We start from the raw sequence: 44,271 nt of genomic DNA, 5'->3' as shown, positions 1-44,271 counted from the left end.
GCCGCCGGCGGGGTCGTGCGACCGGTGCGTCAGTCCTTGATCGAGCACTTGTTGCCGATGGCGGGGTTGAACGCGCCGATGAAGTTGACCGAGTTGCCGCAGATATTGGCATCGATGTCGATGGGGATCTGTACGACATTGCCGGAAAGGAAGCCGGGGCTGCCGACGGCGATGGCTTCGGCCTCCGCGTCGGCGCTGGCCGTACCGGCGCAGGCCAGCAGGGCGGCGCAGGCCAGGCCGAACGCGGCGGTCACACGTGTGCGCATGGGAAAGCTCCTGTCAGTCGCAGGGGACACGTGTGTCCACCGTCGCCCGGGGTGTGGCGAGGCGACATCGGTGGGCGTCCGAACGGGGGGCCTGGGTTTCCCCGGGCCGGGGCCGTGCTCTCCGGATGCACGCCGCGCTCGGGCGGGGAATGGTGAGAGCGGACCCGTTTTTCAGCACCGGGGCCGCACCAGCGATCCGGACCCTAGGAGCAGAGAACATGTCGACGTCACAGCCCCACGCGTCCCGGCCGCCCGAGGACCGCGCCACCCCGGACCGCCTGCTCCACGCCCGCACCGGCACCGATGTGTCGCCGGAGGACCTCGTCCTTGCCTCGGGCAAGGACCTCACCCCGCACAACCTCGAATGGGCCAGGCGCAAGCTGGCGGCCGAGGGACCCGCCGCGCTCGAGAAGCTGCTGCCGTGACCGACGGCCCCCTCGGCGTCCACCGAGGGGGCGAACCTCCCGGCCGCGGGCGGTTCACGCCCTGTCGTCGTCCCCGGGCAGGGTGCCGTCGTCCTCCACCACGTGCACGGCGGCCTCCTCCGCGCCGGCCGCGCCGCCGTCGATGCCGACGTCGGTCGCGACGGTCTCCTTCGTGGTGTCGGCGTGGGCGCCCTCGTCCGGGGCGACCAGACGGCCGGCCCGGGCGGTGCCCGCCTCGGGGTCCACCGGCTCGCCGTCGCCGTCGGGGCTGTCGCCCACGCCGTCCCCGGCCGGCTCGGCCGACACGTCGGGGACCTCCTGGGACAGCCGCTCGTCGAGAGTCTCGCCCTCGTACTGCTCGGCGGCGGTGGTGCCGCTCCTGTTGACGCCGAGCGGCTTCTCCGGCGGGGAGTAGCCCTCGTCGAGGGTGTCGTCGTAGGTCCGTTCGTCGACGGCGTCCTGCAGATCCAGCGGCGCGGCGTCCGCCTGCTCCTCGTTGGTCCCGGTGGGCTGGTACGCGTCGTCCGCCATCGGTCCGGGGCGCGTCGGTTCCGTGCCCATCACTTCTGCCTCCCTGTCGCGCGCTGCGTCGACTCGTCGGTCTCATGTGCCCGTTCCGCGTTTCCCGTTACGCGGCCTCTAACCTCGGCGGTCGGCGCCCCGTCCCGCCGCGGCCGCGGCCGCGGTGCGACGCGGACGTCCAGGTCCGAGATCCGGTGGACGGGCCAGGTGCGGGCGTAGCGCGGCGAGGTGCCGCCGGCCGGTGCGAGGTGGGCGACCGGGAGACGGTCGGCGGTGCGCAGGATGGCGCCCGCGGTGGTGTTCTCGTTGTTGCCGGAGGTCGCGCCCGAGGAGCAGCCGGTGTAGTAGCCGATCGGGATGGACTCGGGGCCGGTGAGCAGGCAGGGCGGGCGGACGCCGAGGCGGTGCAGGGCGTCGGCGGTGCGGTCCCAGTCGCGGCGGCTCTCGGTGTTGCGGGACACGGCGCCGTCCAGGACGGCGAGCTGCGCCGCCAGATGCCCGGCCAGGCCGAGCGCGACCAGGGTCGCGGCCACCGGGCGCCACTTCCCACCCGGGCCTTTGACCAGGTGCCACAGGGCGTCGGCGACCGGGATCGCGAGCAGGGCGTAGGTCGGCGTGAGGAAGCGGGGCGCCGCGTAGCCGATCATGAAGAGGTACGGCAGGGCGGCCGTGGCGGCGCAGGCCAGCGGGACGAGGGTCCGTCCCAGGCGCCGGGCCCGGGCCGCGACGAGCAGTCCGAGGCCGGCCAGGACGGGCAGGACGAACCACCAGACGATGACCAGGGGGTTGGGCATCGGACCGGTGCACGGCCGGCACAGGGCCCGGCCGCCCAGGCTGCGCAGCTGGTCGTCGACGGCGATGTGCCAGCCCAGACCGCCCTGGATGCGGGAGGCTTCCGCCAGGCGCTCCGCCAGGCCGCCGTGGCCCACGTAGGCCTCGATCACCCACTCGACGCCGCCCGCGGCGAGACCCGCCAGGAGGACGAGGAGCAGACGCCAGTGGCGGCGCACCAGGGCGAGGACGAGCAGCGGCACCGCCACGTAGACCGCGTCGGTGGGCCTCATCCACGCCATGAGCGCGGCACCTGCGGCGACACCCCACAGGGCCGCTCGGGCGGAACGTTCCTGCCGGGCCCTCAGGAAGCAGCCCGCGCAGATCAGGGCGCCGATCGCGACCCAGTAGTTGGGCATGGCCTGCGGACCGTAGAAGAGGGTCACCCACAAGGAGGCGAAGATGGCTCCGCCGACGACCAGGACACGGGTCGGGAACAGGCCCCGCCAGGAACGCAGGGCCAGGTAGAGGGCGAGTCCGGACAGCACGGCGAGGTAGACGCGCAGCAGCGGGACGGACGTCGACCAGGACGCCACCGGTGCCACGAGCAGCGAGACGCCCCGGGAGCGCGGTGCGCTGAAGAAGGCCTCGGGGGTGTGCGGGGTAACCTGGCTGACGTAGACGATCTCGTCCCAGCCGAGGCCCAGCACGGGCCGGACCAGGGCGAGTTGAGCCAGCGTGAAGACGGCCGCCACGGCGGCGAGCGCCCGGTTCCCCCGGTCTCCGCGGGGCGCGCCCGGCCCGGCCGTCTGTTCGCGTCTTCGCCTGCGAACCAGGATGGCGTTCGAGCCGTCGGTCATGTTCCGCCCCTTGTCCCTGTGTTCGAAAAGTTGACAAACACGGACAAATTAACCCGCGGGGTGGAGGAACGCAGGGCGGAATACGGCCAAGTGCCTGACGTGAAGCGAGCCTCAGCGGAGGGACGGGACGGGACACCGGGTGACACACTCTGCGGTGTGCCGCTCACCTTCGACGACCTCGTCCACCGCGCCCGCGCCCTCCCCCGGGACGGTCGGCGCGCGATCCTCGGCATCGCCGGCAGCCCCGGCGCGGGCAAGTCGACGCTCGCCGAGCACCTGGTGCGGGAACTGAACGGATCCGGCGAACGCTGGGTCGCGCACGTCCCCATGGACGGCTTCCACCTCGCCGACACCGAGCTGGAGCGGCTCGGCCGCAGGGACCGCAAGGGCGCGCCCGACACGTTCGACGCCGCCGGGTACGCGGCCCTGCTGGGGCGGCTGCGCGAGGAGAGGTACGACGACGTCGTGTACGCGCCCGGCTTCGAACGCGTCCTGGAACAGCCGCTCGCGGGGGCGATCCCGGTCCCGCCGTCGGCCCGGCTCGTCGTCACCGAGGGCAACTACCTGCTCCTGGACACCGGCGCCTGGGCCCGGGTCCGCCACCGGCTCGACGAGGTGTGGTTCTGCGAACTCCCCGAGCCGGAGCGCGTCAGCCGACTCGTCGCCCGGCACGAGCAGTTCGGCAAGTCCCACGCGGAGGCGGTCGCGTGGGTGTCGCGCTCGGACCGGCCCAACGCCGAGCTGGTCGCCACGACCCGGGAACGGGCCGACCTGGTGGTGCCGGAGTCGGCGCTGCCGCGCGTGGGGACGTGACATGGGCCTGGACATCACGGTGCTGGCGGTGGACTGGGAGCGGCTAGAGAAGACGCCGTTCGAGGAGCGGTACGCGCTGCTCGAGGATGCCTCGCTGCCGGAGGGCGAGTTCGACTGGTGCGCGGAGCCGCAGCGGGGGTGGGTGTGGCCCGCCGCGTCGCATGTCCCGTGGTGCGGCCGGTACGAGTTCCACAGCACCCCCGGCTCCTACAAGCCCCACTTCTGGGCGGGGCAGGCCTGGGACGACGTACGGGAGCATGCCGCCCCGGAAACGCGTGAGCACCTGGACGCGTTCCTGCGGGATCTGATCTGGGACACCGATGACACCTCGGCCCCGGGGCTGTTCCCCGCGGACACCGACCCCTGGCACTCCCGGCTGCTCCTCGCCTGCCCGCCCGCGACGGTGTCCGCACTGGCCGGGCACTGGGCACGCGCCGAACCCCTGTTGGAGGGCCTGCGGGTGCCGTACGGCACGCATGCCGCGTGCCCCGGCCGGTGGATCGAGGACTTCGACGAGTTCTCGGTACTGCTCCGCGAGTGGGGCGTCGTGGTGACCGAGACCGAGCGGCGCGGGTGGGGTCTGGTCGGCCTGCCCCTGTAATGCCCGGGCCGCCTCACGCAGGAGTCACACGCCAGGTGCGGACCGGCGGGCGCGCAGGGCGAGGGTCAGGGTGTGCGGGCCGCTTCCACCGATGTAGACGCGGTTCCCGGTCGTCGCGTCGGTGCCGCCCACCACGGTGTAGTCCTGCCCCGGGTCGTACCGCAGTACGTCGCTCCGGTCCGGCCCGGCCAGCGGTTCGCCCGCCTCGACGTCGGCCTCGATCCGGATCTCGTCGTCGCCGACCCGGTAGGTCATCGGCTCGGTCGTGAGGCACCAGCGCCCTTCGCCGACCGGTACGGCGCCCTCCGGCACTCCACCCGGCCGGAAGGTCAGTTCGAGGGCCCAGGGCACCCGCGGTCCACTGATGTCGATCCGTAGGTCGGCACCGTCGTCCCTCAGGTCCACCTCGACGCGGGTCGTGTGCGAGACCTCGTCCCGGGGCCGCTCCGGGAAGGCCATCGCGGCCGAGAAGCGTCCCTCGTCCGCCATCCGGTAGTCGGCGTCGTCCCGGCGCCGGTCCGGCGGCAGCGGCTGGTAGTAGGCGGCCGTGAGGGTCTGGGTGAGCCGGTACCGGTGGTCGGCGGGCTGTTCCATGGCGGCGGCGCGGAACGGGCCCAGGTCGAAGAATCCCCGCGAGAGGCGGACCGCGTCGAGGACCGCGTCGCCGGCGAACAGGCGCAGGAAGGTGGGATTGCAGGCGAGGCCCGAGCGGATGCGCCGGTGCTCGGGCACGTCCGAGCCGCCGTACACCACCGTGTGCGCGGTGGCCGAGGCGCGGGCGGCGAGGCGCGCGGTGGTGAGGTACCGGTCGCGCGGGAGTGTCTCCGCGGTCGGTGTCGGCAGGACGCGGCACAGGTCCGGGGTGAGGAGGGTCTCGGCGAGCAGGTCGGGGTCGTCGATGCCGCCGACGGCCGCCAGCCGCGCCGCGCGGCTGAAGTCGCCCCGGCCGGTGCGGATCGCGAGCAGCCGGTAGTGCGGCAGGTAGGGCGCCAGCGGGAACGGCTGCTTCTGGTCCTGCCGTCGCGAGAGGACGGTCTCCACCGTGCCGTCCGGCCTGAACAGGTCCAGGGTGGTGGCGAGATTGCGTTCGACGGCGTCCAGCAGGTCGGCACGGCCCAGCACCTCGGCCAGGAGCAGCAGCGACGGGTTGGACACATGGGCCGCGTAGTTGGCGCTGCGTTCCGAGTACAGGCCCTCCGCGTCGATGTCGACGCCCTCGGAGAGCCACTCCTCGATGCGGGCGAGCAGCCGGTCGTCGGGGAACGACCGATGCAGCCGGGCCAGCGCCGCGCACAGCTCCCAGCGGTGGTTCGGGGTGTGCACCCCGCCGGTCAGGAGACTGCCGGAGGCGGCGCCGGCGATCTCGGCGAGCGCCGCCGTCACGTCGTGCAGTTCCGGCCCCGCGCCCGCAGCGAGGACGTGCGCGTCGCACACGTCGTTGACGGTGAACCCGGAGTCCGGCGGTGACTGCACGTTGTCGCCGCCGGCGAAGAGGCCGGTGGCGGTCTGCGTGGCCCGAAGGGCGCGGAGGTGGGTCATCGCCGCGGCGACGGCCCCTCCGCTGCCGTGCAGTGCCGAGTCCGGGGACCGGTACGCCGCGACGAGGGTCTTCACCCGGCGCGCCAGAGCGCGGTGGGGCAGACCGGCGGGTTCCTCGTCGGGGTCGGCCGCCCGGGGGGCGGCCGACCGGTCGGCGGCGCGGGCCACCGCGCGGACGAACTCGTGGTCGAGCGGGGTGGGCAAGGTCAGTCCTTCAGTCCGGCGTTGATGTCGGCGTTCATGACGTAGCGCTGGAACACCAGGAAGACGACGATCAGCGGAATCATGGAGATGACCGATCCGCCGAGCACCACCGACCAGTTGATGTTCTGCGCCCCGACGAGGCTCTGGATGCCGATCTGCACGGTGAACTTCTCGGGGTCGTTGAGCATCAGCAGCGGCCAGATGTAGTCGTTCCACCGCCACTGGAACGACAGGATGGCAAGCGTCAGCATGATGGGCCGGGAGATCGGCACCATGATCCGCAGGAAGATCGACAGTTCGCGGGCGCCGTCGATGCGGGCGGCCTCGATGAGCTCGTCGGGGACCGTCAGGAAGAACTGGCGGAACATGAAGCAGCCGGTCGCGGTGAGCACGGCCGGGAGGATGATGCCGGCGAGCGAGTTGTAGAGGCCGAGGTCGCGGACCACCAGGAATTGCGGGGCGAGCATGACCTCGCCCGGCAGCATCGTGGTGGCCAGGATGCCGACGAAGAAGACCTTGAGCCACCTGTTGTCGTACTTGGCCAGCGCGTACCCGGTGCAGCAGCTGACGCCCACCGTGAGGATCGTCGCGATCACACACACGATGGTCGAGTTGATGAAGTACTGGGAGAAGTTGGCGCTGTCCCACGCCGCCTTGTATCCCGACACGGTGGGGTCGTGCGGGAACAGCGTCAGCGGAAGGGAGAACAGGTCTCCGGCCGGTTTGAAGGAGCTGAGGACGAACCACAGCACCGGCAACCCGTAGAGGGCCGCCAGGACCCACAGCAGTGTCGTCGCGGGAATCGCGCGCCGAAGCCCACCACTGGCCGCGCTGCCGGGCCGCTTCTTGGAAACAGCCCGTCCGTGCGCGGAGTCGACCTTGCGTGGCATGTCTGTGGTTGTCATCGGTTCTCCACCCGCCGGTTGACCATCAGCTGGATGATCGCGACGGCCATCAGGATGAGCATGAGCACGAACGACGCGGCGCTCGCGTAGCCGATCTGGCCCGATTTGAAGCCGGTCTGGTAGATGTACTGGACCAGCAGGTTGTTCGACGTTCCGGGTCCGCCGTTGTTGAGGGAGGCGAACAGCGGATATTCCTTCATCCCGTGGATCGTGTTGAGCAGGATGACGATGAAGGAGGTGGGCGCGATGCTCGGCAGCGTGATGCTGACGAACTGGCGCCACGGGCCGGCGCCGTCGAGCGCGGCCGCCTCGTAGTACGACGTCGGTACGTTCTTGATCGCCGCGATGAACAGCAGCATCGAGAAGCCCGTCCAGGCCCAGGACGCGGCCACCACCACCACGATCAGCGACAGGTCCGCGTTCGACTGCCACGGCACGGCACTTCCGCCGACCTTCTCGATGAGGTAGTTGACCAGTCCGAAGTTCTCACCGAACAGCCACCGCCACAGGACACCCACGACGATGGGCGACAGCAGCCACGGGATGAAGAAGAAGACGCGGGCGACCGACACGCCCTTGGCGTGCTTGCTCACCAGCACGTTGGCGATGAGCAGCGAAAGCACGAAGTTCAGCGGAACGAAGAGCACGGTGTACAGCAGCGTCCGGGTCAGCGCGTCGAAGAAGATGGAGTCGCCGAACAGGTGCTGGTAGTTGTCCAGTCCGACGAACTGGAACGCCCCTACGCCCGTGTAGTTCGTGAAGGAGTAGACGAGCCCGATCACCGCCGGCCATATGAAGAACAGCGCGAAGAGCACGACGTTGGCCGCGATGAGGACGAGCGGCGCAAGGGTGTACTTACTGCGGCTCCTGGGCGGGCTCGCGGACACGTCCGGGGCGCGTTTGGTCATCTTCCTGACTCCGTGCTGGTGGAATGGGTTCCTGTGGGCTCGGGCCATGAGCCCGGCATCGCGTGGGGCCCGAGGCCGGGCGGCGGTGTCTCGACCCCGCCGCCCGGGCCTGTCGGGTCTGCGCTCAGCCGCCGACCTGCTGGTTGTAGCCGGCCACGATGTTGTCCAGCGCCTTGTCGACCGACTGCTGGCCGTTGATCGCCTTGCCGAGCTCCGTCTTGGTCGGGTCCTCGGTGAGGCTCTTGCCCTTCAGCACCCAGTTCGTCTGGGCGGTGTTGAAGTAGCCGGAGATCGGTGCGTACAGCGGGATCGACTCGTTGTACAGCTTGAACGCCGCCTGCGCCGCCTCGGACTTGAAGGGGTACTTCGGGTTCAGGCCGCTCTCGACGGGCAGGAACCCGGACGCCTCGCACAGCGCCTGGTAGTGGGCCGGCTCGTACAGCCAGGACAGGAACTTCGTCGCGGCGGCGGCCGCGTCGCCGTTGTTGTTGAAGCCCACCGTCATGCCGCCGCTGTTGACGTCGCTGGCCTGCACCGGCTCGGCGGGGGTCGGGACGCTCGCCCAGTCGAACTTCTTGATGCTCTCCGCGAAGGCGGGCACCTGCCACACGCCGGACCAGTAGGCGACCACGTCACCGCTCTGGAACATGGCGGACGGGTCGGCGCCGCTGGTCCACACCGACTTCGGCATGGTCTTGTCGTCGTTCATCTCGACGAAGGTCTTCACGGCCTTCTTGGTCGCGGCGTCCACCGAGAACTTGCCGGAGGAGTCCGCGTGGACGTACTTCCCGCCGAGCTCGTACACCATGGCGCGGAGCCGGGAGGGCGACTGGTCGAAGGTGAGGGAGTACTTGGCGCCGGTCTTCTCCCGGACCTTGTTCGCCGCCTTGATGAATTCGGTCCAGGTCCAGGTCTTCTGGGGCGAGGCCGGGACGGAGACGCCGGCCTTCTTGAACAGCGTCTCGTTGATGAACAGGCCGGACGCGGTGATGTCCGAGGGGATGGACAGCACCTTCCCGGACGAGTCCTTGGCGATGAAGTTCTTGTTGATCTTGTTGCTCTTCTTGTTGGCGATGGAGCCGAGGTCGATCAGCTTGTTCGCCCAGATCGGGTCCAGCTTCGGCACCGCCGCCACGTCGGGCAGGGAGTTCGCCTGCGCGGCGTTGCGCAGCTTCGCGTCGTAGCCGTCGTAGGGGATGTTGACGAGGTTGACCTTGACGCCGGTTTCCTTCTTGTACTGCGCCACCATCTTCTTCCAGCCCGCGTCCTGGCCCGGAACCGTGGAGATCCAGAACGTCAGCGACTTGGAGGTCCCGCCCGAGCCGGAGTCCGCCCCACCACAGCCGGAGAGCAGGAGGGCGCCCGCCGTCGCCACGGCAGCGAGGGGAACAACGCGGCGTATGCCGCCACGGCCGAGTCGGCGCGAGCGCCGCACACCCAGACTGGTCATCTTCAATCCCTTTTCGTCGAAGCGGAAGAAGCACGGCGCCAGCCGAGGCGGCACGGGTGCATTTTGCAGGAAATTTCGCTTTCTGGGGGCACGACCTCGCCCGGCCGCGTCGCCTTGACGGGTGGGGTCCCCGGCCATGACGGCCGACGTCGCACAAGCACGCCCTCGTGCGGCTGCCGTACTTCACGTACGGGCGGGAGGCTCACCCGGAGTCGGCGTCCCGGCCGACTCAGAAAGCGCTTGTCCGGACATTGGCAGACCGATGGCGCAGCCGTCAATGCTTCGCCAGCACCGCTCCGGTCACGGTTTGAATTCCATGGGCGACAGCCAGCTTGCCGGCGCCCGCGACCGTGCCGGTGTCCCCCACCACGCTGCTGACCACCTCGGTGGGCCAGCTCAGCCGGGCCAGCTCGGCCCGCACACCGGGCAGCAGCTGCGGATCCGCGCCGGTGGCGCCGCCCAGCACGATCAGTCCGGGGTCCATGACGGCGACGACGGCGGCGGCGAGCCGGCCCACGTCGGTGGCGTGCGCGTCGAGGACGGCGCGGGCCGTGGCATGCCCCTGCGCGGAGAGGGTGAGGAGCCGCTCCGCGGTGCGCGGGCGGGGGCCGTCGGTGTCCTGCCAGGTCTCGGCCGCCCGGCGGAGCAGGGTGCGCGACCCCATGCGCTGTTCCAGGCCCTCGTGGTGCGGGGCGCGGCTGTCGTCCCAGGGGTAGGGCAGCCGGGCCACCTCACCGGCGGCGCCGTTCGCTCCGCGCAGGACCCGGCCGCCGATGACGACGGCGAGACCGATGCCTACGCCGATGCGCAGGTAGCCGAAGGTCTCGCGGCCGACGGCGGCGCCTTCGTGCAGTTCGGCGAGCGCGGCGCAGTTGACGTTGTTCTCCAGGTGGACGGGCACGCCCTCGGGCAGGGCGACGGCCATGGCGTCGAAGACGGGTCCCGCCTTCGCGGTCGCGGGGCGTTCCCCGGCGCCCTCCCCGTCACGCGTGGTGACGTCACCGACGGCGACGACGACGGCCCGCAGCGGGGCACCGGCGGGCAGTGCGCCGAGCACCTTGCGGACGGTGCCGGCGGCCTCCGGGCGGGAGCCGGTGCCCTCCGCGAGCAGGGTGCCGTCCAGGGCGCAGCCGCGCACCCGGGTCCTGGTCGGGCCCAGGTCGACCGCGAGCACGGCACCGGCGGCCGGGCCGAGCCGGTAGACGGCGGCGCTGCGGCCGGTGCCGCCGGAGGCCCGCCCGGAGTGGGCGGCCAGCCCGACGGCCTCGAGCTCGGCGACGGCGGAGGAGACGGTCGGCTTGGACAGGCCCGCACCGGCCGCCAGCTGGGGGCGGGTGGCCGTGCCCGCCTCGGCCAGTACATCGAACACCACACGGGCACTCTCGCTCAGGTGCATGGTCTCCCCAGGTCGTGCTGCGGCCGTGCCGGCCGGTCGCAAGGGTGGCGCGGCATCGGGAATTCCGTGCCTCTTGACGCACCCTACTTCGTTAGTTAACTTCCTAACGAACTTCACGGTACTCGCCTGCCGTGGCCGACAGAAGCCCGTCCCGGGGCTTCCCTACCTCTTCAACTGCCGTGGTCCGACGGATGGTTCGCCTGCCGTCCGCCGTGATCGCGCAACGACGAAAGAGGACCCGTGCAGGACTCCACGCCTTACGCGGTCGGTATCGACGTGGGCGGCACCAAGACGCAGCTGCGCGCCCTCGCGGGCGGCGGACGCGTCGTCGACCTCGTCCGCAGCAGTACGGGCTGGCGACCGCACGACCCCGGGGCCGCAGCGGACCGGCTGGCCGCTCTGATCCACGACGCCCTGCCGGACGGAACGCAGCCGTCCGCAGTCGCCGTGGGCGGTCACGCCTGCGAGACACCACGCCAGTGCGAAGCGATCCGGGCCGCGCTCCATGAGCGACTGGGGGTGCCCGTGCTGGTCGTGGGCGATGCCGAGCTGCTCGTGCCCGCCGCGGGGCTGGAAAAGGGCGTCGGCCTGGTCGCCGGTACCGGTTCGGTCGCGGTGGGGCGGTTGCCCGACGGCGGTCCGGTCCAGGTCGGCGGCTGGGGTGCCGTACTAGGCGACGAGGGCGGCGCGGCCGGACTCGTCCGCGAGGCCGCGCGGGCCGTCTGGGCGGCGCACGACCGCGGCGAGGAGCCCGACGCGCTGGCCGCAGGTCTGATCACCGCCTTCGAGGTGGCCGAGGTGCCCGCGCTCGGCGCGGCCCTGGAGGCCGCCGCGGACGTCTCCGCCGAGTGGGGCCGGCACTCCCCCGTGGTGTTCGCCGCCGCCGAGGCGGGCTCGCCGCTCGCCCGGGCCGTGATCGCCGAGGGCGGCCGGGCGCTCGCCGCGCTCGTCGTACGGCTCGCCCGGCGCGGGGTCGCGGTGGACGACGTGGTGGTGGCGGGTGGCACGGTGCTCGCCCAGACCGCGCTGTACGAAGCCTTCACCTCCGCGCTCGCCGAAGTCCTGCCCGCAGCCCGGCCGCACCCCTTGCGTGTGCCGCCGGTCGAGGGCGCCGTGGCGCTGGCCCGTTCACTCCTGTGAGCCGGGCGGCCGCCGTTCACGTTCCGGACACCGGCCCGTGGCCGTTCCCTCTCCGAAGGGTCACAACACGGCCGTAGATCTTCGCTCGTACGCAACAGGTGCCACAGAAGTCGCCAGAGGCACCCCGAGTCGCACACTCCGCACCACCCCCGGCCGTACGGCCGATGCACCCGTCGCAGAACTCAAGAGAGGCGCACCCATGCCGTCATCAGCCGGGCACCGCAGCACCGCAACCGTCGACCGACGGGGCTTCCTCAAGACCTCCCTCGGGGCCTCGGCGGGCCTGCTCGCCGCACCGGCCTTCGCCACCTGGCTCACCGCCGCCGACGCGAAGGCCGCCACCGGTCCCGCCGCGTTCGTCGACGACTACAAGTCGAACGTCACGACGAACCTGACCCCCGAGACCAACGCGGTCGTCCGGATCCTGGGCGGCATGTCGAAGGTGTGGAAGACCGGCGGCGCCTGGGACACCGGCCGGGTCCTGGACCGTGAGGTGCTGCGCGCCAACATGCGCTACTGCGCCCGGATCACGACGGCCCGCACCGAGGCCCAGGCCAAGGAGGCCTTCCTCTACGACCGCCAGCACCAGAGCTACGCCATGATCGCCGCGCTGGGCCCGCTCGCCGAGCTGTACAAGGCGGGTGCCAAGGCCGTCACGTCGATCACCAGCGCCCCGGACGGCACGCCCGCCGGCAAGATCAACGACGCGGTGCCCGCCGACGCCCCGGCCGGATCCGCGCTCGGCGCCGGCTCCTACGACTCGGAGCTCGGCAAGGTGGCCAAGCTGGTCGACACGGTGCGCGGGCCGTTCGCCTCGGGCAACCCGGGCAAGTTCGCCTTCCAGTACCCGCGCCCCTGGCGCATGAACGAGGACAGCGAGGTCGTCGACACCGGGAAGAAGGACGCGCTCGGCTACCCGGTGTACGACTCGGAGGTGGTCGTCGCCACGCAGTTGCTGCGCCAGCGCTCCGAGGAGCCCAAGGAGGACGGCGGTTTCCCCAGCGGCCACACCAACGCCTTCCACCTGGCCGGACTGGCCTACGCGTACGCGGTGCCCGAGCGGTTCCAGGAACTCGTGACGCGCGCCTTCGAGCTGAGCCACACCCGGATCATGTCGGGCATGCACTCCACCGTCGACGTCATCGGCGGCCGGATCATGGCCACCGCCCTGACCGCCGCGACGCTGGCCGACCCGGCGAACGCGGAGCTCAAGGCGGCGGCACGCGCCCAGGCCCTCGCCTACTTCACGCAGAAGACGGGCACGACGGCGGACACGCTGTACGCCCACGCGCACCCGGACGCCGGTGACGCCTACGCCGACCGCGAGGCCAACGCCCGGGCGATAGAGCCCCGGTTGACCTACGTCCTGCCCCGCCGCGGCCGCAAGGACCCGCTCACCGTGCCGAAGGGCGCGGAGGTCCTGCTGGAGACCCGGCTGCCCTACCTCGACGCGGCCCAGCGGCGCGAGGTGCTGCGGACGACCGCGCTGCCCTCCGGGTACGTCCTGCTGGACGGCTTCGAGCAGTGGGGCCGCCTGAACCTGTTCGCGGCGGCGGACGGGTACGCCGCCTTCGACCGCGACGTCACGGTGACGCTGGACGCGGCGGCCGGCGGTTTCCACGCGGCGGACGGCTGGCGCAACGACATCGAGGGCGACGGCGGGCTGACCAAGCGCGGCACCGGCACGCTCACCCTCACGGGCCACAACCGCTACCACGGCGGGACGGTCGTCGAGGACGGCGTGCTGGTCGCCGCTTCCCCCAACGCCCTCGGCGAGGGCGACGTCCGGGTCACGGGCGGCACGCTCCGCGCGGACAAGGTCCTGCGGGTGCGCGGCTCCTACGTCCAGGAGGGCGAGTCGACGCTGGAGCTGCCGCTCCGCAAGAACCACGGCCCGGCGCTCACGGTGAGCCGGCGTGTCCTGCTGGGCCGGGGCAGCGTGCTGTCGCTGCGGCTCGACACCGAGCGCCCGCCGGCCGCGGGGACGACCGTCCCGGTGCTGTCCGCTCCGGCACTGCGCGGCGGGTTCGCCCGGGTCGAGCTGGACTCCGACACGCTGCGGGCCGTACCCGTGCACACGTCGGAGGGCCTGTCGGTACGACTCGTGCGGCGGTGACGCCGTGCGCGGCGGGGGCTGATGCAGAGTGGGTCCATGTGGGACCTCCGGATCGCTCCCGCCGCTCCCCGGCCGGTGCCGCTCTCTCCCCCGGCACCGGCCGGGGCCGTGCGGCGGCCCGGCCGCCGGTGGTGGGTGCCGCTCCTGGTGGTCGTGCTGCTCGCGCAGATGGCCTTCGCGATGGTCACGACCGCCGTGCGGCAGACCCCGACCATCGACGAACCGGTGTACGTGGGCGCGGCCGCCGAGTACACGCACGAGCACCGGCTGCGCCACAACCCCGAGCATCCGCCGCTCGGCAAGCTGGTCATCGGCGTCGGGGTGGCCCTCGCGGATCCGCACTTCGACCCCTCCTTCAAGGGAGACCAGGGCAGGCTGGGACGGCACCTGCTCTACGAGTCGGGCAACGACCCGTGGCGGCTGATGCTGTGGGCCCGGCTCCCCGTGATCGCGCTGACGCTGCTGTTCGGTCTGGTCGTGTTCGCCTTCGCCCGTGAACTGGCGGGGACGGCAGGGGCGTTGGCCGCGCTCGCGTTGCACTGCTTCTCCCCCGACGTCATCGCCCACGGCTCACTCGCCACGCTCGATGTGCCGGCCGCCGGGTTCGTGCTCACGTCGGCGTGGCTGCTGTGGCGGGCCCGCCGCGGACCCCGGCTGTACGTACCGCTCGCCGGGGTGGCGCTGGGGGCGGCCCTGGCGACGAGGATAAGCACGCTCCCTGCCCTGCCCGTACTCATGGCGCTGGGCGCCGTATCGGTGTGGCACGCGTCGGCGGGCAGCCGGGGCCGGGTTCTGGTGCGGGCGATGGCGGGCGCGGGTGTCGTGGCCCTGGCCGCGGTCGCGGTCGTGTGGGCCACGTATGTGATGGTCGATCCGCGGCTGCGGTGGGCTCCCGAGCAGCCTGTGCCGAACGTGCGCGGGGTGCGCGGGCTGTTGGTCGAGCTGCTGCCGTTCCCCGAGGCGTACCGGGACGGGATGCGGGTCCAGTTCGGTCTGGAGAACCGTCCGTGGCAGGGGTTTCTGTTCGGGCGGCTGTACTCGGGCTCGCTCTGGTACTACCTGCCGGCCGCGCTGCTGGTGAAGACGCCGCTGGGGATGCTCGGCCTGTGGATCTGCGGTGCGGTGGTGGTGATCGCGGTGCGGCGGTCGCGGCCGGCGGCGCCGTATGTGCTGGCCGCTCCGGTGGTGCTGCTGCTGGTGGCCATGCAGGGGGCGCGGGACTTCGGGACGCGGTACGCCGTCTTCCTGCCGCTGTTCCTCGCGGTGGGGGCGGGGTGCGTTCTCGTGGTGCGACGGCCGTGGGTGTCCCGCTTGGCAGGGGCGCTGGTGGTGTTCGTCGCCGTCAGTTCGCTGCGTACGTACCCCTATTACCTGCCGTACTCCAACGAGGCGTTCGGGGGGCCGGGCCGGACCCGGGAGCGGTTGCACGACTCCAACGTGGACTGGGGGCAGGACCTCGGGCGGCTCGCCGAGCGGTTGCGGGAGCGGTATCCGGAGGAGCGGGTGTGGCTGGTGTACAAGGGCAGCGGGGTGCCGGCTGCGTATGGCATCGAGGCCGGGGATCCGCGCGGGGTACGCGACGGTGATGTGCGGGGGCTGTTGGTGGTGTCGGACTCGGCTGCCGCGAAGGCGACGGAGCGGCTGGCCGGGTTGATCGGCAGCAGCCGCCCCGTTGACGACGTCGGGCACTCGATCACGATCTATCGCCGTTGAGCGCTTCTCAATGGGTCGCGTGGAAGAAGCCGTCCACGCTCACGTGCTCCATGACTCGACTCGCCACGTGGTAGCGGCCGTTGGGGACTTCGGGGCACCTGGCGACGTGGACCGCGAGTGGCCCCGCGAACTCGTAGCCCTTGCGTTCCGCGTGGCGGGCCAGGGCGTCGGTGAGGGCCTGGCACACATGGGTGCTGTGGCTGGCCAGGCGGTCGTGTATGTCGTCGACGAGTTCCACGTCGTAGGCGTTGGGGACCATGACACGGCCCTCCCGGCACACCACGGTGTTGTCGTCGCACTCGCGTCGCAGGGCGTCGACCACCTCGACCGGGTCCTTGTCGCGGACCCGGGCCCACAGGGCGTCAAATCGGTTTTCCAGGGTTTCTTCCAGCGCACTCAGCGCGCCCATACGGTGTCACCTGCCGGATCGTCGTCGGTTCGGTCGGCGGAGGGGGAGGTGGTGCGGGCTACCGCTCGTCGAAGTCGTCGGGGCGCACCTCGGCCTCCTCCAGGGCCTCGCGCAGCGTGCGGCCGGTGCCGCCCGGCGGCCGGGACGGATTCTCGTCCCGGTGCTCCGGGATCTCGTCCGTGGGCTGCGTCCTGGGCCGGTTCTCCTCGGGGACGGTCATGGCGGTGGCTCCTCTCGGGATCTTCTGTGGCGGCGGGTTCCCACGCCGCCTCCGGGTATCCACGCGCCGGGCATCTCATGTGCTGTCCGGAGAAGCCCTGGTCACCACGGTGCGTGGGCTATGTTGAACGTCAATGGGAGACGAAGGAGGCGCACCGGTGCCATCGCCGCAGCAGGCACGCGCACAGGCATCCGCGATCACCTCGGGGAAGGCCGCACCCGAAGCGGAGGTCTCCCCGTCCTCCCAGCTGCGCACACTCTTCGACCGTCCCCGGCTCTCCCCTGGCCAGCGGCGCATCGCCCAGTACCTCATCGAGCACATCACCGAGGCGGCGTTCCTGTCGATCACGGATCTCGCCGACCGGGTCGGCGTGAGCCAGCCCTCGGTGACGCGGTTCGCCTCGGCGGTCGGCTTCAGCGGGTACCCGGCGCTGCGGGAGAAGCTCCAGTCGATCGCGCTCGGCACCCTCGCGGGCGGCCCGGCCGAGGAGATCCGGGGCAACGAACTGCAGGCGGCGGTCGATGCCGAGATCGAGAACCTGGAGAACCTGCGGCGGGACCTCGCCGATCCGAACCTGGTGATCGACATCGGCCGCAAGCTGTCGTCGTCGACCCCGCTGACCGTCCTCGGCCTGCGCATCTCCGTCTCGCTCGCCGAGTACTTCGCCTACGCCGCCCGGCGGATCCACCCGGACGTACGGCTCGTGACCCGGGGCGGCAGTGTCGCCTACGACGCGCTGCTGCAGTCGCGTGAGGCGGGCGGCACCTGGGTGCTGGCGTTCTCCATGCCCCGGCACGCGCAGGAGACCCTGACGGCCGTGCGCGTGGCACGCGGTGCCGGACTCAAGGTCGCGCTGATCACCGACCTGGCGCTCGGGCCGCTGGCGGACGAGGCCGACGTCGCCTTCGCCACCGGCACCGGATCGCGCCTGGTCTTCGACTCCTACGCGGCCCCGGGCGTGATGTGCTCGGCGCTGCTGCAGGCCATGACGGACGCGGACCCGGAGCGGACGCAGGCCCGGCTGGAGGAGTACGAGCAGGTCGCCGACCAGCACCATTTCTTCCTCAGGGACTGAGCCACAGCCGACTGGACCGGTCACGGGACCAGACAAAGGGATCATCCACAACAAAGCGCGCATGAATGTTTTCATGCTCCTTGCAAACCGGATGGCATATATAAATACTGCTCACGGATCGCGACCCGGCCCTACCGGATTCGCGTTCCGCACCCGAGGAGGCCGGGTCCTACCCACTCCGGCGTCCCGGGTGTCCGTGGCGGCCCCGGCCATCCCCTAGGCCGGGGCCGCCCCGACCCGTCGTCCACCCTCACGACGCCGCACACCCGGAAGCGATGATCATGCCCTTGACGTCCACGCGCATCAGCCCGGACTGGCCCTGCCAGGTCAAGACTCCCGGGAGCTACGACTGGGAGCGCTCGGCGGCCAAGTGGCTGCGCGAGCTGGTGCCCACGCGCTACGGCGGCTACCCCGTGTTCATCCGCCACCCCGTCCTCCTCGCCCGGCACGCCCAGATCCAGGTCCAGCAGGAGATCCGGGTGGCCCGCACCGCCCTGCAGACCGCCCGCGCCGACCTGCCCGGTCTCGGCCTGCACGAGGGCGTCATCGAGCACACGATCAAGCTCTACGCGGCCGAGGTCATGCAGTTGCAGCACATCGCGCGCAGCGTCCGGGCGGTCAGCCAGGCGCTGGTGGAGGCGAACCGCCACGCGTGACCCCGGCCCCGGGGAACCGGGGTGCATGACCCGCGCCGTGCGTGGCACACGTGACGGAATGAGCACCACCGAAGTCCGGCGCGGAGAGCCGGTGACCACGGTCCTGACCTGGCAGGTGCGCCCCGGCCATGAGCGGGAGTTCGAGCGGTGGACGCACGGCATCGCCCGCTGCGCCAGGCGGTTCCCGGGCAACGAGGGCGTCTCCTGGCTGACGCCGGAGGACGGCCACCGCTTCCACGCGGTGCTGCGCTGGTCCGACCAGCACCGGCTCGCCGCCTGGCTGGAGTCCGAGGAGCGGGCGCACTGGCACCGGAAGATCGAGGACATCGCCACCGAGGTCAGCAGCGAGCGCCAGTCGACCACCGGGATGGAGACGTGGTTCAGCCTGCCGGGCACCACGGTGCAGGCACCGCCCCGGTGGAAGATGGTCCTCACGACATTCCTCGGCGCCTATCCGTTCACCCTGCTCATCCAGTGGCTGGTGACGCCGCAGACCAGCGGCTGGCCGCTGCCGCTGCGGGCCGCCGCGTTTCCCCTGATACTGCTGCCGGTGCTGACCTATCTGGTGATGCCGAGGCTCAGCCGGCTGCTGCGGCTGTGGCTGTATCCACGCGACGGCCGCTGACCGGCTGGGGGCATCGGACGCGACGCGCAGGACGCCGCGAACGCACCCGGGATCCGTGCTGACAAGGCAGTCTTCGAACGGGCCCGGATGTGCGATGCTCAACGCGTGACGAGCGAGCCCGTGAGGCCGGCGCAGCCCGGTGCCGCACCGGACCTGGTCGAACTGGCCAAGATCGTCGCCCGGCAGCGCGCCGAGCTGGACCGGCTGCGCGACCAGGCGGCGATGTCCGCTGTCGTGGAGCGGGCCACGGGCGCGGAGATGGCGCTGACCGGGTGTTCCGCGGACGCGGCCGGCGAGCGGTTGCTCCAGCGGGCCAAGGCGGCCCGTCACACCCTGCTGGAGGAGTGCTGGATCACGCTCGGGAGCCTGGCGCCGGCCGCGCCCGATCCGGGCGAAGCACCTGGTCCCGTCGGGACCGCGGGCCCCGAGTCCGCGGTGCCGGAGAAGACGACCACGCCGGACGACGTCGCCGCCGCCCTGGCCCGCCTCGGCCAGGCACTGGTACGGGTGCCGACACCGCACGACCTCGCCCGGTGTCTGCTGGAGCATCTCGGGCCGGACATGGCGGCGGACGCGGTCATGCTCTTCGCCCGCAGGCCCGACGGCGGCCTCGAACTGATCGGGCACGCCGGCATCGAGGACAAGCTGGCCGCCCAGTGGAGCCAGGTGCCGCCGCTGAGCGGGATCGCGGCGCTGGACGCGCTGCGCGCCGGTGAGCCGCGCTGGCTGGAGGACTTCGCCTCGGACGCCCGGCGGTACCTGCTGATCGGGGAGCCTCCCGAGCAGTGGCGGTCGCGTGCCTGGCTGCCCGTGACCGGAGCCGGTTCGGCCGAGGTCTGCGTGGGCGTGCTGCGCGGCCGAGCCGGGTCGTTCACGCCCCGCGACCGTGCTCATCTGCGGGGCGTCGCCGGGCTGTGCGCCGGGCGGCTGCGCGCCTTCGACGCGCCGCCGGAGCGGTCCGCCGACGCCGCCACGGACGTGGTGCAGACGCTGTTCGACGCGCTGCCCCTCGCGGCGATGCTGCTCACCCCGCTCAGCGCCGCGACGGGCGAGACCGAGGACTTCCGGGTGGAGGCCGCGACCGCTCAGGCGGGCGACCTGCTGGGCCGTCCCGGTGAGGAACTGGCCGGGCGGCGGCTGCTGGAGTTCCGGCCCGCCCTGGTGGGCGAGCCGCTGTGGTGGGGCTGCGTGCACACGCTGACCACCGGGGAGCCGTACGAGAGCGAGCCGTTCGCGCACGAGGAGGTGCTGGCGGGCATCGCCGCGCTGTCCACGTACTCGGCGCGGGTGGCACGGCTGGGCGACGCACTGGTCGTCAGCTGGGTCCGGCACGGCTCCTCCGACCGGCAGGAGCAGCGGCTCGCGGATCTCCAGCGGCTGGGCAACCTCGGCTGGGCGAACTGGAACCTGGCGACGCTGGAGGCCTCCTGGTCGTCGCAGGTGTTCGCCATCTTCGGCCGGGACTCGGCGGACGGCCCGGTGGGGCTCGCCGGGCTTCCGGAGCTCGCGCTGCCCGAGGACGCGCCGGCGCTGACCCGTGCCGTCCGCGGACTCGTCGAGGACGGGCGGGCGTTCGACCTGCCGTTCCGCATCAGGACGTCCGGTGTCATCCGGCATCTGCGCCTGGTGGCCGAGGCCGTGGCCGACACGCACGGCACGCCCGTCGAAGTGCACGGTGTCGTGCAGGACATGACCGCCAGGCGGCGGGCGGAGCTGGCCCTGGTCGAGAGCGAGCAGGCGATCCTCACGCAGAACGACGTACTCCGGGCCGAGCGGACCCTGGCGTCCCGGCTTCAGCACGCGCTGCTGCCGATGGCCAACCGGCCGGTGCAACTGGCGGGACTGCGTGTCGAGGTCGCCTATCTGCCCGCCCAGTCGGGTGTGCACGTCGGCGGTGACTGGTTCAGCGCCGTGGAACTGCCCGACGACGGCGCGCTGCTGGTGGTCGGCGATGTCGCCGGGCACGGTGTCGGCGCCGTCGCCACGATGGCCCAGCTCCGCTTCACCGCGAAGGGCATGGTCATCACCGGCTCGTCGCTGACCGGCGCGCTCGCCCGGCTGAACACGCTGCTGCTGCACTCCCGCGACTCCCATGCGACGGCCACGATGGTGCTGGCCCGCTACAACCCCCGGCAGCGGCGCCTGGCCTGGGCCCAGGCCGGGCATCCCCCGCCCCTGCTGCTGCGGGACGGCGAGGCGCGGTATCTGCGCCGGCCCCGCGGCATGGTGCTCGGGGCGACCTCCACGCCGGTCTACGAGGAGGCGGAGTGCCGCCTCGAACCGGGCGACCGGCTCATCCTCTTCACCGACGGCCTGGTCGAGCACCCTCCGGACGGCATCGACCGGGGTCTGGAGCGGCTCGCCGAGGCCGTGGCGGCTCCGCACACCGACGGGCCCGGGTCGCTCGGGCCGTTGCTCGCGCAGATGTTGCCGGAGGAGCGGAGGGACGACGTGTGCGTCGTGGACGTCCGGGTTCCGAGGGTGCCGGAACCGTAGGGGAAGGCCGCGTGCCCCGGGTCAGGAGTCACCACGGTGCCGCCAGTACCACCACAGGCCCACGAGCAGGGCCAGCAGGAACAGGGTGGGCAGCACCAGACCCGGTATGCGGGAGCCGTTCATGGGCCCAGGGTGAAGCCCGTCGCCTCCGCCGTACGGCTCCTTTTCCCAGCCGTTGCCCGGCGTTCGAAATGCGGGGTCGCGAGATCAGTCGACCGGGTGACCGGGCGCGATGGTGTGGGCGTCGGAGAGGCGCAGCAGGGGACCGTCGTACGCCTCCTGTCCGCCCCATTCGACCGGGTCGAGAACGAAGCCGACGTGGTCACCGCCCCCGGCACGCGTCACGATCCGGCCGACGAACCAGGCCGGCACGTCCTCCAGGACGACGGCCCCGCCGTACGACTCCCGCGACCGCAGCCCCTGGAACTTGTCCGTCCGGTCGCCGGTCCGCCCGCCGAACAGCTCGGCGAGGCCGCGTTGTTCACGGGCGAGCAGATGCACGGCCAGCACCTCGGCGTTCCGGGCCACCCGGAAGGTGTGGTTGAGCTCGGACAGCCACACCACGAACCGCACGGGCCGGATCGAGCACTGCGAGGCGAACCCGACCAGACAGCCCGCCCGTTCACCCGCGGCGGCGGCCGTGACCACGCACAGGTCGGGATCCAGTCGGCCGACGAACGCGTCCATGCCCACACCACTACTCCTCCACCACGGTGGCCGACGCCCCTCGGCATCACCTCACCATGCCGGGGGTGGGGGTGCCATCCCGGGGACAGAGGCAGGCAGTGCCCGTCAGCTCGTGTTCGGTGCCGTGCGGGATTCCAGTGCCGTGCGGGTGTCGTTGCCGTAGACGCCCGTTTCGTCGCCGCGGATGCCGTACCAGAGCTGGAAGCGGGCGACCGCGGCGGTCAGGGTGGGGTCGTAGCTGCCGCTGGTGGAGCCGTCGCGGTAGACGTCCGGGATGCGCAGGAGACGTTCCTGGAGTTCGGTCACCTCGGGGCCGCTGGATCCCTCGCGCAGGGTGCCGGGGCCGTCGGGGTCGGCCGGAGCCGCGGCGGGTGGGGTGGGTGTCGGTGTGGGGGTGGCGGCGGACGCGGTCGGGCGGGGTGCGGGGGCCGCGTTGTCCTCGGTCTTCTCGCCCCCGCGGAGCAGCAGCGCACCGCCGAAGCCGATCACCGCCGCCGCGACGACCGCCACCGCGATGGCGGCGCGACGCAGTCCGGATCCGGGGCGTGGTGCGGCACGGCTGTCGCGGCGGGCGCGCGCGACCGGCGGGAGTTCCTGCGTCAGGGCCTCGGAGCCGGGCGGAGGTGCCGGCAGAGAGACGGATTCATAGCCGCCGGACTCAGGGCCGCCGGATGCGGAGGCCGTCTGCTCCCGGTACTCCCGCATCAGTTCCGCCAGCGCGTCGGTGCGGCGGGGCCGCAGGACGCGGATGGGTTCCAGGGCCGGGCCGTCGTGCGGCTGCCGGGGCTCGGACGGTGTCGACACGTTGCCCTCCTTCCGTCCGGGCTCGCAGGCGCCCGTCTTCGAGGATCGTTCCGCCGCTAGATACGCGGCTGCCGCGCCAGGAGTTCAGAGAGCACTCAGTTCCTCCCTATGACTGCACTGAGTGCCATGAGCGGCCTTTCGGGTGCTACGTTCCAGCCCATGAGCTCCGAGAAAGCCGACCTCGGGAACGGAAAGCCGCCCATGCGGGACGCCCTGGTGGCGGCGGCCTTCCAGTTGTTCCTCGAGCGGGGTTACGAGCAGACCACCGTCGACGACATCGTGGCGCTCGCCGGCGTCGGACGGCGCTCGTTCTTCCGCTACTTCCCCTCCAAGGAGGACGTGGTCTTCCCGGACCACGAGCGCTGCCTGGCCGACATGACGGCCTTCCTGGCGGAGGGCTCCGATGACGACGAACCCGTGCGGCGGGTCTGCGACGCGGCCCGGCTCGTGCTGCGGATGTACGCCGAGAACCCGACGTTCTCCGTACAGCGCTACCGCCTGACCAAGCAGGTCCCCGGGCTGCGCGCCTACGAACTGTCGGTGGTGTGGCGCTACGAGCGCGCCCTCGCCGAGTATCTGCGCCGGCGTTTCGCGGCCCGCCGGGACGGGACCCTGCAGGCCGACGTGATCGCGGCGTCGGTGGTCGCGGCACACAACAACGCGCTGCGCTCCTGGCTGCGTTCGGACGGACAGGACGAGGCGAGCGCCACGGTGGACCACGCGCTGGCGTACGTGCAGTCCGCGTTCGGCGGTGCGCCGGCGCCCGTGGCGGAACCGAAGCCGGAGGACGTGGTGGTGGTCGTCTCGCGGCGCGGAGCGCCTTTGTGGCGGGTGGTGCAGGAGATCGAGTCGACCCTGGGGCAGGCCTGAGGGTCCGCACATTTGAGGGTACGGAGTGCCTTTACGAGTGGCACTGAGTGCCATACGCTGTGCTGCGTGCACGGTGGCACGGCGAACCGGGCACGCGTGTGCGCGGGGGACCGCGCACCCGGGATTCCGCCCGAGTGCAGGGAGTTGACCAGCGTGTACCACCACTCAGGAAGCGTCGCTCAGCAGACAGCCGGCTCCTCGACGGGTCTCCTCGACCCGAGGGGCCAGGACACGGATGCCATCCTCTTCCAGCGCTGCACCTGGTGCGGCACCGCCATGTTCCACCGCCTGCTGTGTCCGGTCTGCCGGGGCAGCGACCTGCGGACGGAGCGCAGCGAGGGCACGGGCACGGTGCGCCACTCCACGGTGGTGCACCGCAACACGCCCGCGGCCCGCAATGTGTCCATGGTCGAGATGGCCGAGGGGTTCGTCGTGCGCGGCCGGGTGATGGGCCCGCCGATCGGCATCCACAGCGGGGACCGGGTGCGGCTGTCCACGGCCAAGGACCCGGTCCGGGGCGAGCCGGTCTTCCAGCTGCTCGACGAGCCGTACCGGGCCTGGAGCTGACCGCCCTTCACTCTGCGAGCCGGCCGGGGAATTCGGAGAGGTCCCGGGGCGATCTCAGGGTGCGAGCACGATCCGCAGACCCACGGTGGCGTCCAGGCCCCGGCGCAGCCGGCTGCCGAGCAGGGTGAGCCGGCCCATGAGGCCGTACTTGCGGGCGATCAGCTTCCGGTAGCGGGCGGTGGTGGCCGGGTCGCAGATCTCCGCCGTCGCGGGCACCTGCTCACCGGTGGGGTTGCCCCGCAGGTCACAGGGGCCGACCAGGACGTCGGCGCGGTTGCGGATCCGCTTGACCTTCCAGGAGTCGGCCACCGTCCAGGCGCCGAGCGCGTCCCCGTCGCGTACCACCCAGACGGGGGTGGCGACCGGCGTACCGTTCTTGCGGTAGCTGGTGATCAGCAGGTACTTGCCCGCGCCCAGTTCGTCCAGCGCACTGTCGTCCATGGCGGGCAGTGTACGAGCGTGACCGGCGCGGCGCGCCCCGGGGTCAGCGCAGCGCGGCGGCCGTTCTGCGCACCGCCTCCGTGATCACCTCCGGCGAGGTCGCCAGGTTGAGGCGGACGTGCCCGGCGCCGCCGGTGCCGAAGGGCAGGCCGGAGTTGTAGGCCACGCGGCCGCGGTGCAGGAAGACGTCCGCCGGGTCGTCGCCGAGGCCGAGCGCGCGGCAGTCGAGCCAGGCGAGGTAGGTGGCGTCGCCCGGGCGGTAGCGGATCGCGGGCAGGTGCTCGGCCAGCAGGTCCGCGAGCAGCCGCCGGTTGGTCTCCAGGCCGGTCAGCAGGGCGTCCAGCCAGGCACCTCCCTCGCGCAGGGCGGCGGTATGGGCGATGATGCCGACGTGGCTCGGGCCGTGCCCGACCTCCTCGGGCGTGCGCGCCAGGTCGGCGGCGGCCCCGGGTCCTGCGAGGGCGAGGGCGGCCTTGAGTCCGGCGAGGTTCCAGGCCTTCGAGGCCGACATCAGCGACAGGCCGCGCTCGGCGCCCGGCACGCTCAGATACGGCACGAAGTCCGTGCCGCCGATGACGAGCGGCGCGTGGATCTCGTCGGCGACGACCCGCACGCCGTACCGCTCGGCGAGCGCGGCCACGGCGGACAGCTCCTCCGCCGTGTGGACGGCGCCGGTCGGGTTGTGGGGGCTGCACAGCAGGTAGGCGGCCCGGCCCCCGTCCGAGACGACCTGCCGGAAGGTCTCCTCCAGGACACCGAGGTCGATCCGCCCGTCCGCCCCGAGCGGGGCCTCCACCACACGCCGGTCCATGTGCGCGACGAACTGGTGGAACGGCGGATACACCGGCGGGTTCACGACCACCGCGTCCCCGTTCCCGGTGACCAGCTTCAGCATCTCGACGACGCCCAGCATGACGTCGGGCACGATCGCGGTGCGCTCCACGGCGAGCCCGGACCAGTTCCACCGCTTCTCGGCGAAGGCGGCCAGCGCCCGCGCGTAGGCCGTGCCGGCGGGGTAGCCGGTGTCGCCGAGGTCGAGGGCGTCGGTGACGGCCCGCACGACGGGCTCGGCGAGCGGTACGTCCATCTCGGCCACCCACAGGGGCAGCACGTCCTCGGGGTAGGTGCGCCACTTCATGCTCGTGCGGCGGCGGAGGTGGTCGAGCGTGAGGGCTTCCAGGGGATTCGGTTCACCGGACGTCTCGTGCGGGATCCTGGTCATGGGCACACGATAGGGGGCTGTGCGGTGACCGGGAATCTTGCGGACGGGGTGCGGGGCGGGGCGGCGGGCCCGTTCCTGGAGATCGCCTGCGACGAGTCGGGGTCGGACGGCGAGAACCTCACCGGCGGGAACACGGACGTGTTCGCACACGCCAGTGTCTCGCTGTCCACGGCGTCGGCCGCGGCGGCCGTGCGGGAGATCCGGGACCGGATCCGGTCGCCCGCCGAGGAGTACAAGGCGAACCACCTGCTGCGGGAGAAGCACCGCGCGGTGCTGGAGTGGCTGCTGGTGCCCGAGGGGCCGATGCACGGGCGGGCGCGGGTGCATCTCATGGAGAAGACGTTCTTCGTGGTGGACCGGGCCGTCGGCCTGCTGCTGGACGACCCGGCAGCGGCCGTCGTCCTGTTCCGCGCGGGACGCCGGACGTTCGGGGAGGAGGGCTGGCGGGCGTTCCTGGAGGCGGCCAACCAGTTGCTGCGGGTCCGCAACAACGGAGAGCCGGGCGCCCCCGTCGAGGGGTTCTACGACACGGTCGACGCCCTGCGGCAGGCGCACCCGCGCACCGACGCCGGGCGGGTCCTGGACCGGCTCGCGGCGACCCGGACCCGCGCGGTGTCGTATCGGGCGGACTTCCTGGACGGACCGCCCCTGATCCCGGTGCTCAACCCGCTGCTCCCGGCAATCGTGCGGACGGCCGCACTGTGGAGCGGGGACGGGCGGGAGGTCCGTCTGGTGCACGACCGGCAGAACATGCTGACGCCCGACCGCATCGCGTGGCTCGAGGAGGCGGCGCTGCGGGCGGGGGTCGGCCTGGCCGGGCTGCGGCTCGTCGTCGCGCGCGAGGACGCGCGGGTGCAGGTGGCGGACTTCCTGGCCGGGATCGCCCGCAAGATCGCCTCCGACGAGCTGAACGGACGCGGGGACCCGGCGCTCACCGCCCTGCTGCGGCCCTACGTCGATCCGGCGTCGGTGTGGGGTGACACCCGCAGCCTGGCGCTGCTCGCCGCCCCGGCCGCTCCGGTCACCGGCCGGCGATGAAGAGATCACGCTCGCGCTGAACACGGCACGGCTCCGCTCCGTATGGAGAACAGGGCGCTCAACTCCAGGAGGGCCCCGTGGTGTTCGCACCGCGATGTTCGGGTTCGGGAGCCATGCATGAGGCACGCACGACGACGGGTCGTCCGGCGAGTGACACAGCTGGCGGCCGTCGGCGGACTCCTCCTCGGAGGAACGATGGTCACCACCGCTGTGGCGAGCGAGCCCCCCGACCCATCCGTCGGTGTCCCCTACTCGGCGAAGCCGGGCACGGGCATGGGCACCGACCTCGTGTCCCGGCTCGGGACCTCCCGCACGGCGGGCAGCTGGGTCGACGCGTCCGGGCGGCCGGTCGTCGCGGTCACCGACGAGAAGGCGGCCGCCGAGGTGAAGCGCGCGGGCGCCAAGGCGAAGATGGTGTCCCACAGCATGAGCGCCCTCAAGTCCGCCACGTCGACGCTGCGTTCGGCGCCGCGGGTGGCCGGGACCTCCTGGGCCCTGGACTACCAGAACAACCAGGTCGTGGTGCGGGGCGACCGCACGGTCTCATCGTCCGACTGGTCCCGGCTGACCGATGTCGCGGACGGCATCGGCGGCTTCGTGCGCATGGAGCGCACCGAGGGCACGTTCACGACGAGGATCAACGGCGCGGAGCCGATCCTGTCGACCGCCGGGCGCTGTTCGGCGGGCTTCAACGTGACCGACGGGACGACCGACTACATCCTCACGGCGGGGCACTGCGGACCCGACGGTTCCGTCTGGTTCTCCGACGACCGGGGCCGCGACCAGGTCGGCACATCGCTGAAGGGGAGCTTTCCCGGCGACGACTACTCCCTGGTGAAGTACGACAACGGCAAGGCGGGCAAGGGCGCGGAGGTCGTCGCGGTCGGCGAGGGCGAAGGGGTGCGGATCACGGGTGTGGCCGATGCCGAGGTCGGGGAGAAGATCTTCCGCAGCGGCAGCACCAGCGGGCTGCGCGAGGGTGAGGTGACCGCGCTGAACGCGACGGTCAACTACCCCGAGGGCACGGTCACCGGGCTGATCGAGACGAACGTGTGCGCCGAACCGGGCGACAGCGGTGGCCCGATGTTCGCCGACGGCATCGCGCTCGGCGTGACCTCGGGCGGCAGCGGGGACTGCAAGGCGGGCGGTACGACGTTCTTCCAGCCGGTGACGAAGGCGCTGACCGAGCTGGGAGTCAAGCTGATCGTGGCCAAGCAGGCCGGTGGCGCCGGGCCCGCTCCGTCGGCCTCGGGTGCCGCTTCGCCCGGCTCGTCGGCACCGGTGACGGGCGAGGACGTGGCGGGCCTGCTGACCCGCCTCACCGACCCGCGCAACGTCGGCCCCGGTCTGCTGGTGATCGCGGGCAGCCTCCTCGCCCTGGTGGCGACCCGCTGGATTCGCACGGAGCAGGACCGCAAGGCGTATCGGCAGTATTACGGGGCCACTTGGGGGTGATGGCTGCCGGGGCACGGGGGCGGGTCCGCTGTGTCAGCGGACCCTGATGACTCTCAGGCCGCCGGCACGGACTGCGGGGCCGCGGCGGCCCACTCCAGGACGAGCCGCCGGTACTCCTCGCGCTGCTCGACACTCAGTGTCCCGCCCGACCGGCGCCACAGGGCCCGGATCTCCTCGTTGACCTCGTCAGCCGATCGCTCGGATGAGGATTCAACAGTGGTGGACATGGTGTGAAGCATACGGTCCTGGACGTGAAGGCGATGTGAGTAATCACGAGCCAATCGGGCATTCCGGACAGTGTTGCTGATCACGTCCATCTCCCGGTAAACGTGAGCCTGTTCACGCTTCGGCTGATCCCAGGACCAGCACCTTGATAGCCAACACGGCCGCGCCGCGTGCCCAGTCGTGAAAATCGGACACCTTCGTCTCGAGGTCGACCGGTGCGGCCAGGGGATGCCGGTTGTCTCGGATGGTCTGCGCGACCGTCTCGCCCGCCACATCCATCAGCCCGACCCCCTCCCCCGCCAGCAGGATCTTCTGCGGCATCACGAAATTGGAGATCTGGGCCACGAGCGTGCCCAGGGCGCGTGCGGCCTCGCCGATGACCCGGGCGGGCATCGGCTCCCCTGCGGCGGCCAGCGCGAGGATCTCCTCGTAGGTCCGGTCGCGGCCGGTGGCGGCCTGGACCTGATAGCGGATGTTGGGGATGGTCAGCAGCGAGACGGCGCTGCCGCGCCGGCCGTCCGGGGTGAGCGGGCCGCTGGGGTCCACGATCCAGTGACGGCCGAAGCCGCGGTCCTCCTCGGCGCAGGACACCCGCTTGCCGCCCAGGACGAGCCCGTAGCCGATGCCGGCGCCGATGGTGAGGACGGCGAAGCGGTCCAGGCCGCGCCCGGCACCGAACCAGGTCTCGGCCTCGACGAGGGCGGCGACGTCGTTCTCGACGACCACGGGCAGTCCGGTCCGCTCCTCGACGAGTTCGGCGAGGGGGACGTCCCGCCACAGCAGGAAGGGGGACTCCCCGACCACGGCACGGTCCCGCACGAAACCGCCGACCCCGATGCCGATTCCGGCGAGCCGGGGGTGTTCGGCGGCCAGTTCGGCGGTCATCGCGCCGAGCAGGTCGGCGACCTCGGCGGGGTCGTGGGTGGTGAGCGGACGGTCGTGGCGGGCGACGATGTGGCTGCGGAGCGTGGTGACGACGCAGTAGACCGTGTCCTCGGTGATCTTGAAGCCGAGGAAGGACCCGGAGTCGGCGACGACGTCCAGCGGCTGTGAGGGGCGGCCCTGGCGGGCCTCCGCCGGTGCTCCGGCCTCGGCCACCTCGATCAGCAGGCTCGACTCGATCAGCGGTTTGGTCAGCCGGGTGAGACTGCCGGCCGACAGCCCCAGCCTCCGGGCGAGCTCGGTCCGGGACAGCGGGCCGTGGACGAGTACTTCGATCGCCACGGAGCGCTCCCCCGCGCTCAGCGGCAGCCAGCCGGCGGTGCCTGCGGTCATGTACGTCCGACTCCCCTCAGCCTTTTTTTCGCACTGAAACCAACATGACCACTCTAGGACGATGAAGGTTCCTGCGAAAAGATGTTTGCGCACCCCTTGACGCAGCAATTGTTTCGCGCCAAAAGTAAGTCCCGCCAGAGGACGAGCCGCCGTATGCGAGGGAGTCGCCCGATGACCATCGCCTCCAGCAGTCCTCCGTCGCGCCTGCCCGCGGGCGGCGCCGCGGAGGCACGCAGCAAACCCAGGACACGCAAGGCCGAGGTGGGGGACAACCGGGGAGACGGACGGCTGGCCGCGGTGTTCATCGCGCCGGCACTGCTCGGCTTCGTGGTCTTCCTGCTCTGGCCCACGCTCCGGGGCATCTACCTGAGCTTCACCCGCTACAACCTGCTGACACCGGCGGAGTGGGTGGGCCTGGACAACTACGTCCGCATGGTCAACGACCCCATCTTCTGGGACTCGCTGTGGGTCACCGTCGAGTACGTCGTCATCAACATCGGCGTGCAGACGCTCGCGGCGCTCGCCATGGCCGTCCTGCTGCAGCGGCTGACCCAGTCGGCGATGCTGCGCGGGATCGTGCTCACGCCGTACCTGATGTCGAACGTCGTGGCCGGCCTCGTCTGGCTCTGGATCCTCGACACACAGCTCGGCATCGGCAACGAGATCGTCAGCGCCCTCGGCGCCGACCGCATCCCGTTCCTCGCCGACGAGACCTGGGCCATCCCGACGATCGCGCTCATCAATGTGTGGCGGCACGTCGGATACACCGCCCTGCTGCTGTTCGCCGGTCTCCAGGCGATACCCAACGACATGTACGAGGCGGCCCGGGTGGACGGCGCGAGCGAGTGGCGGATGTTCTGGCGGATCACCATGCCGCTGCTGCGGCCGGTGCTCGCGGTCGTGCTGATCATGACCGTGATCGGGTCGTTCCAGGTGTTCGACACCGTGGCCGTGACCACCGCGGGCGGGCCCGCGAACGCGACCAACGTGCTCCAGTACTACATCTACGGCTCGGCCTTCGGGCGCTTCCAGTTCGGCTACGCCTCGGCCATGTCCGTCGCCCTGCTGGTCGTGCTGAGCGCGATCACGATCCTGCAGTACCGGCTCACCCGGGCCGGCCGGACCGACCTCGGCTGACGGAAGGGAGACACCGACATGGCCACCGTGACGACAACGACGCCTACGACCGTGCGACCGGCCCGGCGCAGGTTCTCCTTCGGGAAAGCCGCCGCCTGGACCGTGATGGGACTGATCGTCCTCATCACCATGCTGCCGTTCTACTGGATCCTGCGCACCGCGCTCTCCACCAACGCCGGCCTCAGCGCAGACCCGACCAACCCGCTGCCGGTGGACCTCACCACGAGCGGCTTCGAACGGGCCCTGGGCATGCAGTCGGCCGAGGAGGCCGTGAAACAGGGCGGCGCGGGCGGCGGGCTCGACTTCTGGCGCTATCTGCTCAACTCCGTGCTGGTCTCGACCCTGATCACCGGCTGTCAGATCTTCTTCTCCGCGATGGCCGCGTACGCCTTCTCTCGGCTGCGCTGGCGGGGCCGGGACAAGGTGTTCGGGCTGTTCCTGGCCGGGATGATGGTGCCGGCCATCTTCACCCTGCTGCCGAACTTCGTCCTCATCAAGCAACTGCACCTGATCGACACGCTCCTCGGCATCGCGCTGCCCACCATGTTCATGACGCCGTTCGCGGTGTTCTTCCTGCGGCAGTTCTTCATGAACATCCCCAGTGAGGTCGAGGAGGCCGCGCTGCTCGACGGCGCCGGGAAGATCAAGATCTTCTTCCGGGTGGTGCTGCCGATGGCGTCCACGCCGATCATCACGCTGGGCGTGCTGACGTACATCACCTCCTGGAACGACTACTTCTGGCCGCTGATGGTCTCCTACAGCGACAGCTCGCGGGTGCTCACCGTGGCGCTGGCGGTCTTCCGGGCACAGACCCCGGCCACCGGCGTCGACTGGTCCGGGCTCATGGCGGCGACGCTGATCGCCGCGCTGCCCATGCTGGTGCTGTTCGCCTGCTTCGCGCGCCGCATCGTCAGCTCCATCGGCTTCACCGGGATCAAGTAAGGGGACTGTGATGCGAATTCGACTTCGTCCGCTCGTCGCGGCGACCGGAGCGCTGGCGCTGTCCCTGGTCAGCGGATGCGCCCAGGGAGGCGCGGCCGGATCCTCCGCGAACACCGTCACGTACTGGCTGTGGGACGCCAACCAGCTCCCCGCCTACCAGGCCTGTGCCAAGGGGTTCGAGAAGGAGAACCCCGGGCTGAAGGTGAAGATCACGCAGCTGGGCTGGAGCGACTACTGGACCAAGCTCACCGCCGGGTTGATCGCGGGCACCGCGCCGGACGTGTTCACCGACCACATCCAGAACTTCGGCCAGTTCGTCGATCTGAAGGCCCTCGAACCGCTCGACGACCTCGGCATCGAGAACTCCGACTACCAGCCGGGCCTCGCCGCCAACTGGATCGGCAAGGACGGCCACCGCTACGGCGCTCCCAAGGACTGGGACACCGTCTCGCTGTTCTACAACTCGAAGATGACCGAGGAGGCCGGGCTCACCGCCGAGCGGATGGGCGAGCTGTCCTGGAACCCGAAGGACGGCGGCACCTTCGAGAAGGCCATCGCCCACCTCACGATCGACAGGAAGGGCAAGCGGGGCGACGAGCCGGGCTTCGACAAGAACAACGTCAAGGTGTACGGCCTCGCCACGGGCGGCGGCGGCTTCGGCGACGGCCAGACGCAGTGGAGCCCCTTCACGGGCTCCGCCGGGTGGAACTACCTGAACAAGGCGCGCTGGGGCACGAAGTACCAGTACGACAGCAAGACCTTCCAGTCGGTCGTCAAGTGGTACTTCGGCCTGGCGAAGAAGGGCTACATGCCGCCGCTGTCGGACTACAACATCCAGTCCAACCAGCAGAACACGCAGATCGCGGCGGGGAAGGCGGCCACGACGTTCGACGGGGCCTGGATGATCTCCACCTACACGGGCTTCAAGGGCCGGGACATCAAGACCGCCGCGACACCGGCCGGACCCACCGGCAAGCGCGCCACCATGATGAACGGCCTCGCCGACTCCATCACGAAGGCGTCCAGGAACAAGGCGGGCGCCAAGAAGTGGGTGGCGTATCTGGCCTCGGACGAGTGCCAGACCGTCGTGGGCAAGTACGGCGTCGTCTTCCCCGCCACCGCGGCCGGGACCGAGGCCGCCGTCGCCGCGTACCGGAAGAAGGGCATCGACGTCTCGTCGTTCACCGAACCCGTGGCCGACAAGAAGCGCTTCCGGACGTTCTCCTACCCGATCGCCAGCTACTCCGCGGACATGACGGCGCTCATGCAGCCGGCGATGGAGGACATCTACGGCAACGGAAAGCCCGTCAGCAGCCTCGACCAGACCAACGACCAGATCAACCTGATCCTCTCGCAGTGATCACCCGCACAGTGAAGGGCATGCTCCTATGACGTTCTCCCTCGGCATCGTCGGCGCCGGACAGTTCTCGGGCCAGTTCGCCACCCTGTTCCAGGCCCACCCCGGCGTCGGCGACGTCTACGTCACCGACCTGCTGCCCGAGAGGGCCGAACAGCTCGCCTCCGCCCAGGGGCTGGCGGGCACCTTCCCTTCGTACCAGGCCATGCTGGAGTCGGAGGACGTCGACGCGGTCGCGATCTTCACCCAGCGCTGGACGCACGGCCCGCTGGTGCTCCAGGGCCTCAACGCCGGCAAGCACGTGTACTCCGCGGTCCCCATGGCGATCAGCACGGAGGAGATCGCGGCGATCATCGACACGGTCAAGGCCACCGGCCTGACGTACATGATGGGCGAGACCAGCGAGTACAACCCGGCGACCGTCCACGCCCGCAACCAGATCGCCGAGGGCGCCTTCGGACGGCTCTTCTACGCCGAGGGCGACTACGTCCACGACATGGATCTGGGCTTCTACGAGGCCTACCAGTACAGCGGCGGCGAGAACTGGAAGGCCACCGCCAGCTATCCCCCGCTGCTGTACCCGACGCACGCGATCGGCGGCGTGCTGGGCGCCTGGCAGACGCACGCCGTCAGCGTGTCGGCGATCGGTGTCCTCGACGACCGGGGCGACGGCGTCTTCGACAAGGACATCAGCCAGTTCGGCAACGACTTCTCCAACGCCACCGCGCTGTTCGAGGTCGCCGGCGGCGGCTCGTTCCGTACGAACGAGTTCCGGCGGGTCGGCTACCCCTCGCACATCCGTGAGTCGCGCTTCCGCTTCTTCGGCACCGAGGCGAGCATGGAGCAGCTCGCCACGGTCGCCCTGTGGCAGGACAAGCAGGGGGTGAAGGACATCAGCGAACTGCTGGAGCCCAAGCCCACCATGGCTCCCGACGACCCGTCGCTGCAGCACATCGCGCCGGAGCTGCGGGCCGCCTTCACCTCCGGGTCGGCGCCCGTGCACGACCGGGAGCGGCTGCCGAGGGAGTTCGACAACCTCCACAACGGCCACGAGGGCAGCCACCACTTCCTGGTCGACGACTTCGTGACCGCCGTCAACTCGCGCACCCTGCCGTCGGTGAACGCGTGGGTGGCCGCCCGCTACACCCTGCCCGGCATCATCGCGCACGAGTCCGCGCGGCAGGGCGGGGTACGGCTGGAGATCCCGGACTTCGGGGACGCGCCCCAGTAGGGGACCGTGCGGGCCGGGTGCCTGGGATCAGGTGCCCGGCTTGCGGCCGTACACGAAGACGTCATCGCCCTTCTTCAGCAGCGACCAGTACTTCTTGGCGTCGGTCTTGGTCATGTTGACGCAGCCGTGCGAGCCCGGCGGGTTCCACACGCTGATGCCGACCGAGTGGAAGGCCTGGCCGCCGTCGAAGAACTGGGCGTAGGGCATCGGCACGTCGTAGATGGAGGAGACGTGGTCGATGTTGCGCCAGTAGATCTTCTTCAGGCCCGTGCGGGTCTCGTCGCCGTTGCGGCCGGTGCGGACCGGGACCGGACCGTAGACGAGCTTCTTGCCGTCCTGGATCCAGCTCAGCTGGAGGGTCAGGTTCACACAGGCGATCCGGCCCTTGTTGACCGGGCACTTGCCGTCCTTGTTGGGGTTCGTCCCGACGGCCTTCTGCTTCTGCATCAGGTCCATCACGCCCCAGGTGACGGGCCCGGCGTAGCCGATGTTCGGGGAGATCCCGTGCTTGGTCTGGAAGGCGCGGATGGCCTTGCAGTCGGCGGCGGACTGCTTGCCGTCGACCGGACGGCCGAGGAACTTCTCCACCTGCTTCTGATGCGGGCCGGTCTGCGTGGTGCAGCTCGCCGCCTGCGCCGGGGTGGCGCCGAGCGCGAGTGTGAGCGGTGTCACCAGGCCGGTGATCCCGAGTGCGACGGCTCCCCGTCTGCGTACGTCCCCCATGGCTCGTCATGCCCTTTCGCGGAGTTGGTCTGCGGTGTTCTGCCAGCTAGACGGGCGAAGGGGGGCTTCGGTTGTGCGGGGATCCGGCCTGCGACGAAACGGTGACATACCTCACCGCGCGGCGACCGGGCGTGCCGGGCGTCGCGACACTGCGGAGATCCGCCAGAAGGGCCCTAGGGGCGCAGGGCGTCGTGGAAGGCCGTGTTGACGGCGGTGAGGCCGCCGTCGACGGTCAGGGTGGTGCCGGTGATCCAGGAGGCGTCGGGGGAGGCGAGGAAGGTGACGGCGGCCGCGATGTCCTCCGGTTCGCCGACCCGGCCCAGGGGGTAGAGCCGGCGCAGCGCTTCCAGGTCCTCGTCGCGGCCCTCCCAGGCGGTGGTGCGGACGGTGCCCGGCACCACCAGGTTGACGCGGACACCGCGCGCGGCGGCGTGACCGGCGAGGGTGCGGGTCAGGGAGCCCAGGCCGGCCTTGGCGGCGCTGTAGGCGTGGTTGCCGAAGTCCTGCAGGCCGTTGACGGAGCCGATGGAGACGACAGCGCCGCGCCCGGAGGCGGCCAGGTGCGGCAGCGCGGCACGGCAGCAGCGGTACGCGCCGGACAGGGTGACGTCGAGGTCGCGCGCCCACGACTCGTCCGGTTCGTCCTCGAAGAGGGGCGCGTCGGGCGAGCAGTGGGCGGCGCTGTTGACCAGCACGTCGAGCGAGCCGAAGGTGTCGACGGCGTGGGCGACGGCGGCCTCGACCGCCGCCCGGTCGGCGACGTCGCACGCGCGCCCCTCCGCGGTGAATCCCTGGTCCCGCAGGGCCCGCGCGGTCCGTGTGGCCGCGGCCGGGTCCTGGTCGGCCACCAGGACCCGGGCGCCCTCCCGCGCGAACCGGCGGGCGGTGGCGGCACCGATGCCGCGTGCCCCGCCGGTGATGAGAACCCCGTACCCCTCGAAGCGCCTGGTGTCCGTCATGGGCCGAAGGTACTGCCCCGGGGGTGACTCAGCGGTAGCCGTCGGTGTCGGCCGGCTTGCCCGCGTCCTGGACCTCGACCAGGTAGCGCCAGGCGTCCGGGCGGCTGCCGTCGAGGTCGGTGAAGCCGTACACCTGGGCGAGGCCGCCGCTGGAGAGGGACCGGCCGTTCCAGCGCGCCACGTCCGGGTCGGCGGCGAGCGCGGCCACGGCCCGGCCGACGTAGCGCGGGGTCTCCGAGATGGCGAAGTGGGGGACGCGCTCCAAAGCGTCGCGCCAGTTGTCCTCCCGTACGCCGAAGGTTTCCAGCATGAGTTCCGAGCGCAGCCAGCCGGGGGTGAGGGCGACGGCGGTGGCGCCGCGCGGACCGAGTTCGTGGCCGAGGGAGAAGGCCATGCGCAGGACGGACGCCTTGGCGAGGTCGTAGAAGAAGTTCACGCGGTAGTTGTCGCCGTTGTAGTCGGCGGTGCCGTCGGTGACCTCGACGACCAGGCCGCCGGGGTGGCGCAGCAGCAGGGGCAGGGCGTGGTGGCTGGTGATCGCGTGTGTCTCGACGGCGAGCCGGAGCAGGTGCAGGCCGTTGTCGAGGTCGTGCTCCCAGACCGGGACGTCCCACCCGAAGAGCTTCTCGCCGCCCCAGATGTCGTTGACGAGGACGTCGAGGCGGCCCTGCTCGCCGTCGATCCGCTCCACGAGCGTGCGGACCTGCGCCGGGTCGAGGTGGTCGGTGGGTACGGCGATGCCCTGTCCGCCGGCCTCGGTGACCAGGTCGGCGGTGTCCTCGATGGTCTCGGGCCGGTCGTACTCCGAGCGGCGGCTGCGCGTGCTGCGTCCGGTGACGTAGACGGTGGCGCCCGCCGCGCCGAGTTCCACCGCCATGCCCCGTCCGGCGCCCCGGGTCGCACCGGCGACCAGTGCGACCTTGCCCTTCAGCGGAGCTGACATGTCCTACCTCCCGTTGCCGTGAATGCGTGGTGCTTCGAGAGTGACGGGTAATCCGGACATCTTCTGTCGCCTTTCGCCGGCGACACGCGGTCAGTGGCCCCGGGCGATCCACTCCTGCAGTTGCGGGGCCTCCGCGCCGATGGTCGTGGGGTCCCCGTGGCCGGTGAGGACCTTCGTCTCGGGCGGCAGCGTGAGCAGCCGGTCGCGGATCGAGTCGATGATCGTCGGGAAGTGCGAGAAGGACCGGCCGGTGGCGCCGGGGCCGCCCTGGAACAGCGTGTCGCCGCTGAAGACGGTGGCAAGACCCGGGTCGTAGAGACACACCGCGCCGGGCGCGTGCCCCGGGGTGTGCAGGACCCGCAGGTCGGCGCCGCCGGCCTCGATCGTCTGGCCGTCGACCAGCCAGGCGTCGGGCTCCCGCTCCGGGTGGGTCTGCTTCCACAGCGGCAGATCGTCGTGGTGCAGCCAGATCGTGGCCCCGGTGCGCTCGGCGAGGGCGGGGGCGGCGTCGATGTGGTCGTTGTGGGCGTGTGTGCACACGATCGCCGTGAGCCGGCGGTCCCCGACGGCCCGGGCGATGGCGTCGGCGTCGTGGGCGGCGTCGATGACGATCGCCTCGTGGTCGTCGCCGACGATCCACACGTTGTTGTCGACGTCCCAGCTGCCGCCGTCGAGGCTGAACCGGCCGGAGGTGACGAGGCGTTCCACTCGGGTGGTCATCAGAACACCACCACCGAGCGCAGCACGTCGCCGTGGTGCATCCGCTCGAACGCCTTCTCCACCTCGTCGAGCTGGATGGTCTCGGTGACGAACGCCCCGAGGTCCAGGCGCCCTTGCAGATGCAGGTCGATCAGCATGGGGAAGTCGCGGGAGGGCAGGCAGTCGCCGTACCAGCTCGACTTGAGCGATCCGCCGCGGCCGAAGACGTCGAGCAGCGGCAGCTCGAGCTTCATGTCCGGGGTGGGCACACCGACGAGGACGACCGTGCCGGCGAGGTCGCGGGCGTAGAAGGCCTGCTTGTACGTCTCCGGGCGGCCGACCGCCTCGATGACGACGTCGGCGCCGAATCCGCCGGTGAGCTCGCGGACGGCCTCGACCGGGTCGGTCTCGCGCGAGTTGACGGTGTGGGTGGCGCCCATCGTCCGGGCGGTCTCGAGCTTGCGGTCGTCGATGTCGACGGCGATGATCCGTGCCGCTCCGGCCAGCTGCGACCCGGCGACGGCCGCGTCACCGACACCGCCGCAGCCGATGACGGCGACCGTGTCGCCCCGGCCCACGTTGCCGGTGTTGATCGCGGCGCCGATGCCGGCCATGACGCCGCAGCCGAGCAGCCCGGCCACCTGCGGGGCGACCTCCGGGGCGACCTTGGTGCACTGCCCGGCCGCGACCAGCGTCTTCTCGGCGAAGGCGCCGATACCGAGGGCCGGGGAGAGCTCCTGGCCCGTCGAGGCGAGGGTCATCTTCTGCTCGGCGTTGTGGGTGTCGAAGCAGTACCAGGGCCGCCCGCGCAGACAGGCCCGGCACTTCCCGCACACCGCACGCCAGTTGAGGATCACGAAGTCGCCGGGCTCGACGTCGGTGACGCCGTCGCCGACCGCCTCGACCACGCCCGCGGCCTCATGGCCGAGCAGGAACGGGAAGTCGTCGCTGATGCCGCCCTGCTTGTAGTGCAGGTCGGTGTGGCACACCCCGCAGGCCTGGACGCGCACGACCGCCTCTCCGGGGCCGGGGTCGGGCACCACGATCGTCTCGATCCGCACCGGCTCGTCCTTGCCGGGTGCGATCACACCGCGTACTTCCTGCGCCATGGCGCTGACTCCTTCGTCGGCCGGGGTCCGTCCCTTCCGACCCTACGCGCGACTGATCGGTAAGGGGCGGGGATCGGCCACCTCAGACGCATGATCACGATTTCCCCCGGTGGCGAAAGGCCGGACATGGCACGAGTCCCGCGCCGTAGCCTGAACGCTCCGCCCGACGCCGAAGGAGCGACGTGAGCCTCGCAGCGACCGATACCGCCGTGCCTCCCTGGCGGCTGCTCCTCGGATACGTCCGGCCGCACCGCTGGTCCCTGGCCGCCGGTGCCGTGCTCTCACTGGTCACCGGGGCGACCGGGCTGCTGCTGCCGCTGGTGGCCAAGGGGCTGATCGACGATCTGTCGCACGACCGGGCCATCACCGGAGCGCTGCTGGCGATGTCGGCGCTGGTCCTGGCCAACGCGGTGGTGGGGGCACTCGGTTCGTACGTGCTGCAGCGCACCGCCGAGTCGGTGGTGCTCGGGGCGCGGCGCGCGCTGTCGTCGTATCTGCTGCGGCTGCGGATCACGGCCGTGGACCGCAGCGAACCCGGGGACCTGATGGCCCGCATCACCTCCGACACCACGCTGCTGCGCCAGGTCACCACCAACTCGCTGGTCGGTCTGGGCACGGGCGGTCTCACCCTCGTCGCGACGATCGTGATGATGGGCCTGGTGGATCCCGTGCTGCTGGGCGTCACGCTGGCCGTGATCGCGGGCGCGGGGGTGCTCCTGGGCGTGATCGTGCCGCGCATCAACAAGGCGAGCCGGCGGGCGCAGGACGCGGTGGGTGTCATGGGTGCCTCGCTGGAGCGGGTCCTCGGCGCCCTGCGCACCGTGAAGGCCTCGGGTGCCGAGCACCGGGAGGAGCACACACTGCACGAGGCGGCGCGGGAGTCCTGGCGGCAGAGCGTGCGGGCCGCCAAGTGGTCGGCGGCCGCGGGCAACACGGCGGGGCTCTCCATGCAGATCGCCTTCATCACGGTGCTCGCGGTGGGCGGCGCCCGCGTCGCGACCGGCGCCGTCGACGTGGGCACGCTCGTCGCCTTCCTGCTCTACGTCTTCTACCTGATGTCCCCGATACAGCAGGTCGTCGGCGCCGTCACGCAGTACCAGACGGGCGCCGCGGCCCTCACCCGCATGCAGGAGGCGCTGCTCCTGCCCGCCGAGCCGTCCTCCCGGTTCGCGCCGCTCCCCTCCCCCGGCGCACAGCCCGCCGCCCTCGCCTTCGACGACGTCCGCTTCCGCTACGCCGACGACCTGCCGTACGTCCACCACGGCGTGACGTTCGCCGTGCCCGCGCAGGGCATGACGGCGTTCGTGGGCCCGTCCGGCGCCGGCAAGACCACCGTCTTCTCGCTGATCGAGCGGTTCTACGACCCCGACTCCGGCGTCATCACGCTGGACGGCCGGGACCTGTACGACTGGGAACTGCCCCGACTGCGCGCCTCGATCGGCTATGTGGAGCAGGACGCGCCGGTCCTGTCGGGCTCCCTGCGGGACAACCTGCTGCTGGGCAATCCGGACGCGGACGAGGACGCCCTCGCGCGGGTGCTGAAGACGACCCGTCTCGACGGCCTGATCGCCCGGCTGCCCGCAGGGCTCGACACGCTCGTCGGGCACCGCGGCACCAAACTGTCGGGCGGTGAGCGGCAGCGTGTCGCCATCGCCCGCGCGCTGCTGCGCCGCCCCCGGCTGCTGCTGCTCGACGAGGCGACCTCGCAGCTGGACGCGGTGAACGAGGCGGCGCTTCGGGACACCGTCGCGGATGTGGCCCGTACGACCACGGTCCTCGTCGTGGCGCACCGGCTGTCGACGGTGACGATGGCCGACCGGATCGTGGTGATGGACGCGGGCCGGGTCCGGGCCGTCGGCACGCACCGCGAACTCGTCACCGCCGACCCGCTCTACGCGGAGCTGGCGGCGACCCAGTTCCTGGCCGCGGCCGACTGAGCCGTCGTCCCGGGGCCGGTGGCCCGGCTGCGCTTGCCGAGCCCGGCGGGCGGGAGGAGGCTCGGGGGTGAGGCTACTCGCGGCCCGCACCCCGTCGGGCCGCGGCCCTGCGAAGGAGGTCATCATGGGAACCGCGGCAGACCCCGCCTTCGACCGAGACACCCTGCGCCGGGGCGTGGAGGGACAGACCCCGGAGATTCTGCTCTCCCTCTACGCCGACGACGCGGAGCTCCGCATCGTGGACCGCACGACCCAGCCCAGCCACCCCAAGGTCCTGCACGGCCGGGAGGAGATCGGCCGGATGCTGGAGGACGTCTACAGCCGCGACATGACACACAAGATGGAGCGGTGCGTCGTCCAGGGCGACGAGGCCGCCTACAGCGAGAGCTGCGAGTACGCGGACGGCGTGCGCGTCCTGTCCGAGTCCATGATCTCGCTGCGCGGCGGCAAGATCACCGAGCAGACCCTGATCCAGGCCTGGGACGAGTAGGAGCGACACCGTTGGGGTGGGGCCGGGCCGTGATTGGCGCTGAGGTGCCACCGGGGAGCGGCCCCGCGGAGTCGGATGCCGTGCGCCTGGGCGAAGCAGCACCCCAGCCCAGGAGTGGATCATGTCCCAGGCACGGCTGGGGGCAGCCGACCTCACCGAGCGGACGGGCACGGCACCGTGTCTCGCGACGGTGCTCGTCGGCGAGGATCCCGCGTCCGTCACCTACGTCCGTATGAAGCAGAACCGCTGCCGCAAGGCCGGTGTCACCTCGCGGCATGTGACGCTGCCCGCCGCCACGACCACCGGGGAACTCGTCGGCACGCTCGAGGCGTTGTCCGCCGACCCGGGTGTGCACGGCATCCTCCTCCAGCACCCCGTCGGCGAGCACATCGACGAGCGGGCCGCGTTCGAGGCGATCGCGCCCGGGAAGGACGTCGACGGCGTCACCTTCGCCTCCTTCGCGACGATGAGCTTCGGCCTGCCGGGCTTCGTGTCCTGCACGCCCGGCGGGATCATGCGGCTGCTCGACGAGTACGGCGTCGACCCGGCCGGGAAGCGGGCCGTGGTCGTGGGCCGCAGCGCGATCCTCGGCAAGCCGGTCGGCATGCTGCTGCTCGCCCGGGACGCCACCGTCACGTACTGCCACTCGCGCACCCGGGACCTGTCCGCCGCCGTGCGCGAGGCGGACATCGTGGTGGCCGCGGTGGGACGGCCCCGGCTGATCCACGGCCGGGACATCAAGCCCGGCGCCGTCGTCATCGACGCCGGGTACAACGCCGGCAACGTGGGCGATGTCGACTTCGACTCCGCCGTGGAACGGGCCTCGCTGATCACTCCGGTGCCTGACGGGGTCGGCCCGATGACGATCGCCACGCTGCTGGAGCAGACCGTGGACGCCGCGGCCCGGCAGCTCGGTCTGCCCGGGGTGTGATCAGCGCATCCAGGCGCTGTACGACATCACGTCCCCCTTCTTGACGCCGTACTCCGGTTCGTCGGCGGTGAAGGTGCTCTCCAGGCCGAGGACGTCACCGGTGGCCGGGTCCGCGATCAGCATGTGGCGGACACCGGAGCCGTCGTACACGTACGCCTGGCCGCGCCGGCCCAGCCGGTCGGTCACCCGGCCGACCGGCCGCAGTCCCTCGGCGTCGGCCAGGAGCCGGGCGAGCGCCGCGGTCTCCCGGGCGCCGAGGGTCCAGTGGTCGAGCAGTACCTCGACGGCGTCCAGCAGTTGGGGCGTGGTCAGCGGCCCGTCGAGGTACTGGGCCTCCGTCAGATAGGCGCGCAGCCGTGCGGGGTCGCGCGGCGGAGGGGACTGGGGCGGTGCGTCGCTCCAGCTCGGCGGGTAGGTCCGGTCGCTGATGACGTGTCCGTCGTCGACGAGGTGGGGCTCGCCGTCCGCGTCGGAGAGGACGGGACGGCCCGGATGCCTCGGGTCGGTGGCCACGACGAGCTCGGTGTGGCCGGCATCGGCCTGCCAGCGCACGATGCGTTCCTCGGGCAGGGTGATCGGGGGCTTGTCGTCCGACATGCCCAGGCTCCAGGACTGCACGTGCGTGCCCTTGCGCAGGCGGGGCGAGCCGTCGGCCGCGGCCTGCTCGGCACGTTCGGCCAGCAGGTCCAGGGGGACGGGGGCGGAGCCGGTGTGCACCACCAGCGGGCGCGGTGCGGCGACCGCCGGTGTGGTGTCCGGGCCGCTCAGCACGAGGGTGAGGGTCAGCGCGGCGACGACGACGGTGGCCACCAGCCCCCAGGCCAGCCGGATCCGGCCCGGACCCGGCAGCAGCCGGTCCCGCAGTCGGCCGGAGGGCCGCTTACGCAGCAGACGCGCGAGCCGGCGCTCCGCGTCGTGGTCCAGGGGGCCGTCGCCGAGGTGGGGGCCGTCGTGCGGCACCGGATTGGCGCTGCGCAGCAGTTCGAGTTCGTCAGCCATGGCCGTGTTCCTTCGGGGCGGTCATGTGGGCGGCGGGCAGGGGGCACGGGGCGCCGGCCTCGCCGGCCGTAGGAGCCTCGCTCGGGGCGGAGCCGTGGGCGGCGCGGGCGGGACGCGGGACAGGCCGACGGCCCGTCGGCGACGGCGGATACGAGGCACCCGGCCGGCTTTCACCGACCGTCACGTCCCCGCTCCTCGGGCAGCCGTGGGCCGCGCAGGCGCGGCGCCCCCTGCGCAGGCCTTCGGTCGTCGCACGCGACGGGTCAGTCATCGTCCCGCCCTCCCACAGCGTGCGCGTCGGCCTTGGCGCGCTCGGGGGCCATGCGGTCGATCTCGGTTCTCAGACGGCGGCGGGCCCGGTGCAGCCGCATCGCGGCGGCCCTGCTGCCGCAGCCCAGGGCGACCGCGACCTCGTCGACGCCGAGTTCCTCCCAGGCCGTCAGGCGCAGCACCTCCTGGTCGGCCGCGGAGAGGCGGGACAGTGCCTCGTGGACCCAGGCGCCGGGGGTGTCGGCCTCGGGGCCCATCGCGATGTGCCGCCCGTGCGCGGTGTCGTCGTTGCCGAGCCGGTCGACGAGCCGGCGGCGGCGTCCGTGGCCGCGTACCGCGTTGGCCAGGCAGTTGCGTGCCACGCCGTACAGCCAGGGCAGCGGGGAGGGCGGCAGGTCGGCCCGGCGCCGCCAGGCGACCGTGAACACCTCCGCCACCACTTCCTCCACCTCACCGGCCCGCCCCTCCAGTCGCCGTGCGACATAGCGGCTGACCGCCCAGTAGTGCTCGCGGTAGGCAGCGGCGAAGATCTCGTCGTTGCTCATGTCCCGTTCGTGTCCGGCACCTTCTCGATCGTCACACCCGTTTTCGTGATCCTCGTCGCGCCCCCGCAGTGTGACGCCCGGGCGGGGCTCGGACACAGGCGGGGTATGAAGCACCTCAAGTGGCTGACGACCACGGATCACAAGACGATCGGCACGATGTACCTGATCACATCGTTCGCGTTCTTCGTCATCGGTGGCGTGATGGCGCTGTTCATGCGCGCCGAGCTGGCCCGGCCGGGTCTGCAGATCATGTCGAACGAGCAGTTCAACCAGGCGTTCACGATGCACGGCACGATCATGCTGCT

45 protein-coding genes are annotated in these 44,271 nt (G+C 71.6%); 22 read left to right on the top strand and 23 right to left on the bottom strand.

Annotation, left to right across the window (positions count from 1 at the left end; all coding sequences use genetic code 11):
• Nucleotides 1–29: 29 nt before the first annotated feature.
• Entirely contained in the window at nucleotides 30–266 is a 237-nt protein-coding gene (locus ACFT4A_RS38350) for a chaplin (RefSeq protein ID WP_382484577.1), read from the bottom strand.
• A gap of 218 nt (nucleotides 267–484) precedes the next feature.
• On the opposite strand from ACFT4A_RS38350, the gene ACFT4A_RS38345 reads away from it, so the two are divergent.
• Nucleotides 485–691, top strand: coding sequence for a hypothetical protein (locus ACFT4A_RS38345; protein ID WP_189727596.1), 207 nt, complete (start codon nucleotides 485–487; stop codon nucleotides 689–691).
• 54 nt (nucleotides 692–745) lie between these two features.
• Here the strand turns inward: ACFT4A_RS38345 and ACFT4A_RS38340 are convergent, their stop codons facing one another.
• The gene (locus ACFT4A_RS38340) at nucleotides 746–1,252 is read right to left on the bottom strand and encodes a DUF5709 domain-containing protein (RefSeq protein ID WP_382840134.1); all 507 of its coding nucleotides are present in this window, start codon (nucleotides 1,250–1,252) and stop codon (nucleotides 746–748) included.
• Complete coding sequence (locus ACFT4A_RS38335; protein WP_382840131.1) at nucleotides 1,252–2,844, bottom strand: hypothetical protein; 1,593 nt, start codon at nucleotides 2,842–2,844, stop codon at nucleotides 1,252–1,254. The genes ACFT4A_RS38340 and ACFT4A_RS38335 overlap by 1 nt, the downstream gene beginning before the upstream one ends.
• Before the next feature lie 156 nt (nucleotides 2,845–3,000).
• Here ACFT4A_RS38335 and ACFT4A_RS38330 point away from each other — a divergent pair, with 156 nt between their 5' ends.
• Nucleotides 3,001–3,657: a nucleoside/nucleotide kinase family protein gene (locus ACFT4A_RS38330; protein ID WP_382840129.1), complete on the top strand. Its 657-nt coding sequence runs from the start codon at nucleotides 3,001–3,003 to the stop codon at nucleotides 3,655–3,657.
• A gap of 1 nt (nucleotide 3,658) precedes the next feature.
• Nucleotides 3,659–4,258 carry a hypothetical protein gene (locus ACFT4A_RS38325; protein ID WP_382840126.1) on the top strand — a complete coding sequence of 200 codons (600 nt, stop codon included), beginning with the start codon at nucleotides 3,659–3,661 and terminating at the stop codon, nucleotides 4,256–4,258.
• 24 nt (nucleotides 4,259–4,282) lie between these two features.
• Here the strand turns inward: ACFT4A_RS38325 and ACFT4A_RS38320 are convergent, their stop codons facing one another.
• The 5 genes from ACFT4A_RS38320 to ACFT4A_RS38300 form a co-directional block, all read right to left on the bottom strand.
• Nucleotides 4,283–6,001 carry a hypothetical protein gene (locus ACFT4A_RS38320; RefSeq protein ID WP_382840123.1) on the bottom strand — a complete coding sequence of 573 codons (1,719 nt, stop codon included), beginning with the start codon at nucleotides 5,999–6,001 and terminating at the stop codon, nucleotides 4,283–4,285.
• A 2-nt stretch (nucleotides 6,002–6,003) separates the two neighbouring features.
• Nucleotides 6,004–6,906, bottom strand: coding sequence for a carbohydrate ABC transporter permease (locus tag ACFT4A_RS38315; RefSeq protein WP_382840121.1), 903 nt, complete (start codon nucleotides 6,904–6,906; stop codon nucleotides 6,004–6,006).
• Complete coding sequence (locus tag ACFT4A_RS38310; RefSeq protein WP_382840118.1) at nucleotides 6,903–7,814, bottom strand: carbohydrate ABC transporter permease; 912 nt, start codon at nucleotides 7,812–7,814, stop codon at nucleotides 6,903–6,905. The genes ACFT4A_RS38315 and ACFT4A_RS38310 overlap by 4 nt, the downstream gene beginning before the upstream one ends.
• A gap of 124 nt (nucleotides 7,815–7,938) precedes the next feature.
• Nucleotides 7,939–9,264, bottom strand: a complete 1,326-nt coding sequence (locus ACFT4A_RS38305) for an ABC transporter substrate-binding protein (protein ID WP_382840115.1) — start codon at nucleotides 9,262–9,264, stop codon at nucleotides 7,939–7,941.
• Between the two features lie 274 nt (nucleotides 9,265–9,538).
• Entirely contained in the window at nucleotides 9,539–10,660 is a 1,122-nt protein-coding gene (locus tag ACFT4A_RS38300) for an ROK family transcriptional regulator (protein WP_382840112.1), read from the bottom strand.
• A 240-nt stretch (nucleotides 10,661–10,900) separates the two neighbouring features.
• Here ACFT4A_RS38300 and ACFT4A_RS38295 point away from each other — a divergent pair, with 240 nt between their 5' ends.
• From ACFT4A_RS38295 to ACFT4A_RS38285, 3 genes are all read left to right on the top strand, one after another.
• Complete coding sequence (locus ACFT4A_RS38295) at nucleotides 10,901–11,800, top strand: N-acetylglucosamine kinase (RefSeq protein ID WP_382840109.1); 900 nt, start codon at nucleotides 10,901–10,903, stop codon at nucleotides 11,798–11,800.
• A gap of 199 nt (nucleotides 11,801–11,999) precedes the next feature.
• The gene (locus ACFT4A_RS38290) at nucleotides 12,000–13,916 is read left to right on the top strand and encodes a phosphatase PAP2 family protein (RefSeq protein ID WP_382840106.1); all 1,917 of its coding nucleotides are present in this window, start codon (nucleotides 12,000–12,002) and stop codon (nucleotides 13,914–13,916) included.
• Nucleotides 13,917–13,952: 36 nt separating this feature from the next.
• On the top strand, nucleotides 13,953–15,629 hold the full coding sequence (locus ACFT4A_RS38285; protein WP_382840103.1) for a phospholipid carrier-dependent glycosyltransferase: 1,677 nt from the start codon (nucleotides 13,953–13,955) through the stop codon (nucleotides 15,627–15,629).
• 7 nt (nucleotides 15,630–15,636) lie between these two features.
• Here the strand turns inward: ACFT4A_RS38285 and ACFT4A_RS38280 are convergent, their stop codons facing one another.
• Nucleotides 15,637–16,038, bottom strand: coding sequence for a DUF3662 domain-containing protein (locus tag ACFT4A_RS38280; RefSeq protein ID WP_382840100.1), 402 nt, complete (start codon nucleotides 16,036–16,038; stop codon nucleotides 15,637–15,639).
• A gap of 58 nt (nucleotides 16,039–16,096) precedes the next feature.
• On the bottom strand, nucleotides 16,097–16,258 hold the full coding sequence (locus ACFT4A_RS38275) for a hypothetical protein (RefSeq protein ID WP_382840096.1): 162 nt from the start codon (nucleotides 16,256–16,258) through the stop codon (nucleotides 16,097–16,099).
• Between the two features lie 133 nt (nucleotides 16,259–16,391).
• On the opposite strand from ACFT4A_RS38275, the gene ACFT4A_RS38270 reads away from it, so the two are divergent.
• The 4 genes from ACFT4A_RS38270 (at nucleotide 16,392) to ACFT4A_RS38255 (ending at nucleotide 21,110) form a co-directional block, all read left to right on the top strand.
• Nucleotides 16,392–17,333: a MurR/RpiR family transcriptional regulator gene (locus ACFT4A_RS38270; protein WP_189727611.1), complete on the top strand. Its 942-nt coding sequence runs from the start codon at nucleotides 16,392–16,394 to the stop codon at nucleotides 17,331–17,333.
• Between the two features lie 275 nt (nucleotides 17,334–17,608).
• Entirely contained in the window at nucleotides 17,609–17,989 is a 381-nt protein-coding gene (locus ACFT4A_RS38265; protein WP_382840093.1) for a hypothetical protein, read from the top strand.
• A 58-nt stretch (nucleotides 17,990–18,047) separates the two neighbouring features.
• A complete protein-coding gene (locus tag ACFT4A_RS38260; RefSeq protein ID WP_382840090.1) occupies nucleotides 18,048–18,614 on the top strand; it encodes an antibiotic biosynthesis monooxygenase in 567 nt (188 codons plus the stop codon).
• A gap of 87 nt (nucleotides 18,615–18,701) precedes the next feature.
• Complete coding sequence (locus tag ACFT4A_RS38255; protein WP_382840088.1) at nucleotides 18,702–21,110, top strand: GAF domain-containing SpoIIE family protein phosphatase; 2,409 nt, start codon at nucleotides 18,702–18,704, stop codon at nucleotides 21,108–21,110.
• Between the two features lie 207 nt (nucleotides 21,111–21,317).
• Here ACFT4A_RS38255 and ACFT4A_RS38250 read toward each other — a convergent pair whose 3' ends face one another.
• Both ACFT4A_RS38250 and ACFT4A_RS38245 read right to left on the bottom strand, forming a co-directional pair.
• Entirely contained in the window at nucleotides 21,318–21,797 is a 480-nt protein-coding gene (locus ACFT4A_RS38250) for a flavin reductase family protein (RefSeq protein WP_382840085.1), read from the bottom strand.
• A gap of 105 nt (nucleotides 21,798–21,902) precedes the next feature.
• Complete coding sequence (locus ACFT4A_RS38245) at nucleotides 21,903–22,601, bottom strand: peptidoglycan-binding protein (protein ID WP_382840084.1); 699 nt, start codon at nucleotides 22,599–22,601, stop codon at nucleotides 21,903–21,905.
• A gap of 201 nt (nucleotides 22,602–22,802) precedes the next feature.
• Between ACFT4A_RS38245 and ACFT4A_RS38240 the strand changes: the two genes are divergently transcribed.
• Nucleotides 22,803–23,471 (top strand): TetR family transcriptional regulator, encoded by a 669-nt coding sequence (locus ACFT4A_RS38240; RefSeq protein WP_382840137.1) that lies wholly within the window; start codon nucleotides 22,803–22,805, stop codon nucleotides 23,469–23,471.
• 153 nt (nucleotides 23,472–23,624) lie between these two features.
• On the top strand, nucleotides 23,625–24,038 hold the full coding sequence (locus ACFT4A_RS38235; protein WP_382840081.1) for a Zn-ribbon domain-containing OB-fold protein: 414 nt from the start codon (nucleotides 23,625–23,627) through the stop codon (nucleotides 24,036–24,038).
• 54 nt (nucleotides 24,039–24,092) lie between these two features.
• Here the strand turns inward: ACFT4A_RS38235 and ACFT4A_RS38230 are convergent, their stop codons facing one another.
• Together ACFT4A_RS38230 and ACFT4A_RS38225 are read right to left on the bottom strand one after the other, a co-directional pair.
• Nucleotides 24,093–24,479: a PPOX class F420-dependent oxidoreductase gene (locus ACFT4A_RS38230; protein WP_382840078.1), complete on the bottom strand. Its 387-nt coding sequence runs from the start codon at nucleotides 24,477–24,479 to the stop codon at nucleotides 24,093–24,095.
• A gap of 43 nt (nucleotides 24,480–24,522) precedes the next feature.
• Nucleotides 24,523–25,701 (bottom strand): MalY/PatB family protein, encoded by a 1,179-nt coding sequence (locus ACFT4A_RS38225; RefSeq protein WP_382840075.1) that lies wholly within the window; start codon nucleotides 25,699–25,701, stop codon nucleotides 24,523–24,525.
• A gap of 24 nt (nucleotides 25,702–25,725) precedes the next feature.
• Here ACFT4A_RS38225 and ACFT4A_RS38220 point away from each other — a divergent pair, with 24 nt between their 5' ends.
• Both ACFT4A_RS38220 and ACFT4A_RS38215 read left to right on the top strand, forming a co-directional pair.
• Nucleotides 25,726–26,739, top strand: coding sequence for a hypothetical protein (locus tag ACFT4A_RS38220; RefSeq protein ID WP_382840072.1), 1,014 nt, complete (start codon nucleotides 25,726–25,728; stop codon nucleotides 26,737–26,739).
• Nucleotides 26,740–26,856: 117 nt separating this feature from the next.
• Nucleotides 26,857–28,194, top strand: a complete 1,338-nt coding sequence (locus ACFT4A_RS38215) for a S1 family peptidase (protein ID WP_382840069.1) — start codon at nucleotides 26,857–26,859, stop codon at nucleotides 28,192–28,194.
• A gap of 53 nt (nucleotides 28,195–28,247) precedes the next feature.
• Here the strand turns inward: ACFT4A_RS38215 and ACFT4A_RS38210 are convergent, their stop codons facing one another.
• Both ACFT4A_RS38210 and ACFT4A_RS38205 read right to left on the bottom strand, forming a co-directional pair.
• The gene (locus ACFT4A_RS38210) at nucleotides 28,248–28,433 is read right to left on the bottom strand and encodes a hypothetical protein (protein WP_382840067.1); all 186 of its coding nucleotides are present in this window, start codon (nucleotides 28,431–28,433) and stop codon (nucleotides 28,248–28,250) included.
• A gap of 100 nt (nucleotides 28,434–28,533) precedes the next feature.
• Nucleotides 28,534–29,694 (bottom strand): ROK family protein, encoded by a 1,161-nt coding sequence (locus ACFT4A_RS38205; protein WP_382840064.1) that lies wholly within the window; start codon nucleotides 29,692–29,694, stop codon nucleotides 28,534–28,536.
• Nucleotides 29,695–29,865: 171 nt separating this feature from the next.
• On the opposite strand from ACFT4A_RS38205, the gene ACFT4A_RS38200 reads away from it, so the two are divergent.
• Genes ACFT4A_RS38200 through ACFT4A_RS38185 form a run of 4 tightly spaced genes read left to right on the top strand, consistent with a single transcriptional unit; the run spans nucleotide 29,866 to nucleotide 34,361 of the window.
• On the top strand, nucleotides 29,866–30,831 hold the full coding sequence (locus ACFT4A_RS38200; protein ID WP_382840061.1) for a carbohydrate ABC transporter permease: 966 nt from the start codon (nucleotides 29,866–29,868) through the stop codon (nucleotides 30,829–30,831).
• An 18-nt stretch (nucleotides 30,832–30,849) separates the two neighbouring features.
• Nucleotides 30,850–31,773, top strand: a complete 924-nt coding sequence (locus ACFT4A_RS38195) for a carbohydrate ABC transporter permease (protein WP_382840059.1) — start codon at nucleotides 30,850–30,852, stop codon at nucleotides 31,771–31,773.
• A 10-nt stretch (nucleotides 31,774–31,783) separates the two neighbouring features.
• Complete coding sequence (locus ACFT4A_RS38190; RefSeq protein ID WP_382840056.1) at nucleotides 31,784–33,133, top strand: ABC transporter substrate-binding protein; 1,350 nt, start codon at nucleotides 31,784–31,786, stop codon at nucleotides 33,131–33,133.
• Nucleotides 33,134–33,161: 28 nt separating this feature from the next.
• A complete protein-coding gene (locus ACFT4A_RS38185) occupies nucleotides 33,162–34,361 on the top strand; it encodes a Gfo/Idh/MocA family protein (RefSeq protein WP_382840053.1) in 1,200 nt (399 codons plus the stop codon).
• Between the two features lie 27 nt (nucleotides 34,362–34,388).
• On the opposite strand, the gene ACFT4A_RS38180 is transcribed toward ACFT4A_RS38185, so the two are convergent.
• The 5 genes from ACFT4A_RS38180 to ACFT4A_RS38160 form a co-directional block, all read right to left on the bottom strand.
• The gene (locus tag ACFT4A_RS38180) at nucleotides 34,389–35,084 is read right to left on the bottom strand and encodes a L,D-transpeptidase family protein (RefSeq protein ID WP_382840051.1); all 696 of its coding nucleotides are present in this window, start codon (nucleotides 35,082–35,084) and stop codon (nucleotides 34,389–34,391) included.
• A gap of 173 nt (nucleotides 35,085–35,257) precedes the next feature.
• Nucleotides 35,258–36,043 carry an SDR family NAD(P)-dependent oxidoreductase gene (locus tag ACFT4A_RS38175; protein WP_382840049.1) on the bottom strand — a complete coding sequence of 262 codons (786 nt, stop codon included), beginning with the start codon at nucleotides 36,041–36,043 and terminating at the stop codon, nucleotides 35,258–35,260.
• A 28-nt stretch (nucleotides 36,044–36,071) separates the two neighbouring features.
• On the bottom strand, nucleotides 36,072–36,986 hold the full coding sequence (locus ACFT4A_RS38170) for an SDR family oxidoreductase (protein ID WP_382840046.1): 915 nt from the start codon (nucleotides 36,984–36,986) through the stop codon (nucleotides 36,072–36,074).
• A gap of 90 nt (nucleotides 36,987–37,076) precedes the next feature.
• The gene (locus ACFT4A_RS38165; protein WP_382840044.1) at nucleotides 37,077–37,706 is read right to left on the bottom strand and encodes an MBL fold metallo-hydrolase; all 630 of its coding nucleotides are present in this window, start codon (nucleotides 37,704–37,706) and stop codon (nucleotides 37,077–37,079) included.
• On the bottom strand, nucleotides 37,706–38,794 hold the full coding sequence (locus ACFT4A_RS38160) for an S-(hydroxymethyl)mycothiol dehydrogenase (protein WP_382840041.1): 1,089 nt from the start codon (nucleotides 38,792–38,794) through the stop codon (nucleotides 37,706–37,708). The genes ACFT4A_RS38165 and ACFT4A_RS38160 overlap by 1 nt, the downstream gene beginning before the upstream one ends.
• A gap of 182 nt (nucleotides 38,795–38,976) precedes the next feature.
• Between ACFT4A_RS38160 and ACFT4A_RS38155 the strand changes: the two genes are divergently transcribed.
• The 3 genes from ACFT4A_RS38155 (at nucleotide 38,977) to ACFT4A_RS38145 (ending at nucleotide 42,152) form a co-directional block, all read left to right on the top strand.
• Complete coding sequence (locus ACFT4A_RS38155) at nucleotides 38,977–40,731, top strand: ABC transporter ATP-binding protein (RefSeq protein ID WP_382840039.1); 1,755 nt, start codon at nucleotides 38,977–38,979, stop codon at nucleotides 40,729–40,731.
• Nucleotides 40,732–40,855: 124 nt separating this feature from the next.
• The gene (locus ACFT4A_RS38150) at nucleotides 40,856–41,221 is read left to right on the top strand and encodes a nuclear transport factor 2 family protein (protein ID WP_382840036.1); all 366 of its coding nucleotides are present in this window, start codon (nucleotides 40,856–40,858) and stop codon (nucleotides 41,219–41,221) included.
• A 121-nt stretch (nucleotides 41,222–41,342) separates the two neighbouring features.
• On the top strand, nucleotides 41,343–42,152 hold the full coding sequence (locus ACFT4A_RS38145) for a bifunctional 5,10-methylenetetrahydrofolate dehydrogenase/5,10-methenyltetrahydrofolate cyclohydrolase (RefSeq protein WP_382840033.1): 810 nt from the start codon (nucleotides 41,343–41,345) through the stop codon (nucleotides 42,150–42,152).
• On the opposite strand, the gene ACFT4A_RS38140 is transcribed toward ACFT4A_RS38145, so the two are convergent.
• Both ACFT4A_RS38140 and ACFT4A_RS38135 read right to left on the bottom strand, forming a co-directional pair.
• A complete protein-coding gene (locus tag ACFT4A_RS38140) occupies nucleotides 42,153–43,151 on the bottom strand; it encodes a CU044_5270 family protein (RefSeq protein ID WP_382840031.1) in 999 nt (332 codons plus the stop codon). It lies immediately after the preceding gene.
• Between the two features lie 263 nt (nucleotides 43,152–43,414).
• Complete coding sequence (locus ACFT4A_RS38135) at nucleotides 43,415–43,966, bottom strand: RNA polymerase sigma factor (RefSeq protein WP_382840029.1); 552 nt, start codon at nucleotides 43,964–43,966, stop codon at nucleotides 43,415–43,417.
• A gap of 105 nt (nucleotides 43,967–44,071) precedes the next feature.
• On the opposite strand from ACFT4A_RS38135, the gene ACFT4A_RS38130 reads away from it, so the two are divergent.
• The coding region (locus ACFT4A_RS38130) for a cbb3-type cytochrome c oxidase subunit I (protein ID WP_382840026.1) at nucleotides 44,072–44,271 on the top strand (200 nt) is incomplete at its 3' end.

This window comes from Streptomyces sp. NPDC057099 (assembly GCF_042671245.1).
Classification (GTDB): Bacteria; Actinomycetota; Actinomycetes; order Streptomycetales; family Streptomycetaceae; genus Streptomyces; species Streptomyces purpurascens.
Note: the sequence above shows the minus strand (reverse complement) of the source record. Positions and strands in the feature narration are given on the sequence as shown.

Coding starts and splice junctions, on each gene's coding strand:
- ACFT4A_RS38350 (WP_382484577.1), bottom strand. CDS start 266: ATGCGCACACGTGTGACCGCCGCGTTCGGCCTGGCCTGCGCCGCCCTG.
- ACFT4A_RS38345 (WP_189727596.1), top strand. CDS start 485: ATGTCGACGTCACAGCCCCACGCGTCCCGGCCGCCCGAGGACCGCGCC.
- ACFT4A_RS38340 (WP_382840134.1), bottom strand. CDS start 1,252: ATGGGCACGGAACCGACGCGCCCCGGACCGATGGCGGACGACGCGTAC.
- ACFT4A_RS38335 (WP_382840131.1), bottom strand. CDS start 2,844: ATGACCGACGGCTCGAACGCCATCCTGGTTCGCAGGCGAAGACGCGAA.
- ACFT4A_RS38325 (WP_382840126.1), top strand. CDS start 3,659: ATGGGCCTGGACATCACGGTGCTGGCGGTGGACTGGGAGCGGCTAGAG.
- ACFT4A_RS38315 (WP_382840121.1), bottom strand. CDS start 6,906: ATGACAACCACAGACATGCCACGCAAGGTCGACTCCGCGCACGGACGG.
- ACFT4A_RS38310 (WP_382840118.1), bottom strand. CDS start 7,814: ATGACCAAACGCGCCCCGGACGTGTCCGCGAGCCCGCCCAGGAGCCGC.
- ACFT4A_RS38305 (WP_382840115.1), bottom strand. CDS start 9,264: ATGACCAGTCTGGGTGTGCGGCGCTCGCGCCGACTCGGCCGTGGCGGC.
- ACFT4A_RS38300 (WP_382840112.1), bottom strand. CDS start 10,660: ATGCACCTGAGCGAGAGTGCCCGTGTGGTGTTCGATGTACTGGCCGAG.
- ACFT4A_RS38290 (WP_382840106.1), top strand. CDS start 12,000: ATGCCGTCATCAGCCGGGCACCGCAGCACCGCAACCGTCGACCGACGG.
- ACFT4A_RS38285 (WP_382840103.1), top strand. CDS start 13,953: ATGTGGGACCTCCGGATCGCTCCCGCCGCTCCCCGGCCGGTGCCGCTC.
- ACFT4A_RS38280 (WP_382840100.1), bottom strand. CDS start 16,038: ATGGGCGCGCTGAGTGCGCTGGAAGAAACCCTGGAAAACCGATTTGAC.
- ACFT4A_RS38275 (WP_382840096.1), bottom strand. CDS start 16,258: ATGACCGTCCCCGAGGAGAACCGGCCCAGGACGCAGCCCACGGACGAG.
- ACFT4A_RS38270 (WP_189727611.1), top strand. CDS start 16,392: ATGGGAGACGAAGGAGGCGCACCGGTGCCATCGCCGCAGCAGGCACGC.
- ACFT4A_RS38265 (WP_382840093.1), top strand. CDS start 17,609: ATGATCATGCCCTTGACGTCCACGCGCATCAGCCCGGACTGGCCCTGC.
- ACFT4A_RS38260 (WP_382840090.1), top strand. CDS start 18,048: ATGAGCACCACCGAAGTCCGGCGCGGAGAGCCGGTGACCACGGTCCTG.
- ACFT4A_RS38255 (WP_382840088.1), top strand. CDS start 18,702: ATGTGCGATGCTCAACGCGTGACGAGCGAGCCCGTGAGGCCGGCGCAG.
- ACFT4A_RS38250 (WP_382840085.1), bottom strand. CDS start 21,797: ATGGACGCGTTCGTCGGCCGACTGGATCCCGACCTGTGCGTGGTCACG.
- ACFT4A_RS38240 (WP_382840137.1), top strand. CDS start 22,803: ATGCGGGACGCCCTGGTGGCGGCGGCCTTCCAGTTGTTCCTCGAGCGG.
- ACFT4A_RS38230 (WP_382840078.1), bottom strand. CDS start 24,479: ATGGACGACAGTGCGCTGGACGAACTGGGCGCGGGCAAGTACCTGCTG.
- ACFT4A_RS38225 (WP_382840075.1), bottom strand. CDS start 25,701: ATGACCAGGATCCCGCACGAGACGTCCGGTGAACCGAATCCCCTGGAA.
- ACFT4A_RS38215 (WP_382840069.1), top strand. CDS start 26,857: ATGAGGCACGCACGACGACGGGTCGTCCGGCGAGTGACACAGCTGGCG.
- ACFT4A_RS38210 (WP_382840067.1), bottom strand. CDS start 28,433: ATGCTTCACACCATGTCCACCACTGTTGAATCCTCATCCGAGCGATCG.
- ACFT4A_RS38205 (WP_382840064.1), bottom strand. CDS start 29,694: ATGACCGCAGGCACCGCCGGCTGGCTGCCGCTGAGCGCGGGGGAGCGC.
- ACFT4A_RS38200 (WP_382840061.1), top strand. CDS start 29,866: ATGACCATCGCCTCCAGCAGTCCTCCGTCGCGCCTGCCCGCGGGCGGC.
- ACFT4A_RS38195 (WP_382840059.1), top strand. CDS start 30,850: ATGGCCACCGTGACGACAACGACGCCTACGACCGTGCGACCGGCCCGG.
- ACFT4A_RS38190 (WP_382840056.1), top strand. CDS start 31,784: ATGCGAATTCGACTTCGTCCGCTCGTCGCGGCGACCGGAGCGCTGGCG.
- ACFT4A_RS38185 (WP_382840053.1), top strand. CDS start 33,162: ATGACGTTCTCCCTCGGCATCGTCGGCGCCGGACAGTTCTCGGGCCAG.
- ACFT4A_RS38180 (WP_382840051.1), bottom strand. CDS start 35,084: ATGGGGGACGTACGCAGACGGGGAGCCGTCGCACTCGGGATCACCGGC.
- ACFT4A_RS38175 (WP_382840049.1), bottom strand. CDS start 36,043: ATGACGGACACCAGGCGCTTCGAGGGGTACGGGGTTCTCATCACCGGC.
- ACFT4A_RS38170 (WP_382840046.1), bottom strand. CDS start 36,986: ATGTCAGCTCCGCTGAAGGGCAAGGTCGCACTGGTCGCCGGTGCGACC.
- ACFT4A_RS38165 (WP_382840044.1), bottom strand. CDS start 37,706: ATGACCACCCGAGTGGAACGCCTCGTCACCTCCGGCCGGTTCAGCCTC.
- ACFT4A_RS38160 (WP_382840041.1), bottom strand. CDS start 38,794: ATGGCGCAGGAAGTACGCGGTGTGATCGCACCCGGCAAGGACGAGCCG.
- ACFT4A_RS38150 (WP_382840036.1), top strand. CDS start 40,856: ATGGGAACCGCGGCAGACCCCGCCTTCGACCGAGACACCCTGCGCCGG.
- ACFT4A_RS38145 (WP_382840033.1), top strand. CDS start 41,343: ATGTCCCAGGCACGGCTGGGGGCAGCCGACCTCACCGAGCGGACGGGC.
- ACFT4A_RS38140 (WP_382840031.1), bottom strand. CDS start 43,151: ATGGCTGACGAACTCGAACTGCTGCGCAGCGCCAATCCGGTGCCGCAC.
- ACFT4A_RS38135 (WP_382840029.1), bottom strand. CDS start 43,966: ATGAGCAACGACGAGATCTTCGCCGCTGCCTACCGCGAGCACTACTGG.